Origin of the sequence: Aureivirga sp. CE67 (assembly GCF_015767245.1) — a bacterium.
Classification (GTDB): Bacteria; Bacteroidota; Bacteroidia; order Flavobacteriales; family Flavobacteriaceae; genus Aureivirga.
The window spans coordinates 98,132-155,802 of the sequence record NZ_JADOTV010000007.1 but is presented as its reverse complement, the minus strand read 5'-3'; the positions used below and the strand labels follow the sequence as shown (position 1 = coordinate 155,802).

Genomic DNA, 57,671 nt, shown 5'->3' with positions numbered 1-57,671 from the left:
ATCTTCATCATTTGATCCTTCAGCAGTTCCGTTTTTCAATCCTAAAACATCAAAAACAAACGCATGAAGTGTCGCTTTAAATAAATCAAAATCTTCTTGTGTTAAAGATGCATTTCCATCTTTCATCAAGTTGATTTGTTTTACAGCTTCAAATAAATAAGAAATCAAAATTGGACTATTGAAATCGTCATTCATCGCATCATAACATTTCGTTCTCCATTCTTTCACATCAAAGTTTGAAGAATTTCCAGCTTCTAATTTTTCTAAAGTATCTAAAGCTTCAAAAAGTTTTTGATATCCTTTTTCAGCAGCTTCTAAAGCATCGTTAGAAAAATCTAAAATAGAACGATAATGTGCTTGTAACATGAAGAAACGAACTACATTTGGAGCAAAAGCTTTACTCAAAATATCATTTTCTCCAGTGAAAATTTCATCTGGTAAAATGTTATTTCCGGTAGATTTTGACATTTTTTGGCTGTTCATAGTCAACATATTTGCATGTAACCAGTAATTTACTGGATCTGAACCATTACAAGCTTTCGATTGTGCAATCTCACATTCGTGGTGCGGGAATTTTAAATCCATTCCTCCTCCATGAATATCAAAAGTTTCTCCAAGATATTTTGTACTCATCGCAGAACATTCTAAGTGCCATCCTGGGAATCCGTCTCCCCAAGGAGAAGGCCAACGCATGATATGTTCTGGTGAAGCTTTCTTCCAAAGTGCAAAATCTTGTGGATTTCTTTTATCCGATTGTCCGTCTAATTGTCTTGTATTTTCTACCGTATCTTCCATATTTCTTCCAGAAAGAATACCATAGTTTTCTGATTCATTATATTTCATCACATCAAAGTACACAGAACCGTTTACCTCATAAGCTAAACCTTTTTCTAAAATTTCTTTGATGATTTCAATTTGCTCAACAATATGCCCTGTTGCAGTTGGCTCAATACTCGGTGGAAGATTATTGAATTTTCTTAAAATATCATGAAAATCTAAAGTATATCTCTGAACAACTTCCATTGGTTCTAATTGTTCTAAACGAGCTTTTTTAGAAATTTTATCTTCTCCAGTATCTCCATCATTTTCTAAATGCCCTGCATCCGTGATGTTTCTTACATAGCGAACTTTGTATCCTAAATGTTTGAAATATCTAAATATTAAATCAAAAGACATAAAAGTTCTTACGTTTCCAAGGTGTACATTACTGTAAACTGTTGGTCCACAAACATACATTCCAATATTCCCTTCCACGATTGGTGTAAAAACTTCTTTACTCTTAGACAAAGAGTTATAAATCTTAATTTGATTTTCTTTATATAATTCCATTTTTCGTACCTAATTTAAGCTGTAAAGATAGGAGTTTTTATTAAAATTTTATACAAATAAAAAAAGCTTCATTGTTAAATTAACAATAAAGCTTTTTACAATTTTATGAATAAATATGTATAATCAACTTATAATTTTATCTTCAAACTTTCATTTCCGTTTTCTGATAAAACATTTACGATATAAACTCCTGTATTCAATGTATTTGGAACAGGAATTCTATATTCTGTTGCTTTTTCTTTTATTGGAGAAGAAACAACTCTTTGACCAAGTAAATTATAAATCTGAACTTCTTTTAATTCTTTATTTGACTTAATCACTACTTCTTTTGAGTCATAAGCATAGAAAATTGTTGATTTTTCTTCCAATTCATCATCTACTCCAAGATTTTCTGTAGGCTTGAATATAATTCTAAATCTATTCTCATATACTCCTTCGTCTAAAATATATTCAAAAGGCTCTTCAGTCAGTTCATAAGACATTTGTGTTTCCATATCTTTAATGAAAACTTTTGCGTCAATATTTGATTTTTCATCTAAGATAAATTGCGCAACTCCGTCTTTTTCAACTCGAACAACTAAAGGTAATTCTTGATCTAAATTAAATTCTGAAACTCCAGCAATTACATAATTCTTTTCATTTCCATCAAAATTCCAATAGAAATCTGTTGGTTGCATGTCAATGATTTCACTATCAAATCCATTTTCATGAGAAGTTGTAAGACCATTTTTAAATCCAATTGCAATCTGACGCATTGCTAAATCAGCATTTTCCGTAAAATGACCTAAACTTAATTTCAGCATTCCTAATTCTGAAGATTCATTATTAGAATTACGTAACAATGTTGTATCATCACTACTTTCTGTTTTATAAATTCTTTGACTATTATCAAAAGTAATTGTTCCTCCTGTTGCAGAACCTTTTACAAAGAATCCTTGTCCTACTGGTAAATATTGCTTTGGTGTTTTAGCTCCATCTAATTCCTCACCAGTAGAAAGATGTGTTGCTTTTACACCTGTTATTAGGTTTAAAGTTGCAAAACCTCCAGTATATTGCTCTAAAGTATGTCCTGTAGCAGAAACATGGTCCCATAAATATAAAGTTCCGTTTATTGCACTTGCATTATCATTTATAAATTTATGTGCATCTAAAGCTGATGGATATGGATTTCCTAATAAACTTTCATTATTTGAAGAAATCGAAGTTGTATAAGTTCCATCATTTGGTCTTCCAATAAAAACATAAGTTTCATCTCTTCCTGTTCCTTTAATTGAAAAACCTTCTCCAGCTTTCACTTTTACTGCTTCATCTCTAACAAATTGCCAATCATGATACGTAGAACCATTTATAAATTTCCAAAACCAATAATTACTTAATACCAATGGACTCGCACTTGCTCCGTGTGGACTTGAATCATAAGCATAATCTACATGAACAGAAACTGCAGTTACTCCTTCATAAGAACTTGTTGTTTCATCATAATCACCACCTGTATGAATTACATCTATTACATCATGTGCATCAGATCCAGGAACAGACACTGGTGAAGATAAATATTGAATTGTAAATTTAGTTGGGTGTTCAGATTCTCTTTGACGGTATAAATTTCCATTCCCTGAAACTTTAGATGTTCCAGAGTGTTTTTGAATAATCTGTGCATCTCCGATCAAACGAATATCTCCATTTAATTTAATTTCATCTTCAACATAAAGAGCAACTCCATTTTCTACAACCAAAGTATTTCCTGCTTTAATTTCTAATTCTTTTACCGTAGCATCTTCTGAAAGAGTTGCATGTGTACCAGAAGCTACTTGATTATCCACGGTCATTTTCATACAACCATCTGCCATTGAAGGTGAATAATCAGGATTTGAACCATTATAATAACTAGCTCCATCCCAACTGATTTCAAAAGCATATTCTATGGTGAAATAATCTTTATCATTAAAGTTTACATTATCTACAGTATAAACTCCATTTTCTAAAGTCAAATCATAAACTTGTACATTTGAAGTAAAATTTGAAGTATTTGAAACTAATAATTTAAATTCTGTACAATCATAAGAATCATAATTTACTTCTGAAAGATCAAAAGAAACAGTAACAGAACCGACATTTGCTTGTTTATCAGCTCTCCATTTAGCATTTAACATATGATTATGTTCTCCGTTTTGTTCAAATCCTAAAGTATTCAGATCTCTAGTATCTGATCCCCAAAATAAAAACTGATTTTGATTTCCAGTTGAAGAAATACTACTTGGGTTTTTTATTTCTACAATTCCAGTACCTCTAGATTGTAAATGTGTAGAACCATTTGAAGCTCTTCCAATTCCTGCAACATGATGATCAAAATTTCCATTACCACTATTATCCATTTTGTAGAAATTATTAGAATTTAATGGTAATCTATATTTTGCAGAAAGATAATTTTCAATAATAATTCTCTCTGCTAAATTAATCGCTCTATCAAAAGTGATAATCTCAGCAATATTTCCTTTCATAGATCTATAATGATATCTGTCTGCTCCAACAAAATATTTATGATGGCTATATGTTGGCCCTCCCCAATAATTACTGTAGTTCGTATAATTTTCCATATTACTTTGAAAAACTCTTGAATGCAACTCATAATTATTTGGTCTAGCATGACTACCTCCATTACCAATATCAATTCCCGCAACGTAATTATCTCCATTCCTCACTTGAGAAGGAGTATAAGAACTATGAAAAATCCTTGTATTATTTTCATATCCATGACCAAAACCATGAACATTTTTATAATTTGTAAAAGGACTCACCCAACTTTTTGTTGATTGATCTTTATAAACGATAAACATTGATCTTGGATTCAATATTTCAGCGAAAGTCATAAAATCATTACTTCCATCAAAATATAAAGTAGGATAACCGTTTAAGCTATTTGTTTTGTATTTTGGTCTATAATATCCATCAGCTCTTGATTTAATATTTCTACCTGAAACATCTCTCCAAAGCGAAACTTCGTTATTGTTAGATGAAGAATTATTTCCATTCACATCATTAAACACAGAACGATTCGCATCTAACCAAAGAGTTAAATCACTACTACCATTTGTAGTCTCAACTCCTCCAGGGCCGCGTTGAGCATTTGAAAAATTATAAGCAAAAAGAAACAATAAAAGTATTAATTTCCTCATGTACGATTTCATTTTATAGTTAGTATTAATTGATATTCTTTATATATTAATCGTAATTTTCTTAAAATAATTACATAAAAACCAATAAATTTCAAGAAAAAGAACTGTTTTAAAAACAGTGGTTTAAATTTCAATTGTATAATATGAGGCAAATATAATAAAAATGTTAAAATTAAGCTTTAACTTATTGTTTATTTAATACTTATAAGTTAAAAAGCATTTTTTTACATATCTTATCTTAATTTTAACCTAAAAACCTAACAAACTAAAAAACAGTATTTTAAAAATAAAATTATATTATCAAAATACTGTTTTAAGAATAGTTCTAAACTATTTAAACCAAATATGTTTATTTTAAATCTTAATTTTTAAGGATTCATCTCCTTTTTCTGAACTTAATTTAACGATATAAACGCCTTCAGAGATAGTTTCAGAAACTTTAATTCTATAGTTATTTTGTTTCATAGAAATTTCTTTAGTAAAAATTCTTTGACCTAATAAATTATAAAGTTCAACTTTGTCAATATTTTTATTTGATTTAATAATTATTTCATTCGTATCATTAGAAAAATATAATTGAGATTTTTCAACGACACCCTCTTCAACACCAAGATTTTCTGAAGGTTTAAACACTATTTTAAATCTATTTTCATAAACACCTTCTTCTAAAAAATATTCAAAACGCTGATCAGTCAATTCATAAGACATATGAGTTTCTGTATCTTTGATAAAAACTTTTGCATCAATATTTATTTTTTCATCTAAAACAAACTCCATAACCTCATCATTTTCAACCTTAACAACCAAAGGTAGTTCTTGATCTAAATTAAACTCTGAAACTCCAGCAATCACATAATCTTTTTCATTCCCCTCGAAGTTCCAGTAGAAATCTGTTGGTTGCATGTCAATGATTTCACTATCAAAACCATTTTCATGAGAAGTTGTAAGGCCATTTTTAAACCCAACTGCAATTTGTCTAAAACCGAGACTACCAGACTCTAACTTATGCCCCATAGAAACTTTTAATATTCCTAATTCATTTGAATTTCTTAATAAAATAGTTTCATCCGAATTATCTCCTTCTAATTTATAAACTCGTTGTGAGTTATCAAAAGTTATTGTTCCTCCTGTAGAAGATCCTTTTACAAAAAATCCTTGTCCTATTGGTAAGTATTGTTTAGGGGTCTTACCACCAACTAATTCCACTCCAGTATTAATATGATTTGCTTTTACTCCTGTTATCAAGTTTAAGGAAGCAAAACCACCATCATAATATTCTTTATCATGATTTATGGCACTCACATGATCCCAAAAATAAAGTGTTCCATTAATTGCACTTAAATTATCGTTTATAAATTTATGAGCATCAAATGCTGAAGGATAAGGATTTCCTAATAGACTTTCATTATTTGAAGATATAGATGTTACGTAAGTTCCATCATTTGGACTACCTATAAAAACATATGTTTCGTCTCTCCCTGTCCCTTTGATAGAAAAACCTTCTCCTGTTTTCACTTTCACCCCTGGATCTCTAACGAATTTCCAATCTTCATAAGTAGCACCATCAATAAATTTCCACATCCAATAATCACTCAATTGTAAAGGATATGTATTTGCATCATGAGGATTTTGTACATAATTATAATCTGGATGCGATGAAGTAGCTGTTATACCTTGGTATCCATTGTAAAGAGTTTCATCATAAACTCCACCTGTATGAAGAATATCAAATACATCATGAGAATCTGAACCAACTACAGATACTGGAGAACATAAATACTGCACAGTAAATTTGGTAGGATGTTCTGATTTTCTTTGACGATATAATTTCCCTGTACCTGATACTTTAGATGTTCCTGTATGTGATTGAATGATTTGAGCATCACCAATTAGTCGAATATCTCCATCTAATTTTAATTCATTTTCAATATATAGTACCACACCATCTTTTAACACTAAAGTATTTCCAGCTTTGACATTTAAATCTTTAACTGTTCCATTAAAAGATAAAGTTGCTATCATTCCATCAACATTCTGAGAATCTACCAACATATCCATACAAGCATCAGACATAGCAGGTGATTCGTCTACACTTGCACCATGAAAAAAGGCATCTCCATCCCAAACAATTTGATCTACATATTCTATCGTAAAATAATCTTCATCATTAATTTGCACATCTTTAGCTTGAAATGTTGCTATATCAGCGTTAATAACGTTTAAAGCATATGATGTTTTATTAGAAAAATCAGCGTTTGGACTTACAATCAATCGTATCTTACATGGATCAAAATCACTCATTGAATTTAACTCTGAAGAATTATTGACAATTTTTTTTACAGCTTCAAAAAGTCTAATATTTATTGTTGTTAAACCAATTTCTCCTATTTCATTTGCTCTCCAAATTTGACTCAGTAATTTTGAATTAGTATCATAACTGAAATTAAAACTTAAATCAAGGCTTTTTTCATTTGTTCCAAAAATAAAATATTCACCCAAACCAAGATCTGAAGGCTCCCTAACATTTAAAATACCCGTACCTCTTGCTTTATTTTGCACATTCATACCTCTACCTAAACCTGCAACATGAAAATCAAAATTTCCTTGTTGCGGATCATCCATCGTATAAATATCATTTTCTAAAAGTGGAATATCATATTTAGCAGACAAATAATTTTCAATAATTATTCTTTGAAAATTTTCTAATCCTTGATTTAAAACAATTACTTCTGCAATGTCTCCTGAATAAGCCCTATTTCCATGTCCACTCAACTTAAAATATCCACCAAGATATAAATCACGAGAACCACTTGAAGGATATAAACCACTTCTTTCTTGATACACTATATGCCAAGAATTATTAAATAAACCTCCTGATTTTCCATTTACATAGGATCTACTATTCGTATCAGAGTTTGCCCATGAATCATCATTTGCTCCTGCTGTCCAAGAACCTGTTGTTGGCCAATTTGATTGCCAAGTATTATTAACACCTGATGGCCTTCGTATTCCTTTATCTGCATCTAAACCAACAACGCCCTCAAAAGTATTATTTGCTTTAGGATTACATACTACAATTAAAGTTTGCGCTTGAATTCCATTTGTAGATTTCATTCTTCTCGAATAATTAGCCATAGAAACCACAGGATAAGTATTTTGAGAATCTGATGTATTATACACCCCATTACCAGCAATATAAGTATCTGAAGAATTAGCTTGTCTAAAAAGATTATTGTTTTGAAAACTTCGATCTCCCCAATACATTACTTCATCGTTGTTATTAGGAATCGTAGTTTCAGAAGAATTTATATAGATATCATCTGGAGTATACCAACCTATTAAACCAGAAGTATTATTATTAATATGACCAATACCACCTGGGCCTGTCTGAGCATTTAATTTAAATAAGGATAATAATGAAATTATCAAAAAGCAATTAATTTTATTCATTGTGAGGACATTATATAATTTAGCAAAGCAAATATAATAAGTATATTTTTGTGACAAAAAATTAACAATTGAGTTTTATTATTAATGCATAAAAAATCCTTATTTACCATTATTTAAATAGTATTTATACGTACTCTCAATAAAATTGATAAACATAAAACAATGTATATTCTACTTATTAAAGCTTTTTGTTCTTTCCTTAATTAAATTTATCTTTGCAGCTCAAAATAGAATCCATGAGTTTTTTAGAAGAAATAAAGAAAAGACGAACTTTCGGTATCATTTCACACCCTGATGCAGGAAAGACAACATTAACAGAAAAATTACTACTGTTTGGAGGAGCAATTCAAGAAGCTGGTGCCGTAAAGAATAATAAAATCAAAAAAGGTGCTACTTCTGACTTCATGGAAATCGAGCGTCAGCGTGGAATTTCGGTTGCTACTTCTGTACTTGCATTTAATTATAAAGGACAAAAAATTAATATTCTAGATACACCTGGTCACAAGGATTTCGCAGAGGATACTTTCCGAACTTTGACAGCTGTAGATAGTGTAATTGTTGTAATTGATGTTGCAAAAGGGGTTGAGGAACAAACGGAAAAATTAGTTCAAGTTTGTCGTATGCGTAAAATCCCGATGATTGTTTTCATCAACAAATTAGACCGTGAAGGTAAAGACGCATTTGATCTTCTAGATGAAGTTGAACAAAAACTTGGATTGAGAGTAACTCCTTTAAGTTTCCCTATTGGAATGGGATATGATTTTAAAGGAATCTATAATATTTGGGAGAAAAAAATCAATGTTTTCTCTTCTGAAAATAAACAAACAGTTTCTGAAGGAGTTGAGTTTACAGATATCAACGTTCCAGAACTAGATGAAAAAGTTGGAGAAACTGCTGCTGAAACTTTAAGAGAAGAATTGGAATTAGTAAGTGAGGTTTATCCTGAATTCAACAATGAAGAATATTACAACGGAGATTTACAACCTGTTTTCTTCGGTTCAGCTTTAAATAATTTTGGAGTAAAAGAACTTTTAGATTGTTTCGTTGAAATTGCACCTGTTCCTCAACCAAAAGAAGCGGAAGAAAGAACTGTGGAAGCAACCGAAGAAAAAATGACTGGTTTTGTGTTTAAAATCCACGCAAACATGGATCCAAAACACCGTGACCGTCTTGCTTTCGTTAAGATTGTTTCTGGAACTTTCAAAAGAAACACTCCTTATTTACATGTAAGAAATGGGAAAAAATTAAAATTCTCTAGCCCGAATGCTTTCTTCGCTGAGAAAAAAGAAATCGTAGAAGAATCTTTCCCTGGAGATATTGTTGGTTTACATGATACTGGAAACTTCAAAATTGGAGATACACTTACGGAAGGTGAAAAAATCAATTATAAAGGAATTCCTAGTTTCTCACCAGAACACTTTAGATATATCAACAATGCAGATCCATTAAAATCAAAACAATTATATAAAGGTATTGATCAGTTAATGGATGAAGGAGTTGCACAGTTATTTACTTTAGAACTAAACGGACGAAGAGTAATCGGAACTGTAGGAGCACTTCAGTATGAGGTAATTCAATATCGTTTAGAGCACGAATATGGTGCAAAATGTACTTATGAAAATTTACCTGTACACAAAGCTTGTTGGGTAGAAGCGGAAGATGAGAAAAGTGATGAATTCAAAGATTTCAAACGTACAAAACAACGTTATTTAGCAAAAGATAAACACGGACAATTGGTATTCTTAGCAGATTCTGCTTTTACTATCCAAATGACACAAACTAAATATCCTAATGTAAAATTACACTTCACTAGTGAATTCAAATAGAGATATTTCATAAAAATTTAACTTTAAAAACCACTTTCATACAAATTTGAAAGTGGTTTTTTTATTAATTTTAATCTTACAAAATCCTAAGAATATGTTTGTAGCTATTAATTATATTACTTGTCATGAAGATTATAAAGAACGTTTTCGTGATTTATTCGACACAAGAGCAAGAGAAATAGATAAAATGCCAGGTTTTGTTTCTATGAATGTTTTAGAACCAACAGATGGTAAAAGTGACTTTCTTGTTATAAGTTATTGGGAATCTGAAAATAATTTTAAAAACTGGACACATTCAGAAGCTTTTATTGAAGGTCATAAACGAGGGTTTGCAGATATCGAAAAAGCTAAAAAAGAAGGTAAAGAACCTCCTATGAAATCTAGTTTTAAAACATATGAAGTTATTGCTGATTAAAAATAAAAAAGCTACCTCAAAGATGAGGTAGCTTCTTAAATCAACATACTTAAATGTACTTATCAAAAATTATTTCTTAATTACTCTGTGAGAAGCCACAGTTGATTTTGTTGTTAATTTTAAAGTATAAGTTCCATTAGATAAAGTCGAAACATCTAATTTTAATGAAGAACCTAAATTATTAGCTCTTAAAACAACTTGCCCTAAAGTATTGTAAACCTCAACAGAAGAAATTTCTTCATTTGCTGAAATAAAGATTGCATCTTTAATAGGGTTTGGATATACTTTTAATCCTTCAATAGTGTTTTCAGAAACTCCAATCATTGCCGTTGTAAAATTGTAAACTTCTGACCATTCACTCATATTATTTGCATCACACATATCTCTTACGTAAACAGCATATTCAGTATTTGCAATTAAATCTGTTGCTGCATATGACTCTTCACTTACAACCACACCATTATCAGGCATATCCTCTGAAGAAGCTACTACAATTACTTCCCAAGCAAATGCTCCTCCTGTTGTCCATGTAATATCTGCTGATTCTGATGTTATATTTGAAGCTGCTATATTTGTAGGCACATTACAATCTATAATTGTTTCTTCTGCAGTTGTAAAATTATAAACCTCTGTCCAAATACTCATGTTATCTTCAGCACAAATATCTCTTACATAAACTGCATACTCAGTATCTGGAGTTAAATTTAAAGCTGCATATGATTCTACATCTACAACTTCACCATTTTCTGGCATTACATCAGATGAAGCAACAACAATTACTTCCCAAGAAGTTGCTCCTCCTGTTGTCCATGTAATATCTGCTGATTGTGTAGTAATATTAGAAGCTACTACATCTGTAGAAGGAATACAAATATCCACTTGTTCTGTTACTGTAATTGAAATATCATCTACGAATAAATCCCATTGATTTTGATCAGAATAACAATTAAATGCTACAAAGTAAGATCCTGACTGCATCACAGTATACGTTGCAACTCCTTCTTCATAGTCCGTATTTGTTAATTCTGCAGCCCCGTTATTATCCCATAAAACATTAGACTGAGAAGCTGAAGATTTTTCAGTTCCAATCGTAACTTTCATCTTTTCTGGATAAGTCGCATTATAAATCTTATAGTCAAACTTAACCTCGATAACATCTCCAGCAGTTAACATCAATTCTCTTGTATATGCCCAAGCATTTGCTGCATTTGAACCTGAATAGTGATATCTTAAAGACTTATCTCCTTCTGAAGAGTTTCCATTTACTATCTCCCAATTATTTCCTGTACCTTCATTTACAAAATCCCAACAGTTTACTTCTGAATCTTCAAAACTACTTGTAAACGCATTTTCCATATCTACAGTATAAGAGTCACAATCTGTTTGGAAGTTATAAGCTTCAGTCCAAAGACTTTCTCCAGCATCAGCATCACAAACATCTTTAATATAAACACTATAAATTGTAGATGCAGTTAAATTCATTGCACTATATTCTGCATCTGTATCAACAGTTTCGAAATCTGCTACATCTTCTGCTGGTGCATCTAATGAAGCTTCTTGAACGATAATTTTCCATGAAGTAGCTCCTCCTGTTGTCCAAGAAATATCCGCTGATGAAATAGTAATATTTTCTGCAACAATTTCAGTTGAAACTGGACAATTGAATAAAGTTGTAAATGAAAAAGAATTTTGCCATAAACTAACTCCATTCTCTTCTCCACAATTATCTCTTACATAAACTACATATTCTGTATTTTCTTCTAAATCAGTAGCAGCATATTCTGCTGTAGTATCTACAGTTTCAAATTCAGTAGCATCTTCTGCTGGCGCTTCTATAGAAGCTTCTTGAACAATTACTTCCCAAGTTGAAGATCCTCCTGTTGTCCAAGTAATATCCGCTGAATTGTTTGTTACATTTTCAACTGTTACTCCAGTTGGAGCTGGACAGTTAAATAAAGTCGTAAACGAAGAAGAAACTTGCCAAAAACTCACTCCATCTTCTTCCCCACAATTATCTCTTACGTAAACTACATATTCTGTATTTTCTTCTAAATCAGTCAAAGTATTTGCAGCAGTATCAGCAACATCTACAAATCCTGTAGCCTCAGAAGTTGGAGCTTCCATTGAAGCCTCTTGAACTAAAACTTGCCAATTTGAAGCACCTCCTGTTGTCCAAGTAACATCTGCTGAATTATTTGTTACATTTTCAATAACAATATCAGAAGGTTTAAAACAAGTTGGAGCAATATGAACAGAAATATTATCTACATATAAATCCCATTTGTTAGCATCAGAATAACAGTTAAACGCTACATAATATGTTCCTGAAGTCTCAACAGTATAAATAGCTGAACCTTCTTCAAAAGAAGTATTTGTTAATCCATCTCCTCCATTATTATCCCATAAAGTTGTAGTTTGAGAAGCAACAGTTTTTTCAGTTCCAATTGTTACTTTTAATTTTTCAGCATATGATGCACTATAAACTCTATAGTCAAAAGTTACTTGAATTTCATCTCCTGCAGTTAATTCTAATTCTCTAGTATAAGCCCAAACATTTGCTGCGTTTGTTCCATTATATCCGTATCTTAAAGATCTTTCTCCATCTGACACATAAGACGCTGAAGTTGAAAAACTCCAATCATTTCCGGTTCCTTCATTAGTATACTCCCAACAATTTGGTTCGTCTTCTTCAAAACTAGATACATGAGATGATTCGTCATTAATTATTACAGAAGAACATAAAGTTTGAAAAGTAACTACTGAAGACCATAAACTTTTTGAAGTTTCTTCACATACATCTCTTACATACACATTATATAAAGTTGCTGATTCTAAATCAGTCATATTTAATGATGTTGCATCAGCAGTTGTGTAATCCATAACATCATCTGAAGGAGCTTCTAATGAAGCATCTTGTACAATTACTTCCCAAGTAGTTGCCCCACCTGTTGTCCAAGAAATATCTACAGAATTTGTTGTAACATTTTCAGCAACAACATTTGTTGGATAAGGACACGCTTGAGAAATTCCTTCAAAAGTAATATTAGGAACTTTTGCTACAATTCCATTATTAAAACCTGCTGATGGAGGTGTCAATGGATCTGGATTTGTAGCATCATCATAAAAATAAATAGATCTGTTTTCTTCAACTTCTGAAGCATAAAAATCATCTGTAGAACCATTATATCCTGCTAAATTTTCATCAACAGCTACAAAGATATTACTTGTACCATCATAAGTAAAAGCTTCCGTAAAAGTAACTGTCACTGTATTAGTATCTGTATCAATTGAAACTTCTCCAGAAAATTTTTGTAAATCCTCTGTTACAGTAATATAATCAAAACTATCATCAAAAGACGATTTATCTGTATGTCCTATATAAACATCCCAACTATTACTACTAGTAATAGTGATATCTGGTTTTGCATAATATTTAATTGCTGTAATATCTCCTGAAGCATTTATTTCAGAGGCTAAATAAATACTTTGAGAATAAGTATACCCATAATAAGTATTTACAGGTAGTGGTGTACTAACATCTTCTCCATTTCCTATAGATACTTGCGCACTCAGGATGGAAGTTAGCATTAAAAAAAATAGTAAAGTAATTTTCTTCATGTTAAATTTGTTTATTAAGTTTTTATCTGATGGTAAATTATAAATTTTACTAATATTTTTACAGTTTAATTACGATTTCAAATTATTTTTACACATATAATCATTATAAATATTATTTTTTAACTAATTTACATTTAGAATATCTTTTTTTAACACAATATTAAGATTTATTCATTATTTATTAACATTAAAAAAACATATTATGTTAATTTTTAATACTTATCTCAACTTTAAACAAACAAAAACGACAATTACATAATAATTTTAATTATTTTTTAAAACTTTACACAATTAATCATAGCATTATACGTTATACCATATTTCATAAAAAAGCCAGACTTAATAAGTCTGGCTTTAGTAAATTTTAATTAGTATTATTTATTTCTTCTCTTTATAAGAAACAACTAATTCTATCTGATCTAATTTTGCTGAAGTAGTAAACATACCATAATTGATCATTACTTTGTTTTTTTCTATCTTCTCAATCGTTCCACAAGCTCTACTATCAATCAATCGAACTGTATCTTTTACTTTAAAAATGTAAGAAGACTTCTTTTTGGCTTCAATTTTCGCTTGCTCTTTCTTCTCTTCTCGAACAACTTCAATTTTCTGTAAAACTTCCTTCTCTGCTACTTTTAGTTTCTTTTCTTGTTCTTTCTTTTCTTGTTTTACTTTTTTCTTCTCTTGCTTAGGTACAGGCGGATTTTTAGCTACATGTTTTGCTTGCTCCATCGCCATCCATTTCGTAAACTCAGCAATCATGTGCTTTTTGTTTCTAGTCTGGAAGAATTTATTTGCAATATCGTTCACCTTTCTCCCCATATTCAACATCTTCTGGTTGTTGTCATACAACTCTTGGAAGCTCTCCAGTTTACTTTGGATTTTTTGCTGCTTATCTGTCAAACTATCGGTTTGCTCTATGGCTTTCGATTTTTGCTTTTCTAAATGATCAGAAGTTTTCTGAAGCTTCATTCTTTCTTGTTGCAATTTAGATATCGTTTTATCCAAACGAACCTTACTTTTCTCCACACGTTTTTTCGCACGATTAATCAAACTGTAAGGGATACCATTTTTCTGTGCTACTTCAAAAGTAAAAGAACTTCCTGCTTGTCCGATGAATAATTTAAACTTCGGCTGTAAAGTTTTTTCATCAAACTGCATATTTGCATTCGAAACATTTTCCAATTCTCCTGCAAGAACTTTTAAATTCGAATAATGCGTTGTAATAATTCCGTACGCATTTTTCTCATAAAATTCTTCTAAGAAAATTTCTGCCAAAGCTCCACCAAGTTCAGGATCCGAACCTGTTCCAAACTCATCAATTAAAAACAAGGTATTATCATTACATTTTCGTAAGAAATTACGCATATTTTTCAATCGATAACTATACGTCGAAAGTTGGTATTCGATAGATTGATTATCTCCGATATCTGTCAAAATCGTATCAAAAATAGAAACTTCACTTCGTTCGTGTACAGGAATCAAAATTGCACTCTGAAACATCACTTGTAGTAAACCAATAGTTTTCAAAGTAATACTCTTCCCTCCTGCATTTGGCCCAGAAATTACAATAATCTGTTGTTTCTCGTTCAATTCTAAAGTCTGCGAAACTGTTTCAATTCCTTTTTCTTTATTATTCAACATCAGAACTGGATGAAAAGCATCACGAAGATAAATTTTCTTTTCTTTCGAAATCTTTGGCATACAAGCATTGATGATCGTTGCATATTTTGCTTTTGCACTAACCACATCTAACTTTACTAAATATTCTTGATGCTCGATTAAAATCTCTAAAAACGGACGAATCACATTCGTCAATTCTTTCAAAATTCTAATAATCTCTTGTCTTTCTTCAAACAAAAGATTTTGAAGCTCTCTATTTAATTGTTGTGTTTGTTGCGGCGCGATATAAGCAATTCCACCCGATTTCGAGCTTCCCATAAAAGTTCCTTTTACTTTCTTACGATACATCGCTAAAACAGCCAACACGCGTTGATTATCAATCACCGTTTCACGAATATCATCCAAATATCCGTTGTTGATACAACCACTCATTACTTTATTAAAAGAAACCGAAATCTTCCCACGAACCTCTGCAATTCCTCTTCGAATTGTTTTAAGTTGCAGAGAAGCTTTTTCATCAATCTCTCCATAATTAGTAACTACTTTTTCTATCTCTGTAATGATTTCCTTCTCAAAAGAAATCACATCAATTTCTTTTGCTAAAGTCGGATAGTATTCTTTAAATTTTCTAAAAAAACGCAACAGCTCTCGAACTGTCTTCGTATTTGTAGCAATTTTTAAAAACGATTCAGCATCCAAATAACTATTTTCAATTCCTAACAACTGAAACTCCTTAGCCAAATCTTCAAATTCATGATTCGGAATTCTATTCTCATTCACAAAAGAAGATAAATATTCATTTGTTTTGAATAATTCCTCTTTTAGAAAAGGTACTTTTTCAATTGGTTTAATTTCAACTACAGCCGCTTTTCCCAAATCTGTGTTGGCAAATTCTGCTATCTGCGTTAAAACTGTTGAAAATTCTAAATCGTTTAGGGTTTTTTCTGAAATATAACTCATTTCCTTATTCCATCGTTTTTGAAAGAAAGCAAAATTAAATCAATTTTTTGTGTTTTAAAATTTTATTTAAATATTAAGTCAAACTTATATACTATATTAATTCATTTTCAAACTAAACTTCCCGAAACTTCTCAAGATTTAAATAAAAAGCGCTACTATATTTTATACATTGTAGCACACCAGTTAAAAACCCAAACCTGTACTTTTATTAATTTAATGCAGAGATTTGGGTTCAATATTTTTCAATGAATAACACGAAACGTATTTACGCTGATACAGGCTTTTTATAATATTTTTTCTTCAGCCAAAAAGCAATTCGTACTAAAAGAATCAAAGCCGGAACCTCAACTAAAGGTCCGATAACTCCAGTAAAAGCTTGTCCTGAATTTAAACCAAAAACTGCTATTGCTACTGCTATTGCAAGTTCAAAATTATTTCCTGCTGCTGTAAATGATATGGCAACATTTTTATCATAAGGTTGTTTCATCACTTTACTCACAAAGAAACCAATCAAGAACATAACAGTAAAATAGATTAACAATGGAACTGCGATGATTAAAATATCCATTGGAATTTCTACAATCAATTCTCCTTTTAATGAAAACATTATTACAATTGTAAAAAGCAAAGCAATTAAAGTAATTGGAGATATTGTTGGAATATATTTTTTAGTATACCATTCTTCTCCTTTTATTTTCACTAAAAACACTCTTGATAAAATTCCTAATAAAAATGGAATTCCTAGATAAATTGCAACACTTTCTGCAATAGTTCCGATAGATATATCTACAATAGCTCCTTCAAAACCAAATAACGGAGGAAGTTTCGTGATAAATAACCAAGCATAAAAACTATAACCAATCACTTGAAAAATACTATTCAAAGCAACCAATCCTGCTCCATATTCACTACTTCCTTCTGCCAAATCATTCCACACTAAAACCATTGCAATACATCGTGCTAGTCCAATCAAAATCAAACCAATCATATACTCTGGATAATCTTGCAGGAAAATTAATGCTAAAGCAAACATTAAAATTGGTCCTATAATCCAATTTAATAAAAGTGAAATTGTAAGAACTTTTACATTTTTAAACACTTTTGGTAAAAGTGCGTAATTTACTTTTGCAAGCGGTGGATACATCATTAAAATCAAACCTATTGCAATTGGGATGTTTGTTGTTCCATGATTAAAGGAATTGATAAAGTCTGGAAATGTTGGAAAATAAAATCCAATTCCAACTCCAAGTGCCATCGCTACAAAAATCCATAATGTCAGATAGCTATCTAAAAAACCTAGTTTCTTTTTAGTTCCCATTTCTATTTGTTTTGTGAGAATTTATTTTATTATCGCAATATTACGATGTTCTTGTTTAAATTTTTTTAGACCGATTTTAATCTATGTCTAAAAAAATCTTTATTAAACATTATTACAATAAAATTTTAAAAGAGTGTCTTATCTAATTTAAAACACACCCCTAGCCCCTCTCAAGAGGGGAACTTATTAATCTATATGTTTTATCCAAAACCTAATGTGATAATGCCTATTAAAGATAATTTATTTTATTTGAGAAAAAACAAACTTTAACTCTGTTGCTATTTCTAAACTTCTTTCTAAATATTTTTCATCTTGTTGCTCAGTTCCATCAAATAACTTTGGATCTTCATATGTTATAGGAACTCTTTTTTCTGCTCCAGCAATAAAAGGACATCCTCCATCTGCTTGTGAACAAGTCATGATTGCAGCAAAATTTGATTTTGGATTAAATTCGCTGAAATATTCTTTAGAAAAACCAATAATTGGAGCTTCGTTTTGTGCATATTTAAAAGCATAAATTGGATTTTCCCCTTCAGATAAATACATCATTTCAAATCCATTTTTCTGTAAAGTTTCTGCTACTTTAGGAAAAAGAGCTGTAGCTTCTGTTCCTCCAGAATAAGAATATACATTCTTGATTTCATAATAAAAAGAAATTGCTTGTGCCCAAATCTGAGACAAATGACTTCTTCTTGAATTGTGTGTACAAATGAAATTCAAACGAATTGTTTCGTTTTTATCTTTCTTTTCTTGAATGTATTCCACCAAAGGTTGTAAAATCTCTTTTCTTTCATTTGGCACCTCTGAAGTGTTTAAAGAATCAATTAGGTTTTTAATTTCTACATTCATATTAGTTTTCATAATCCTTTGTAATTTCATATCGTAATATTACGATAATTGGTTTTAAAAAAATTGTTTCGGTTTTTATCATCGCAATATTACGATATATTTTTATTCCACAAAAGCAATTTATGATTTTTTAACTTTTCAAAAAAATAAAAACAGTAAGCTGAAACCTCAACTTACTGTTTTATTCAACTTTTAATATAAACTACCAATTTTCATCTATTAAGGTTTAAATAATTCACAAGTCAAAATCAACTTTTTTTATATTATAGAAACGTTTAATGGATTCAATTATCTTTGATTCAATTATTTTGTTTTTTAGAAAAAACAGCAAACCGCAAAAACACAGTTTGCTGTCAAAATTAATATTAGAGTAATTATAATTAGATTCCAGATTTTAGGATAAAGCAATCATTTTTTTATTATTTCAATTTTGATAATTGAAAGAAAATATTCGCTTTTTTTTGTTTTCAAATCAACTTCTTCATCATCTTTAGTCTTTTAAAAAAAACTATTTATTTTTCATAAATTTTGGCAGGAGGTATTAATTATGAACCCAATAAATAGTTTTTTTCTAACCTTAAATAACAATGCGAAATACAATGATTTACATTTTATCTTTAACAATTTTGTTATGGTTCAAACTTATAACAAATTTTGAACTCAGACCAACGTTTATACTCTAATTTTATAAAATACAACCATAAAAAAAATGGTGTTTTTTATATAAATTTATTATACAAAACCCCCGTATTTACTGGTAAAATCAATTAATTTAGAAAAGATAGAATTTTGACAAATTACAGTTTCATTTCCGACCATAATCATCTGTTCTTTCGCCCTCGTCAGAGCCACATTTAGCTTCCTATCGACCGTTTTATCATCGTTATAATTCTCAATTGCTTTCAATTGATACGCTTCATTCACTGTAAATGAATAAATAATTATATCTCTCTGGCTTCCCTGATATCTTTCTACAGTATCCACAGTTATATTTTGATGATTTGGAATTTTTGCTTGTTCTAATTTTTGTTTAATCGTAGCCAGCTGACTTCTGAAAGGTGCGATAATTCCAATTGTTTTTTTCGCATCTATTTCTAAATTATTTTCAGCATAGATTTCATGAATTTTTTGCACAATAGAAACTACATAATCTGCTTCTTTTTCATTTTGTTTTCCAGATTTATTTGAATCATTCTTACAAGAAAAAAACAACATACGTTTTGTTGCCAGATATTTTTCTAATTCTGAGTTTGATTTTGTTTTCAAGTTCAGAGGTAAAACTTGTCTTTGTAAATTCTGTTTTGCTTCTGGTGTTAAAGTTGAAATATGAAATGCTTGATTTAATTTCCCATCATAAAATTCTTTATTTGGAAAAGCAGCTATATCTTCATGCATTCTTCCTTGAAAAGTCAATTGATCATAAGCAAAATCAAAACCATTTTTCTCACAATACAAATACAATCTTTCAAAAAGTGAATTTTTTCGGTTTTGAAGACCGATTTTTTCTAGCAATAAATTATTTGTTTTTGACTGTTCTTCATTTTGCAAAACAATCGCAGGCAGCTGTTTATGATCTCCAATCATGATAAATCTTTCAAATTCTGGTAAAAGTCCAACAATTTGAGGTTCTAAAATCTGTGAAGCTTCATCAATAATTAAGGTATCAAATTTCTTCAACTTAAATAAATCTAACTTTCCAGAAATCGAAGCGACTGTAGAAACATAAATTCGATGTGTTTTTAATTTAGTCTCAATTTCTTCTCGTTTTGTAGCTTTTTCGGTAATATTTTTCAGCAAACTACCTCTAAACTCTTCCTGACACGAAAGCTCATTTCCAATTCTTACAAAAGTATTTTCCTTCTCTCCTACTTCTCTTAGAGCAGTATTTACAGTTTCACAAAGTTCATCCACTGCACGATTTGTATACGCCAATAACAGAATATTAGAATTTGGTTCTTTATAAAAAGCTTCGACCAATTCTTTGATAATTATAGAAGTTTTCCCTGTTCCTGGAGGTCCATTTAACAAAAAATAATCATTGGTATTAATCGCTTTTTTCAAAATTCTATTTTGCTCTACAGACAAATAACTTTTATGAAATTCCTTCGAATTTTCTTGTTCTGGCGGAAGCAAAGTCAATATTTTTCTTCTCTTTTGTGTTCTTTTCTCCACTTTTTGAATAGTATCATCTGTATTTTTATGCAATAACATGTACAGATTTTTATACATATTTTTGAAAGAACTATCCATGGAGTCTTTTTCTAAAGCCCATTTTTTATGAGAATCAAAGAATTTTGTGTTGTGTTGCGTATATCGAAAACCTAAAACTACTTTTTCACTAGAAATTGATTTTACAGTACATTTAAAAATTTGACTGTCTGTTGCAAATTCATTTTCGTTTCTAGGATACAAAATACACATATCTCCTTCTCGGAAATTAGCATATTTATTCTTCGCATTTGTTCTAGTTAAAACTATTTCTTTTTTTGAATTTGCTACATTATTTTCTTCAATTTCTAAATCGTATAAAATCTCAAATTTTGCTTCTTTTTCATCAAAAGAACTCAGCCAAACCGAAGCTAAACCACGATTAGATTCGATATCTGCATTTCCGATTTTGGCCAAATATTGCTCCTTTGCTATAAAACTCACAAACGAATTAAAATAAGCTTTCTCCGTTTCTGAAAGTTTTTCTATTGGCTGCTGAAATTCTCGGATTTGCTCTATTAAAATATCTTTAAATCTTGGATTCAAATTTTTCTTCTGAATCAGATTCTTAGAATTTATTTGTTTAATAATTTTTTCAGGGAAAGTTTCCGCATCATTTGCCAATTTATGTTCATTTACAATAATCTCGTTTCGAAGATTGAAAATTCGTTGCATTACATCCAAAGTTGGTTCTTCAGAGCGAATATTGTTCAAATTTGATTTAGAATATAAAATATAACCATTAATTTTGGTCGAAATTTCATTGAAACGCAATTTATTTAAAACACCAATTATTTGATAATACAAAAACAGCTGCACCACATGATTTCTCTTGATTGTTCTACCGTCATCTGGAAAAGGCGTACTTCCTGATTTTAACTCTACAATTTTTGCATTTTTATCATCTTCCAAATCTAAAATATCCAAACGTCCTTGAATTCCGTATAAATCTGAAAAGAAAGAAGGCTCTAAAGTCACTCGATTTCGATCAATTTCTAATTTTTTAAAATCTTCTTGAATGACTCTTTTTATGGTTGAAAAATGTTTTTTTGCACTTTCATAATATTCTTTAAAATCCTCTCTTTCTTTGATATCTTCACTTGTTGTATATTCAAAAGGATAATTAGTAAAATCTTTATAGAAAATAGTATTAAATTGCTTTTCAGTTCCATTTTCGGTGATTAATTCATCCACAATCAAATTGGCGAAATTTCCCAAACGAATGTGTTTATTATTAGGAACTTCTTCAAATTTTGATTTTAAAAAATGAAGCGCAGAAAAACCATAATCCTGAAAACACTCTGCAATTGCTGAAATATCTAGAAGATAATCTGGTTCTAAAATGATAAATCTTGGAAAATAACTTCCTTCATTATCGATTCGAATATTTACCAAATAAACCTGTGCCCCTTTCCAAAAATCTTTTGTAGAAAAAATCGCATTTGGATATACTTTCACCATTGCTTTTTCTTCAGATTCTTTTTCAATTTCACACCAAAGAAATCCATTTGATTTTTCAATCACAACTGCTCTTATTTTAGACAAAAACTCAGCAGTTTCTTCTCTTTTTGGTTCTCTTTTTATTTCATTTTTTGGTAAAATTTCTTTTAAAGTATCTGGAATTGAAACTTTGAAAACCTCTGCAATAAAATTGGCAAAATAATTAATATGTGAAGAAAATAATTCGTCAGAAGCTTGCTGTTTTCTATTCGTAATTTGTGAAATCGCATAGCGAACCTTACTGATATCTCCTGAAACTTTATATTTTTTGGAAACATAAACCAATTTTGAAAAAAGATTTGAAAATTCTACTGGCTCTTCAAAAAGTAATTGATTACAAATCCTTTCCAACATTTCTTTTAATCGAAAATATTTTGCTCTCGTACTTATCGAATCTTTAATTATTACTTCTAAATGTTTAAAATGTATTTCAGCAAATTGCTTCTGATTTTCTTGTTTCATCTGGTTATTTTATGGAAAGACAAAGTTAAGTAAAAGCATCTTCATTTCTTTCTAAAAAAAGGGTACAAAAAAAGCCACTCTAATTATAAAGTGGCTTTTCAATATATTTTCGAAAAATTATTTTTATCTCTTTTGCGTACTTCCTGTTTTTACAGCTTTGTGTTTTTCATAACATTCTAAAACTGCCTCGATCACTTGAAGATCACTTGCTTTTTCTATGAAATACCTACTATAATTACAATCATCTAAAAGATTATCTAGTTCTGTTTTACTCAAGTTTAAATATTCCATCATTAAATCTCTATTAAACTTACTTTCCAATAGTTTTCTCAAACTATCTTCATCTTTAAGTTTTCTAAGTTTTTTCAACTCCTTTGGCTTTTTTCCAAATAAATTGTAGAGAAAGTCAACTGGATGATAAATTGCATCTACAGGAGAACTAAAAGTTTTCTTTCTTGGTTTTCCTACTTCATACGTTTGTTTCAGACCATTAATATGAATTCTCGTGTACTTATCTTCTGGAATATTTTTCACATCTACTTCTAAAACTCCTACTAAATCATGTGCTTTAATATTTACCTCAGAAATTTGAATCGTTTTTTCAAACATCGAAATCACTAACTCATTTCCTTTCAATAAATCATTTGTAATTTTTAGTTTGATAGGCTGATATCCTAGATGGGAAACAAAAATAGTGTCATTTGCTTTTGCAGTAATTTCAAAATCACCTTGTTCTGTTGTTGCAGAACCTACCACTGTATTTAAGTTAAAAACGTGTGCTCTAACTAAAGGTGCTTTTGTTATTCCATCAATAATCTTTCCTTTTAAAATAGATTCATTTTGGGTATTCTCCTTTTCCTCAACATCTTGCGAAAAAACGAAACATGTCATAAAAAAGAAAGTAAATAATAAATATAGATTCTTGTGCATATTCTATAATAGATTGTTTTTATTTTGGCTAAAATACACAAAGTCTTTATATAAAATAGGATGTATTACTTTTTTTAGGAAATTATAACATAAATTTTATAAAATAGGTAGTTGAAAATGCCTTTAATCGAAAAGACTTCAAAACTCGTATTTTTCTTGATGACATTTAAACCAAAAAACTAGCCCAAAATGAGCTAGTTTTTCAAAATTCTTTCTAAAAATGATTTATTTAATAATCAAATTTTGATTTTTTATTCCTTTATCTGTTGTAACTTTTAGTAAATAATTTCCTGAATTTAAATCTCTAACAGAATACTTATCTTCAACTTGCTTAAAATCTTTTACTTTTTGTCCTAAGGTATTGTAGATTTCTACTTTTTCAATTTCTAAAACAGTTTTATCAAAATTTAAAGTAAATGATTCTCTCACAGGATTTGGAAAAACATTCAATTTTGAAGCTAATAATTCTTCTTCTACACCTACTCCATAATCTGTTTTCACAAAAGTATAGACCGTATTACTTGGAATTGCAGAATCAAAAGATTCAGGTTGAAATTCGTTATCTGGTAATGGGTTATAAATTGTATGTTCTGGATTTGAAGCATTACCATGTAACAAAATCATATACTCGCTATTTTCTTCTTGATTTACAGCGCCAATCATCACTAAATCTCCATTTGTTTCATATCCTTGAAATAATGTTTCAGGATTTTTCACATCAATTTCACCATAATGAAATTCGATTTTTTGATCTTCTTCATAAATCCATAACTGAATATTTATAACGCTTTCTGGAGTATCTTCATCAAAAATTCCAGCATTTTTCCATTCTAATTTAAAAATACGACTTCCTTCTTCACCTTCTAAAACATATGAAATTGGAGACAATGAAACACCATCTTCATTATAATCACCTTTATCTATTAAATCCAAATAAGTAAGCATCAAAATAGAATTTTCAAAACTTGGAGTTAAATTAACTTCTGCACCCACAGATTCGTCAAAATAAATTTTATCTGTTTCCATTCCATTGAAATTGATAGTAAACCCAATCGGAACTTCATAAGTTGGATCATCCCAAATCTCGCCATCATTTATAGATATAGCATTTTCTAAGTCCGTATATTCTTCTGTTGTAGCTCCTTGAAAAGTATAATCTTGAGCATTTAAATTCATAGCAAGAAATAAACTTGCAGCAATAGTAATTTTTTTAAACATTTTTACAATTTTTAATAATTCAAAAATAAGTATTTAACTATGTATTTTCTTATTTTAACTAAATACTTATCTATTTCTTAACATCAAGAATTTAAAAAGTAAAAATTTAACTTCCAACATATTAAACATTACAACAAATAAAAAAACAAACCAAAAAAAATCAAAACTTGTATTTTTAATATCAAAAATCTACTTAAAATTAAACTATTGAACCCTTTTTGGAAATTATTTTTTAAACAGATTCAATACTTAAATTTTTAACTTAAGATAAAAAAGCAACCTATATTTAATTATATCATTGAGTCATTTTTACAAATTATTTTTCAAACAAGTTCGGTTTGTTAAATAAAAAAAGCTCCATAGAAATTTCTATGGAGCTTTAATATTTTATTTAAACTAAAAGGTTATAACTTTCCTTCTAGGTCATTTTCTTCTAAATTTTCATCCCAAGTTTTCTCTTGCGGATTCTTATGAAGTTTTCCTACAGATTTTGCTACAAGAATAGAAACTGTTGCATCTCCTGTAACATTTACTGTTGTTCTAAGCATATCTAAAGGTCTGTCAACAGCAAAAATCAATGCAAGTCCAACTGCTAATTTATCTGCTGGAAATCCAATTGATTCTAATACAATTACTAACATTACCATTCCTGCTCCTGGTACGGCTGCAGAACCAATAGATGCTAATAATGCAGTTAATACAATCGTTAATTGATCTCCAAATTCTAATGGGAAGCTTAAGGCTTGTGCGATAAATACTGCTGCTACTGCTTGATATAAACTTGTTCCGTCCATATTTACTGTAGCCCCTACAGGTAGCACGAAACTAGAAACTTCTTTATCAACTCCAATGTGCTCCTCTACTCTTTCCATTGTAACAGGTAAAGTTGCTGCACTTGAGCTTGTAGAAAAAGCTAATAATTGTGCTGGTGAAATTTGTTTTAAGAACCAGAAAGGTGATTTTTTAGCAATTACAGCAATTAGAATACAATAGAAAATAATCATTGTAAATAATCCTAAAATTACAACTCCAGCGTAGAATAATAATTTTTGTAAAATCTCTGGATCTCCTGCGGTTACTACCACATTTGCTAAAAGCGCAAAAACTGCATAAGGAGAAGTCAACATGATGATATCTACCATTTTCAAAATCACTTCATTCAACGAATCAAAGAAATCTTTTAATGGTTTTGCTTGACTAGGTTTTACTAACAACATACAAATTCCTAAGAAAATCGTGAAAACAATAACTTCCAACATTCTTCCATTTGCTGTCATTGCACTCAAAGCATTGTCTGGCACCATATTTACGATAAAGTCTAAAGGTCCAGCTTTTTGTTGTGCAGCTGCTGTTTGTACTTTTGTATTAATTGAAGCATTTCCTGCATAAGTTTCTGTAAGTTTTGCAATCGTTTGCTCCGAAATTCCTTCTCCTGGTTTGAAAACATTTACTACTAAAAGTCCAATTGAAATTGCAACTACAGTAGTTAAAATATAAATAGAAATAGTTCGAAATCCGATGTTTCTGAATTTAGAAATATCTTTCAGATCAGAAATCCCTTTGATTAGTGAAGCAACAATTAATGGTACAGCAATTAATTTTAATAATTTGATAAAAATTGTTCCAAAAGGCTTGATCCAATCTCCAATAAATTGTCCTCCCCATTCAAATTGTCCCATTAAAATACCAAAAAGAACTCCTAAAAGCATCCCGATAAGGATTCTCCAGTGCAATGCTAATTTCTTCATTTATTTCTATTATTTTTTGTTTTGCCGAAGATATGAAATTCACATCAAACGACAAATCTGATTAAATATGTTTTACTTTACTTCTATTTCACTTCTATTTTGACAATTTTATTCAAAAATTATAATTTATTTGTCCATAAAAAACAAAAAAGCTTACAGATATAAAATACCTGTAAGCTCTAGTTTAAAGATGTTTTTTCTAAATATCAACTAACTAACACATAACTTTTCTTCCAAGTTATATTTTATTTCTTCAAAATTCTGACTAGCTGCTTTCAAACTATTTTCTGAAAATAACTGTAATTGTGTATTCAAATCTTGGTAGTAAGTAAATGCTTTTTCAAGATTTGATTGGAATGCGTTGAAATACTTAATTTGCTTTCTATTAAATTCCGTTTTTACACCAGCAAGTTCATTTTTCAAATAATCTAAATAAATTCCAAGTTCCTTCACAAAAACGTGCGGACGATTAGAATCTACTTTTACATTTTCGTATCCATAAATATGACGAATCATATCTTTTAACTTAAACTTTTCATCAAAATATGCCATATTTGGACCAGGACAAATCACAATTCCTTGCTTTTCTCCTTTCACAGGAATATCATTTTTCATTAAAGCTGCAGAAGCTAAACCAATACAAAGACAAGATTTCACATTGATTTCTTCAATTTTATTTTGTCTTTGTTCTGGAGATAAATCCTCCTCAAGAGATTCGATTTCTTTTTCAATAAACTTTCTTGAAGCTGTACAAATTGGTCTATCTGAATAATTTTTGTTTGAAACTAAAAATTTCTTCGGACAAGAACTTCCAAACTTATTGATTTCAAACTTTTCTCTTTTTAAAACTTCATTTGAAGAAGTACGAAGATTATTAAAAGGAACACCAAGAGGCGAAGATTGACTTAAATATAAATCTTTCTCTTTCGCTTCTGAAAGTCTATCCATTGTTTCATCATCTACAGTTGTTGCTTCCGGAACTAATAAAAATGGAGATCCCCATCCGATTCCGTCTAACTCATAGTTTTCTAATAAGAACTGGTGTTCTTCACCTGTACCAACTCCACCTTGTGCAGTGATTTTCATTTTTGGTAAAGATTCCGGAATTGCCATTTCTTTTTTCTCCATTGCTGCAAAAGCAATCTCTTGTGTTTCTTTTGCTAAAGCTTCTCTTCCTTCTTTAAACTCTTGTAAAATTGGTCCTAATAACAAACCTTCTGTTGCAAAAGCATGTCCTCCACAGTTTAACCCTGATTCAATTCTATATTCTGAAACCCAAATCCCTTTTTTGGCTAAAAATTTTCCTTGAATCATTGCCGAACGATAATCACTTACTTTTAAAATGATTTTTTTCTTAATATTTCCTTCAGCATCTGGGTAAAAATCTTGAAAGTTTTCCATGTAACTGTAAAGCCTAGGATTCATACCTGCAGAAAGAACTACAGATGACTCTAGATTACTTTCAGCAAAACCTTTAAGAGATAAATGACCATCATTAAACTCTGAAGGAAGTTCTTCTTTTCCATCAAAATTTGCTTTGTCCACTTTTGTCATGATATTTACATCAATCGATCCGTGATTTAAATGTTCATCTAACCAAGATTTGATTCCTTCACTATTTAAATTTTCATCTGCAAACTCCACTAGTTTTTGTTTGATATTTGAAAACTTAGGAAGTGTTTCTATATAATCGTTTAAAGACTTTGTATTTGTTGAGATTTCTTGTTTAAAATCCTCAAATTTCGTTTCTACGATTTGTTGAACATTATTTAAATAATCCTTTATTCTATTTGCTCTTGCATAAATGTCTTTTGAGCTATATTTTTGAAAAGGTAAAGAATATTTTTTTGCGTAATGTTCGTTCATTTGTTCCACCAAAACATCATCTACAATTGACATCACTGATGAAATTCCGTAATGAGCTACTTTGATTGGAGAATCAATTGTATAAGCAAGTCCCATTACTGGAATATAAAAATTATGTGTTTCTTTTCTATCCATTTTCCCGTTAATTATAGACTTCCAAAGGACAGTTAAATAAATCAGATAAACTATGATTTTTATCACTATCACATTAATAGATTGAATTATAACGGATTATAAAAATTACACTTTAATAATTTTTAACAAAAAAATAAACAATCTAAAAAATCATTTTATGAAATATAAATTTAAAATTAGAAACTCCTTAAATAATGAAAAGAAACTATTAATTTTTTAAAAACCTGAAAAACCTACAGAAATGTTAAAGTTTGATTTAGTTTAGAAAAGTACATTCAATTCTCTACTTTTGGCTTCTCTTAAAAAATATGAATGATTATGAAAATAAACTTTTTTAAAACAATATTACTATCTCTTTTATTTATAGCATGTAAAAAAGATGATGTTGAAGAAATACACCCTCCTGTAGAACCTGAGAATATTCCTGTTGTAAATATTGAAACAGAAAATAACGAACCTATAACTTCTAAAGATGACTATATTCGTGCAACTTTTAAAATAGATGATGAAGTTGTAGGTAAAAGTATTAAAATTAGAGGAAGAGGTAATACGACTTGGGCTTTACCTAAGAAACCATATCAAATTAAATTTGACGATAAAGAATCTGTTTTAGAAATGCCTAAGGACAAAAAGTGGGTTTTTCTTGCAAATTATACAGATAAATCACTTTTAAGAAGTGAGCTTGCATATAATTTAGGATATATGAGTAATTTGGATTGGACTCCTGAAAGTGAATTTGTAGATGTAAATCTTAATGGTGAATATGTAGGAATCTATCAGATTGTTCAGAAAGTAGAAGAATCTTCAAACAGAGTTGATATTGGTGATGATGGTTATTTATTAGAAGTAGATCAGCTTTCAAGAATAGATGCAGATGATGTTTATTTTCATTCTTCTATTTCGGATTATTATTTCAACATTAAGGAGCCAAAATTGGATATTGAAGATGAAGAATATGTTTTTATTAAAAATTATATTGAAGAATTCGAAACTTTAATTTTGAATAATGACAATCCTACATTAGAAGATATTTCAAGGCTTATTGATTTAGATTCTTTTATTGATTGGTATTTAATTAATGAAATAGGAAAAAATAACGATGCAATTTTTTATTCTAGTGTTTATATGAATTTAATTCCTGGAGAAAAATTGAAAATGGGACCAATCTGGGATTTTGATATTGCTTTTGGTAACATTAATTATAATGGAAATGAAAAACCAGAAGGTTTTTGGGTTAAAAATTCAAAGTGGTACACAAAACTTTTTGAAAATCAAGAATTCAAGACTTTAGTAAAAAATAGATTTGCATATTTTTATCAAAATAAAAACGATGTTTTTGATAAGGTAAGAGAAAAAGCTAATTATCATTTAAAAGGTTCTGTAGATAGAAACTTCGAAAAATGGGATATTCTAGGAAAATATGTTTGGCCAAATTATGTTTTCTTTGACACTTATGAAGAAGAAGTAAAATATCTTGAAAAATGGTATATGGATAGAATGGAATGGTTAAACAATAATTTATAAAAAACCATTTATTTCTTTTAAATAAAAAATATAGAAAAAAGGTAATGAAGTTAATTTCATTACCTTTTTTTAGTTTTAAACTATTTATTTCAGGAAAAAACTAAAAATCTCTTGACCTAAACTTGAAAAAATATTTTCAACATCTAAGATCTTTTACACAATCAAACAAAAAGCTGTTTTAATAAAAAAATAAATTATTAAAAGCATTTTAACATAATAAATTAAAATACCTCAACAATCACTCTTACTCAACCTCCTCTTTTATATATTTGATTTTATAAATTTATAATTAGAATCAAATATGAGCAACACTACCTTATTAAAAAATAGGCATTTCAAAATAAGATTTGCGCTATTAGACAAATTACATTTACTATCTCTTCCCCTCAATACATCTATTTTAAACAATCAAAAAATAAAATAATGAGAAAGCTTAAAAATCTATGGCTATTGATTTTCCTCCTTAGCTTTACACAAAATTATGCACAAACCACAGATGTTATCACTGGATTAGATAATCCATATTGTATAACTCTAAAAGGAAATGATTTATATTTTAGAAGTAATCTTTATATTTCGAAAGTAGATCTTTCAAACACTTCAAACATCATTCAAGTAGCAAATAGCTCTACTAGTGTTTATGATATGATCTTTGACGAGAATATTTTATACTCTGCTGCAAATAATAGAATTGGTAAAAAAGATATTAATGATGGAAACACAAACGGAAATAGTTTCTTGATTACTGGTTTTGGTTATGCTCATGGAATTACTAAAAAAGATGGTGTTCTTTATGTTGCAGATTGGCAAGACAATTTAATTTATAAAACAAATATTGAAAATCCTTCTCTTCAAGAAGTTATTTCTGTTACGGATCCTTTAGATCTAACTTTCAATGGTGATGATTTATATATTTCTACTGTAGAAAATAAAATTTACAAAACTACTATCACAGACGTAAATCCTACGCTTACTGAAATTACTTCTACAAATGGAAGACCTTATTCTTTATTAATATTCGGAAATGATTTATTTTATACAGAATTTGAAACAGGTAAAATATTAAAAATTGACATTACAGAATCTTCTCCAGTAGCTACAGAAGTAGTAAGTAATCTTAGTGGACCAATTGATATGGCTTTTGATGGAATTGACCTATATATTGCAGAAAAAGATGGAGATAAGATTTCAAAATTAAATATCAATCAAGATTCTACAGCACCTGAAATTACTTCTTGTCCTTCTTCTCTAGATAACATATCTGTGAATGAAAATTGTCAGGGAGTTATACCTGATTACACAAATTTAGTAATTGCAACAGATGATTTTACAAACCCTCCTTCGATCACACAAGACCCAACACCTGGATCCATTTTAGAAAAAGGAATTACTACGATTATTTTTACTGCTTCAGATAGCTCAGGAAATACTACAACTTGTAGCACTACAGTAACTGTTATAGATAATCAAGGACCAATACCTAATTTGGAAACTTTACCAGAAATCACAGCAGAATGTGAAGTTACTAATTTAAGTGAGCCATCTGCAACAGATTCTTGTGGAGGAAATGTAATTGTTAGTCATAATGCTACACTTCCTATTACAACTCAAGGAACAACTGTTGTTACTTGGACTTTTGAAGATGAAAACGGAAATACAAGTACACAAATACAGAATATTTCAATTAATGACAATATAGACCCTTTTACATTTGATGAAAATTTATTTTACACTACTGGATATGGAACACCTGAGTTAATTTTAGATGAAACTCCTTCGATTATGCACATGATGATTGTAGAAGATACTATGTACTTTGTTAATTGGTCAAGTAAAAAACTACAATCTTTTTCTCTTTCGGATCCTGCAGGAACTTTACAAGAACTTTACACTTCTCCTTCTGAACTATTTGGTTTAACAGAAAAAAATGGAGAATTATATTTATCCAATACTGGAGGAGAAATTATAAAATATACTATTAATACTCAACAAACAGAAATTATAGCTTCAGACCTTGGAAGTCTAAGAGGTTTAGCTTTTAATGGTGAGGACTTATATTGTGGTATTTATAATTTAAACAAAGTCATCAAATTAAATCCATCTATTTCAAATCCTATTGCGACAGATGTAGTTACTGGTATAGGTTCGCCTATGGGAATAGATTTTAATGGAAATGATTTATTCATTGCAGATTATTGGACTTCAAAAATTTATAAAGTTGATGTATCACAAACTTTGCCTATAAATAACCCTGGTGCTTTTAATAGTCTTACAAGAGTAGTAGATGTAAAGGTTGTAGGTGAAGAATTATTTTTAAGTAGATATAGTGGTGGAGGTATTTTTAAAACAAGTATATCTGGAAGTTCTCCTATATTAATTGATAATACTTATGGACAAACAGCAAGTTTAGAATTTAAAGACAATACTATATATGCTTCTGCTGTTAATTTTGGTATATATAAAATTCCTTTTGAAACGGAATATATCCAGAATGAATTAGCGGATATTACTGCGAATTGTGAAGTAACTTCTCTAGAAACTCCTTCTACCTCGGATAATTGCTCAGAGAATATAATTGTTACACATGATGCGACATTGCCAATTACAGAAATTGGAGCTACAACCGTTGTAACTTGGACTATTGATGATGGAAATGGGAATATCGTAACAGTTCCTCAAAACATCATTATTGTAGACAATGAAAAACCTGAAGTAATTGTTTTAGAAGATTTAACTGCAGATTGTGAAATTAATGAAGCAAATATTATTGCGCCAATAACAACAGATAATTGTGCAGGAGAAATTACTGCTACTACAGAATCTAACTTAAACTTTTCAGAACAAGGAACTTTCGAGATTGTTTGGAAATTTAATGATGGAAACGATAATGAAATTGAAGTAATTCAAAATGTAATTATTAATGATATCACAGATCCTGAAACCATTGTTTTAGAAGATTTAACTACAGAATGTGAAATTAATGAAGCAAATATTATTGCGCCAACAACAACAGATAATTGTGTAGGAGAAATCACTGCTACTACAGAATCTGATTTAAACTTCACAGAACAAGGAAGTTTCGAGATTCTTTGGATCTTTAATGATGGAAACGATAATGAAATTGAGGTAATTCAAAATGTAATTATTAATGATATCACAGATCCTGAAATCATTGTTTTAGAAGATTTAACTGCAGAATGTGAAATTAATGAAGTAAATATTATTGCTCCTACAACAACGGATAATTGTGCAGGAGAAATTACTGCTACTACAGAATCTAACTTAAACTTTTCAGAACAGGGAACTTTCGAAATTGTTTGGATCTTTAATGATGGAAACGATAATGAAATTGAAATAATTCAAAATGTAATTATTAATGATATCACAGATCCTGAAACCATTGTTTTAGAAGATTTAACTGCAGAATGTGAAATCAACGAGTTTAATATTATTGCGCCAACAACAACAGATAATTGTGCGGGAGAAATCACTGCAACTACAGAATCTGATTTAAACTTTACAGAACAAGGGACTTTCGAGATTGTTTGGATTTTCAATGATGGAAATGATAATGAAATTGAAGTAATTCAAAATGTAATTATTGATGATATCACAGATCCAGAAGCTATTGTATTAGAAAATTTAACTGCAGAATGTGAAATCAACGAGTTTAATATTATTGCGCCAACAACTACAGATAATTGTGCAGGAGAAATTACTGCTACTACAGAATCTAACTTAAACTTTTCAGAACAGGGAACTTTCGAAATTGTTTGGATCTTTAATGATGGAAACGATAATGAAATTGAAATAATTCAAAATGTAATTATTAATGATATCACAGATCCTGAAGCTATTATTTTAGAAGATTTAACTGCAGATTGTGAAATTAATGAAGCAAATATTATTGCTCCTACAACAACGGATAATTGTGCGGGAGTAATTACTGCCACTACAGAATCTGATTTAAACTTTACAGAACAAGGAACTTTCGAGATTATTTGGATTTTCAATGATGGAAATGATAATGAAATTGAGGTAATTCAAAATGTAATTATCGATGATATTATAAACCCAGAAACTATTGTTTTAGAAGATTTAACTGCAGAATGTGAGATCAACGAGTTTAATATTATTGCGCCAACGACAACAGATAATTGTGCAGGAGTAATTACTGCCACTACAGAATCTGATTTAAACTTTACAGAACAAGGAACTTTCGAGATTATTTGGATTTTCAATGATGGAAATGATAATGAAATTGAGGTAATTCAAAATGTAATTATTGATGATATTACAAATCCTGAAGCTGTTGCTTTAGGAGATATAAATGCTCAATGTGAATTATCTCCTTCTGAGATCACTTTTCCGATTACAACAGATAATTGCGCTGGAGAAATCACAGCAACAACAAATTCTGAGTTAACATTTACGGAACAAGGAACTTTCGAGATTGTATGGAAATTTAACGATGGAAATGATAATGAAATTGAAGTAATTCAAATTGTAACTATTGAAGATACAGAAGCTCCAACTTTTGTTAATTGTTATGAAGACATCATCATTGATATGGGATCTGGTTGTGAATATCCTATTTTGGATTATACTGAATATGATTTTGGATTAGCAGATAATTGTTCAGATGAAATTACAGTCACACAAAACTTAGAACCAGAAACTATTATTACAGAAAGTACTGAAATTATCATAACATTTACAGATATTTATAATAATACTTCTGAATGCTCATTTATGCTAGAGGTAATTGACACAGTTGCTCCGTATTTCGAATGTCCAGAAACACAAAACATTTCTGTTGAAGAAAATGAACTTTATACTTTAGAAGATTTTACAATAGATATTCCAGTATCTTTTGCTTGTGATGAAGTTTCTTTCACTCAAACTCCTGCACCTGGAACAGAATTAGAACCTGGTGATCATACTATTACTTTAGAAATCGAAGATGAATATGGAAATACAGATTCTTGTGAGTTTTTAGTAAAAGTAACTGAGGATTTAGATATTGATGAGGTGAATTTAAATTCTTTAATCAAAGTATTCCCAAATCCAGCAAAAGATATTTTAAATATTGAAAGCAAACAAGAAATTGAGTCTATCTATATTTTAGATTTAACTGGTAAAATTATTTTTAAACAAAAAGATAACTCTAAAAAGCAAATTGATGTTTCAACTTTTGCAAGAGGAGTTTATTATATCAAAGTAAATACTCAAAATAATTCAACTTTAAAGAAAATTTTAATTCAATAATAATTCTTTAAAAACTTAATATAGTTTAAAAGTCGTTTCAAGAAATTGAAGCGACTTTTATTTTTTAAATATCATAAAAAACATCCTACATCCAATAAATTTTAAACCAAAAAAAGACTGTATCAAAAAATACAGTCTCTTATGGTTATAAAATTGGATTAGTTACAAAATTAAAATTGGTATCGAATACCTACTTGTGCTTTCCATCTAGAATTTACTTGATCTACCACCCAAGGATCTTGTGTTTTCTCCGTATATTGATAAACTGGTTGGTTATTTTCTATTCCAACAAAATCTACCAAACTAAAACTAGAATTCACCACATTAGGAACATAAACTAATCTTCCCCAATCATTATTAATGAAATTCAACACATTTAGCATATCAAAAGAAAGACTTAAAGCTTTTCCTTTTTTCAGTTTTCTTGTGTATTCCCATTTCATATCCAATTGATGATTCCAAGGAGTTTTTGCTCCATTTCTCTCTGCATATTTCCCTCTTCTTTCTGATAAATAATCATTTCCTGAAATATATCTATCTAAATTTTCCCATTGTTGCTCAGCACTTACAACAATATTTCCAGAACCATCTGTGATATCTCTTAAATTAATTTCATCCGCAGAAGCAGGAACATAAATCAAATCATTCTTTGAAGAACCATCTTGATTTACATCTCCTCCATAAATAAACGAATAAGGGCTTCCAGATGTTCCAGTATATAACAGAGAAACTAAAAGATTATTTTTTTCATTTAAGTTAAAATTCATCGCATGTGATGAAACTATTTTATGTCTTAAATCAAAATTTGAATATGATAATTCAGGAGCATTAGCATCTATAGATTGATTCCACTCAAAATTTGCCGCATTAGAATTTCTTACTGTACTTGAAATATCTTTACTTTTCCCATAGGTATATCCTAAATATCCATTGTAATTTCTGTAAGTTTTATTTACTCCAAAAGTCAAATTATAACGATATCCTTGATCTGTATTTGTCAATAAGAAAACGTTTGTAAAATTCTTGTTGATTTTAATATCTTCTCCTTTGGAAGTAAAATATTCTCTATCATCAGCTCCTTCAAATCTTGCTTTTTCGTTTTTTCTATTAATTGATTGGAAGAAAATTCCATTGATAACTTTCGAATAGGTTCCTTCCAAAGAAACATTCCAATCATAAGGTAATTTTACTTCTAAAGCCAAATTACTTTTCCATTCTCTTGGTAATTTAAAATCATTGTCAATCAAATTAATTTCTGTCAAATTAGGTTGTTGTGAAGCTAAATCTCCAAGATTTTCAACGATTTTTTGTGTTCCATCAGGACGAATATCTACATTGAAATATTCGGTTCCTGAAATATATTCAGCATAAGCAAACCATAAATAAGGAATTCTTCCAGAAAATAACCCAGAACCTCCACGAAGCTTGAATTTTCGATCTTGATCAATAAAATAATTAAATCCTAAACGAGGATTAAACTGTGGTGTTTTTGAAATCTTATTATTATAATGTGCAAATTCAGGTGTATTTTTCACTTCTTGACTTATTGGTAAATCTTCTGTTAAGAATTGAAAATCTAAACGAATTCCTGCCAAAACAGAAAAGCGATCTGTAATTCTATAATAATCTTGCGCATAAACAGCTCCTTCAAATATCTTTAAAGTTGCTGAAGGCTCACTACTTACAAAGTCATAATTATTATTTGAAATATGATAAACTCCACGAATTCTTGAAGGCTGATCATTTAAAAAATTATCTACTGATTTATATTGCCATCTTCCATTCCATGCTGAAAGAAATCCATAATCAACTGTATTATATTGTGCAAATCCTCCAAAAGTAAAAGAGTGATTGTCTTTAAAAACGGAAAGTTTGTTTGAAACTTGGAAAGTATTTAAATCTGTTCCATAGACAGAAGCTTCACGATAAGTTCCTGCAAAAATACTATTTGAATTATCTGAAATATCCACATGTGGGAAAATTCTTCCGTCAAAATTTCTATCTTCTTTTACTTTGTTATAACCGAAACTAAAAACATTTGAAATTCCATTTGAGAAATTTGATTTCAATTCTAAAGCTAAACTATTTGCAATACTTTCATGTCTATATCCTTGATTACCAAAATTAAAAACAGAAGCATTCCACTCTAAATTATCAGCATAACTTTTTACAAAATTATTACGAACAGTCAATTTATGAACATCTGAGATATTATAATCCAAACGAGTAAATAATTTAGAACTTGCTGTTTTAATATTTGCATCTGTGTAAGTTCCTGGATCATATCCGTAATCGTTAATCAGTTTCTGATGAATTTGTTCTACAGTTTCCAAAGAAATATTAGAAGAAGAAGATCCTGGCGCATTCAGAACTGGCGTGTTAGAAAGTGCTTGTTCAAAATTCACAAAAAAGAAAAGTTTATCTTTCTTAATTGCACCTCCAAAAGAAGCTCCAACTTGCACGTCGTAAAAACTTTCAATTTTCTGTTTGATTCCTTCTGCATATTTCCCAACCAAAAGCTGATTATTTCCATAACCATAAACCTCTGAACGAAAATCATTTGTTCCGTTTTTGGTAACTAAATTGATATTTGCTCCAGTAAAATTACCGATACTTACATCAAAGGGTGCAACTTTTACAGAAAGTTCTTTAATCGCTCCAAGACCGATTGGCTGTGATCTAGACAAACTTCCTGGAGTTCCATTTGCAGAAGAACCAGCGGCTCCACTAGCAGGTTCTTGAAAACCTACAACGTCATTATTGGCAATTCCATCGATATTTAAATTATTAAATCTATTACTCGCTCCAGCAAACGAATTTAGATTTGATTCTGGTAAATTCTTCGTTAAATCTTGAATAGAACGACTAATAGTAGGAGTTTTCTTTAAAGTTTTTGCGGATAATAAAGTTTCGTTTCCTTTCTTATTTGTCGATTTATTCACTTTGATTTCTATTTCACCAAGAGATACATTATCTTCATTCAGCACAAAATCTTGATAACTTATTTCTCCTAAATTAATAGCAAAATCAGTAATTGTAATTGTTTTAAATCCTATAAAAGATACTTCTATTTTATATTTTTTAGAAGGTGGAAGATTATTGATGATATAAAAACCATTTTGATTTGAACTTCCTCCATAACGGAAATTTGTTTCTGTATCCGTCACCAAAATAGTTGCTTCTTCTATAGGTAAATTTAAATCGTCCTTGACGGTTCCTTGTAAAGTTCCTGTGGTTTCCTGAGCTATGACGAAGGTGCTCATCATCAGGAAAAATAGTAAACCAAATCTTTTAATCATTTTTTAGGGTTTTAAATAAAATCCAAAGTTTGGTCTAAAGAATTGTGAACTCCTTACATTAACTTAAAAAAAAATTAAGATTGAATTAACATTTATTTAACAAAATAACATACATTTGCCGAAATTTAAAATTGCTTGACTATTAATTAAGAATAATTCCCATCAAAACTCCCATTATTTTTTGTTTTATCAAAAACACTTAACTCATGAAATAATGATAAGATGTGACTTATATCTTAAAAATTTGCAATGAAAAATTGAATAAAATAACATTAAAATGAATAATAAATCTCTAAGAGTCTTATTTGTAATTGTAGCTTTTTTATGCTTCGAAAATGCTTCATCTCAAAATAAAAAATACAGAACTGGTATTCTTGCTGGTTATAATAATTATAAAACTAGTAGCAATTTCGCTGATGCAAAAACCGGAAATGGTTTTCATATTGGTTTTATCGATGACATGTATATTGGCGACAAATTTGGTTTTACATTCGCCTTTATTTACCAAAGAAACTATGTACCATTCAATACAACTAGTAGTGGGTACAGTTACTCTAATGATAATTATAAAACCTTCACAGCTGACAATTTAGATGTTCCTCTTAAATTCTACTATAATTTATTGAATATTAATGATAAATTAATTGTTAGTACCAATTTTGGAACAACTCTGAAATTTTTCTATGGCTATGATCGAAAAGGAAGTGATGATATAAATCTTTCTCCTGGAGGATATGAAGCAAAATTTTTAGATTCCGATGGTTTTGTAAATTTATTTTGGTCTACAGGATTTCAAATAGAATATAAAAAGACCGCAATTAGTTTCAATTATTCAAAAAGTATTTCAAATCCATATCGAAATATCGAATTACGTTCGACAGATTTTTTTGATCCAAATGCAAAGTTCTTTAAAGGAAATGATAATTATTTTTCAATTTCCTTCATTTGCTTCTTTAACAATAGAATATAACTAACCTAAAACAATTACATATTAATACTAAATATTATCAAAATGAAAAGAAAAACACCTATGAAATTATTGATAATTTTGATTACTATCTTATCATTTCAAACAATAAATGCACAATTCTACAATGGAGGTGCATTTTTTAATCATGCAGATTACAGATTTGGAGTTAAAGCTGGTATAAACATTTACACTTTAAATACAGATGTTAGTAGTACATCTCCAGGACTTGGGTGGAATGTTGGTTTCACTTCAAACTATATAATTGGTGAATATTTCGAAATATCTTCAGGATTAGAATTCCAAAAAAGTGTAATTTCAGTAAAGACTGTAGAAAATAATTATCATAATAATAATGACGATGACTTAAAAACACATGATACTAAATTTAGAATGCTTTCTTTTATGATGCCTTTTAAATTAAACTATGTATTTTTAAACAAAGATGATGAATTACTTTTAAGAGTAAATGCTGGTGGGATACTAAACTTAGGTCATGGATTTGAAAAAGCAGATTCTAATGAAGGATATGAATATTTTGAAGAAGAAGAAACTTATGGTGGAAGCTTAGAATCGGAGCAGCCTTATTCTTTATTTTGGACAGTTGGACTAGAAGCTGAGTATAAAAAAATGGCTTTTAATGTAGATTATTCAAGAAATTTATCAACACCATATTTAATGGAATCTAGCGAAGGATTTTTAGCTTTTTCTCTTAAATATTATTTTACAGAAAGATATTAAAACTAAAGCTGCTAATATAATTTAGCAGCTTTTTTCTTTTGTTATTCTTTACAACCTATGCTCAATAATTTCTTCCACAACATCTGGATTTAAAAGTGTAGAAACATCTCCAAGATTACTCATTTCATTACAAGCAATTTTTCTCAGAATTCTACGCATAATTTTCCCAGATCTTGTCTTTGGTAAACTTCGCACAAATTGAATTTTATCACATTTTGCAATTGCTCCAATTTTCTCAGCAATCATCTGATTGATTTCTTTCTTTAATTCTTCACTTTTATTTCCTTTATCATAAAGCGTTACAAAAGCATACATCGCCGTTCCTTTTATTTCATGAGGAAAACCTACAATTGCGCTTTCTACAACAAATTTATGTTCATTTATGGCATTTTCAATTGGCGCTGTTCCAAGATTATGTCCAGAAACAATAATTACATCATCTACTCTACCTGTAATTCTATAATTTCCATTTTCATCACGATAAGCTCCATCTCCTGTAAAATAATAATTATCATAGGCAGAAAAATACACTTTTTTATATCGCTCATGATTTCCATAAATCGTTCTTGCAATCGAAGGCCACGGAAATTTTATTGCTAACTTCCCTTCTGCTGGATTTGTATGAATTTCTTTTCCTTCATCATCCAACAAAACAGGTTGTACTCCTGGTAAAGGCAATGTTGCATACGTTGGTTTTTGTGGTGTAACTCCAGCTAGAGAACTAATCATCATTCCTCCAGTTTCTGTTTGCCACCAAGTATCCACAATCGGACATTTTCCTTTTCCAACATTTTCATCATACCAATGCCAAGCTTCTTCATTAATTGGCTCTCCAACAGTTCCCAAAACTTTTAAACTCGAAGTATCATGATTATTAATAAAAGAAACTGGTTGTTTTGCTAAAGAGCGAATTGCCGTTGGTGCTGTATAAAAATGATTCACATTATATTTTTCAACAATTTGCCAAAATCTTCCATAATCTGGAAAAGATGGAATTCCTTCAAACATTACAGAACTTGCTCCATTTGAAAGCGGACCATACACAATATAAGAATGCCCCGTAATCCAACCAATATCAGCCGTACACCAATAAATATCTTGTGGTTGGTATTGAAAAACATTTTTGAATGTATAATTTGTATAAATCATATACCCAGCCGTTGTATGAACCATTCCTTTTGGTTTTCCTGTAGAACCTGAGGTATAAAGAATAAACAACATATCTTCAGCATCCATTGAAGCTGCTTCACATTCTGAAGAACTAGTTTTCATTTCTTCATGCCACCAAAGATCTCGTCCTTCTTGCATATTTGTTTCTTCTGAAGTTCGATTATAAACAATCATTTTTTCTACAGAATCACATTTTTCTAATGCAGCATCACAAATTTCTTTTAGTTCAATTTTTTTAGTTCCTCTATAAGTTCCATCTGCTGTGATTAGCATTTTACAACTTGCATCATTAATTCTTGTTGCTAAAGCTTCTGAAGAAAATCCTGCAAAAACAATAGAATGCACTGCTCCAATTCTTGCACACGCCAACATCGCAATTGCCAATTCTGGAACCATTGGCATGTAAATACAAACTTTATCTCCTTTTTGAATATTATTTTTCTTTAGAACATTTGCAAATTTGCAAACCTCTTCATGTAATTCTCTATAAGTTAAAGTTCGATTTTCTTCAAAAGGATTGTTTGGTTCCCAATAAAAAGCAATTTTATCACCACTTTTTTCTAAATGTCTGTCTAAGCAATTTTCTGTAATATTTAATTTTCCTCCCTGAAACCATTTTATTTCAGGTTTACGAAAATCCCATTCCAAAACTTTATCCCATTTTTTGTGCCATTGAAAATCTTCTGCGATTTCTGCCCAAAATTCTTCTGGATGGTTGATACTTTTATTATAAGTCTCTATATATTCTTGCGTATTTACTATATTATTCATATTCTCAATTCATTTTTGCTAAATTTAAATAATATTTACAATTAATTTAAACTTACAAACACAAATTGAGAATAATTTTAAATTTTCAGAAACCAAGAAAACCTAAAAACTAAACTTCTTCTGTACTTCTTGGATGAAATTTAGTCAATACATTTTTTAAGAATTTTTGATCTAAATGCATATAAATTTCTGTAGTAGTTATACTCTCATGTCCTAGTAATTGTTGGATGGAACGCAAATCTGCTCCACCTTCTAAAAGATGTGTTGCAAAAGAATGTCTAAAAGTATGTGGACTTATTTTTTTGGTAACACCAGCAGTTTTTGCTGTTTCTTTTATGATTATAAAAATCATATTTCTTGTCAATTGTTTCCCTCTTCTATTTAAAAATAAAGTGTCCGAAAAAGAATCATTTACTTTTATTTTGGAACGAGAATTTTTGATGTATTCCAAAATTAAATGTTGCGTACTTTCGTTAATTGGAATAAATCGCTGCTTATCTCCTTTTCCAACAACACGAATAAATCCTTCTTCGAAAAACAAATCTGAAAGACGTAGTGTAATCAACTCGCTCACACGAAGACCACAACTATAAAGTAATTCAATAATAACAAAATTCCTCTCTCCTTGCGGATGTGACAAATCAATTGCTTCCACAATAGAATCTATTTCTTCAATAGATAAAGTATCTGGTAATTTTCTACCAATTTTTGGTGTATCAATTGTATCTGTTGGATTTGAAGATCTATATTCTTCATAAATTAAAAATTCAAAAAAACTACGAAAAGCCGAAAGTAATCTTGCTTGCGATCTTGGATTTATAATATCCGAAATTTCATGAATAAAAGTTGTAATAATATCTGCTTCGATAGTCAAAGGAGATTTCTCAATTTCATTATCGTTTATATAAGTGATAAGTTTTGTAAGATCGTTTTCATAGCTTTCAATAGAATTTTGAGATAAACCTCTTTCTAATTTTAAATACAATTTATATTCTAACAAAGCATTTTCCCATTTCATAATCCTCTTAATAAATTTGATGTTAAATAAATTCTAATTTACAAAAAAACGATTTCTAATTCTATAAAAAAACAAATTTGCTCTTAAAATTTTATATTATTGAATTATTAATCAAATTCCTCTATATATTTTCTCAATTTCACCATCAATTACCTTTAAAGATTTATGATTTGTTAATTGGATTAAATCTGTGATATATTCAAATTCGGTAGAATAAACAAAATCTCCTTTTTTAATAGACCAAGAAGATTTTTGCAAAATATTGATTTGTTTCCCATCCTGAGAAGTATAAGTTCTTTCTTTCATTTTTTTGGCAATTTTACTATCCTTGATTTTCAGGTGTAATCTTTTTCCTTTGATTTTATAATAACCATCCTTCACAGGTTTTGCATTAAAACTCACAAAATCTCCTACCTTGTATCTGGATTTATCTTCTCGAATTAAAACTTCTAAAAACTCTCCAGATTCTAATTCGATAAATCGAATATTTGAAATATGAATTCTCATTTCATCCAAATATTCTATAATACTTTTCGGTTGAATACAAACTTCTTCATTTTTATAACAATAAAAAACATCTTCAAATTTGTCTTCTCTAAAAATCATAATTGCTTCATCCAAATATTCTTCATTCAACAATATTTTACTCGAAACTCTATCAATTAATAAAGTTTTAGATTCATGCATATATTCCCATGAACCAATTTTTGCACTTCCATTTTCTGATAAAATCAGTTTTCCATTTTCTTTAAAAATAAGCGTTTCTTTGTTTTTACCATCAGAAACTAGAACCCATTTTTTATTTACAAAAAGATGCATTTTTTTAAAAGATAAACTTCTTTTTTTAATCTGATTTATCACACCTCTCCAATACAAGTTCATATTTTTTTTGTTCTTTTTAATTACTTTTTCTTTCCTTAACAAAATTGAGAATTGAGAATCATAATTACTTACGGTTTTCCGTAAAACACTTCATTTTTTCATTTTTTTAGTCATAAAACCTCATTTTCACGATAAATTTTGTTAATGCACTCGTATTTTTTATGTTATTTTTTTGTTAAAACTATTTATATTTATTCTAAATAATTTAAAAGTTTTTCTTCTCAAAACCTAGTCATTCCTAGAAATTCATAATTGTAAAGCAATCAAAATGTTAAAGTATTGATTTTATTGATAGAAGTTTTACATTTTTTAATGATAGTATTACTATTGTTTTTGTTTTTTTTCTATTATATTTGCTCAGAAAAATAATTTTAATTGAATTTATGAAGGACATCTTTTCAACATTTAAAAGCGATTTACCTGCAAGTATTGTAGTGTTTTTCGTAGCCCTACCTCTGTGTTTGGGAATTGCTTTAGCAAGTGGTGCGCCATTATTCTCTGGATTAATATCTGGAATTATTGGAGGAATCTTAGTTGGAGCAATAAGTGGATCTAAAATTGGAGTAAGTGGGCCAGCTGCCGGACTTGCTGTAATTGTTCTTACTGCTATCAATTCTTTAGGTTTCGAAAATTTTCTTGTAGCTGTAGTATTAGCTGGAGCTATTCAAATATTATTTGGAGTCTTAAAATTTGGAGTTATCGGGTATTATTTCCCTTCTTCAGTAATTAAAGGAATGTTAACAGGTATTGGTATTATCATCTTTAAAAAACAGATACCAATCTTTTTTGGATATAAAACTTATGAAGAATTAGCTACAATCGGTGATAGTTTCCAAACAGGAGCTGTTATTGTTGGAGTTGTCAGTTTAGCAATCTTACTTCTTTGGAGTTCGGTATTGTCTAAAAAAGGAAAAATCTTCACAATCATTCAAGGGCCAATCGTTGCTGTTGTTGTCGGAATTTTATTTTTCACATACAGCCAAGGATCAGATTCTTTAAACTTCTTAAGTAGTCAATTAGTTGAAGTTCCTGTACCAGATAGTTTTGATGCATTCAAAAACCTATTCGTTACACCAAACTTTGCTGCAATTGGGAATTCTGAAATTTGGTTAACTGCTTTTACAATGGCATTAGTTGCAAGTTTAGAGACTTTATTATGTGTGGAAGCAACAGATAAATTAGACCCACACAAGAATGTGACACCTACAAATAGAGAGTTATTCGCTCAAGGAGCTGGAAATATTTTATCAGGTATGATTGGAGGATTGCCTATTACTCAGGTAATTGTTCGTTCTTCTGCAAACATCCAATCAGGAGGTAGAAGTAAAATGTCTGCAATTTTACACGGATTTTTATTATTAATTTCTGTAGTAACGATTCCTGTTTTATTAAATAAAATTCCTTTATCTGTATTAGCTGCCGTTCTTTTAATTGTTGGGTATAAATTAGCAAAACCTGCTTTATTTGTTAGTATGTACAAATTAGGATGGAAACAATCTTTACCATTCGTTGTAACAGTTGGAGGAATTGTTTTTGCTGATTTATTAATCGGAATTGGATTAGGATTAGCTGTAGGAGTATTAGTTGTTCTTTTAAAATCTTATCAAAACTCTCACTTCTTACACGAAGAAAATGTGAGTGATAATGTAATGAAAATGACTTTAGCTGAAGAGGTAACTTTCTTCAACAAAGGAGCAATTTTAAAAGAATTAGATAGAGTACCTGCAAACACATCTTTAGAATTAGATGTAAGAAATACAGTATATCTAGATCATGATATTATTGAAATCTTAGAGGATTTTGCTGCAAAATCTGCAAATAAAAATATTAAGGTAAAAGTTATTTCTGAAAAAGGAATAATTGATAACCCTAACTGTTATACCGAAGTATTTAAGGATACTCTAAAAATGGTTTAAACAGAGAATTATATTATTTTTTTATGAAATGCCAAAAGAGATCACAATTAGTGGTCTCTTTTTTTTATTTTAGCGAAAAAAAACTAATGAACTGGACAAAATTTGAAAAAGAACTTGAAAAAGCTATATTTTCTGGTAAGCATATCACATTTTTAGTTGGAGCTGGTTTAAGTGTAGAAAGTAGAATTCCGACATTTAGAGGAAAAGAAGGCTTTTGGAAAATTGGTTCTAAAAACTACAAAGGACCAGAAATCGGAACTTTTCGAATGTTTAATCTTAATGCAATCGAAGTTTGGAAATGGTTTTTATTCCGTAAAACTATTTGTAGAAAAGCAGAACCAAATCGTGGTCATTTTATTTTAAAAGAAATAGAAGATTTACTTGGTGATCAATTTGCTCTAGTTTCTCAAAATGTGGATAGTTTACACAAAAAAGCTGGAAATTCAGCAGAAAGAACTTATTTGGTTCATGGTGATTTAGATTATGCTCGTTGTGGAAATGAATGCTCTGATACACTTTATCCTTTTCCTGAATTGGAGGATAAAACACGTGAAAGCGATATTTCTTTAGAGGAAGAAAAACTTTTAATGTGTCCAAAATGTGGCGAATATTTAAGACCTCATGTACTTTGGTTTGATGAAACTTATAATGAAGAATATTATAAAATTTATACTGTCACAGAAATTGCTGATAATTCTTCCATGTTATTTATCATCGGAACTTCTGGTTCCACTTTTATTCCTGGACATTTAATTGACAGAGTTAGTCATTTTAATCAACCTATTCTTGATATAAATATAGCTGATAGTGAATATTCTTATTTCATAAAAGATTATTCTGAAGGATATGAAGCTAGAGAAACAAGTACGGAAGCTTTGGAAAAAGTTCTTGCGATTATCAAAAAAATAAAACATGAAAACGGAAAAATACTTAGAACAACAAAATAAATTACCTAAAAAAGGAAAATATATAATTGGAGAGTTTGACGAGGAAACTATTACTGTTTATCAAGCTTTCAATGAAAAAATTGCAAACTTTGCTGTAGCAAATCAAAAGTTTGGAGGAAATCATTATTCATTTACAAGAATGACTTGGATTAAACCAAATTTTATGTGGATGATGTATCGTTCTGGTTGGGCGACAAAACCAAATCAAGAACAAATTTTAGCTGTAAAAATAAAAAGAGATGGATTTGAAGAAATTCTTTTACAAGCTGTAAAATCTAGTTATGATGAACGAATTTTCGGATCAGAAGAAAATTGGCGAAAACAATTACAAAACTCTACAGTTCGTCTACAATGGGATCCTGACCACTCTCCTACTGGCGAAAAATTGGAAAGAAAAGCAATTCAGCTGGGGTTGAAAGGAGAAATTTTAGAAAAATTCAATAAGGAATGGATTGTTTCAATTACTGGTATTACAGATTTCGTGAAACAAGAAAGTTTGCAAAAAGAAAATCCAAATGTTCCGATTGAAAGAGTTTTAGAGTTTAAAAATGAAGAAGCAATTGCGAAACAAATTGGAATGAATATTTATGCTTAAAAATGGAAAAAGAAAATTTAATTATAAATCTAGATTTACCAGCAAAAGAAAGATGGTTATTTTTAGAAAAATACAAAAAAGAAATTGAAGATTTAATCGAGTATTATTTAGCAGATCTTTCTGAAGCAGAATTTCTATTCGATGAAATTGATTCTTATAAAAATTCGATAATTACTACAGAATATTTAGAAGAAATTTCTTCCTTAGCAAGTTTTACGAAATTCACCGAAAATGAAATTTTAATCGCTAATTTATATTATGATGTTTTGAAGTTTTATTTTGGTTGTACAGCTTTTGCAGTAGAAAATAATGGAACTATTTTTCATTCGAGAAATTTAGACTGGCATACAGAAAATGATTTATTAAGTAAACACTCGAGAGTTTTCGATTTTCAAAAAAATGGAAAAACAGTTTTTAAATCTGTAGGTTGGGTTGGTTTTATTGGTGTTCTTTCTGGAAACAAACCAAATCAATTTTCTATCACTTTAAATGCTGTTTTGAGTAATGATTCTCCAGAAATTGCACAGCCAATTACTTTTCTACTTAGAGATGTTTTAACTAATTGTAATTCTTTTTCGGAAGCAGAAGAAATCTTGAAAAACACTACCATTATTTGCGATTGTTTACTACTTCTTTCTGGAACAAAATCTGATGAAAAAATAGTTATTGAACGAACTCCGAAAAGAGCTGAAATTCGAAAGCCAGAAAAAAATCATATTGTTGTTACAAATGATTACAAAAAGTTGGAAAACACGAATTTTTCTCAAAACTTACTGCAAGAAACTTCTTGTGGAAGGTTTAATAAAACAGATGAATTATTAAATCAAAAAAATCCAGAAAATTTAGAAGATTGTATTTCTATTTTGAAAAATCCAGAAATTCAAATGGGAATTACAGTACAACAAATGGTTTTTAATAATAATACAGGAGAAATTTTATTTGAAAAAGTATGATTTCACTATATATAGACATTACAGGAGCTATCTTATTATTTCTAATTCTAAGTTTAGCTTCTGCTCTTTTATCTTTTTTAGTTTTAAAGCTTTTATTCAGGAAATTTTACAATAAACTGATTCAAAATAAAAGTAAAATTCTGAAATCAATTATTTGGCTTTTCTGCTTTTCTTTATCATTTTTTGTTATTCTATTCATATTAAATAATTTCAACTTATGATTTATTTACATAGAGCTCCAGAAGGAATTATTGAGTTTTTTTTCTTTGTATTATTTGCCCTATTATCCATTATTGCTTTCATTACTCATTTGATTATCAAAGATTCTTATGGTGAAAAATTTAAGCATAAATCCATATATCATAAAATGTTTTATGTAGGAAAACTATACTTCTGGGCATTAGGTGTTGTATTTATTTTTTCTATAATTTTAAAAGTTTTGCTCTGATAATAAATTCTTTTTTTCAAGTCAAGAATTAAGAAAATATTGGAATAAAAAAAACGGAAAATGAAGTAATTTAAATACTCAATTTAGAATACTTTATCCATGGAACAGAATACTTGGCAAAATAAAGAGAGAGCAAATGCATATGATAAACTAAGTGTGAAATCTGGAACTTATTTTTTGGCTTTTCGAGATTTACCTTCATTGTTTGAAAAATATGTAAAAGGAAATAAAGCAATCGATTTTGGTTGTGGTGCTGGTAGATCGACACTTTATCTAAAAATGCAAGGTTTTGAGACGATAGGAATTGATATTTCTGATGAGATGCTTGCTTTGGCTAAAATTAATGATCCTGAAGGAACTTACTACAAAGTTGAAAATGGTGATTATCGTTTTTTGGGTGAAAAAGAGTTTGATTTAGTAATGGCAATGCACACTTTTGACAGCATCGCTCCTGCAGAATTGAGAATTCAAATTTTAAAAGGTTTGAAAGAATTATTGAATGAAAATGGTGTTGTGTTTTTGGTAGCAGCAGCTGAAGAATTATGGAAAAATGATTCTTTTTCTTTTGCTATGAATCTTGAAGTGAATAAAAAAGCGAATGCTGGAGAACCTGTTTATGCTAAGCTTAAAAATATGCCAAACCATGAATGGATCAAAAATTACAATTGGACAAAAGAAGATTATGTTAAACAAATAAAAGAATCAGGTTTTGAAATTTTAGAAATTCATGATACTATTGGAAAACCTGAAGATGGCATTTGTTGGATTATAGAAGAAAAAATCGCTCCTTTCCAAATTTATATTTTAAAAGCGAAATAGTTTTTTAGCAACTATTTTTCTGCGAAAGGGATTGTAGTGAAAAGCTTTTGTTTTTTTCAAAAATTAGAAGTTCTTAAGAAACGGAGGCGACCTTAGAAGCCCACGGATTCTTTAGAACTTCTTTTTTTGAAAAACAAAACTTGGAGCGAAAAGCCCGACCTTTTTCTGAGTTTTTTTTGGAAACGAAGAAAAATGGTTTCGTCCAAATTATTTTATTGAATAAAATCAACTTATTAATAAAACACTTCAAATAAAAGTTTTATACGATCGCTGGCGCGAGTTCGTAACTCGTGACCACACAAATGCTAGAAACAATGGGCACACTTTACAAAAGTGCGCCAGGTTTTCAATTAAAAAATTAGGAGAACCTGACAGCCCTGCCTCTCAAATGGGGAACTTGACAATCTGTAATTTTTTAAACAAAATGAATATTAATAATATCTATTTCTTAAACTAAATTTGCTCCATAAATTGCAACCATTACCCAACCAGCTACAAAACAAAGTCCTCCTAGTGGTGTGATTGGTCCAAGAAAACGAAGTTTTTTTCCTTTGATTGAAGAAAGTGTTAGTCCGTAAATACTTCCTGAAAACAGGATGATTCCAAGGATAAAACTGTAAACGATGTAGGTTTCCATCGGGTCTTCGAACTGGAAAAAGAATCCGCAAACTAGTAAAACGATGGTGTGATACATTTGGTACTTCACTCCTACTTCAAAACTTTGAAGCGAGTCTGCATTCATTACTTTTTTTAGCGCGTGTGCACCGAATGCTCCTAGAATTACTGCTAAAGCACCAAGGATTCCTGCGATTATGATTATTGTTTCTTTCATTTTATAGTATTAAGTGGCAAAGATATTTTTTTTCGAAAAACTAAAAAAACTTGTGAAAAAAATACCCCTAAAAACAGGGTGAAATACCTTTTTGAATCCAAATATATTTGTTTGAATCAATTTACGGAAACAAAAACAGTATCATGAATAAAAACTACCTACTAATTTTTCTTTTTTCGGTTATTACCCATTTTACATCTTTTGGGCAATGTCCTAGTGGAACGATCGAGCTACTAACGCAAGAAGATATTGATAATTTTATTATTGATTATCCAAACTGTACAAGCTTAACTTATAATTTTTTAAGAGTTGGAAATGATTCTACTATTAGTGATTCTATCACTAACTTAAATGGACTTTCTAATCTGACTTATATTTATAGTATCAGTATTGTAAAAACTCCGAATCTAGCGAGTTTACAAGATTTGGAAAACTTAACTGGAGTTGGATCGATTTATATTCGAAATACGAATTTGACTTCTTTACATGGATTGGAAAACTTGACAACTATTACTGGTCAATTACAATTACATAATAATGATTTGATTCAGAATATGGATGTTCTTACTAATGTGACATCTAACCTTGGAAGTCTAGCGATTACTGATAATCAAATTCTAGAAAATCTTGATGGAATTTCGAATATAGGAACTGAGATAGGTACTACAATTAATATTAGAGAAAATCCGGTTTTAGCTAATTTAAATGGATTGCATAATATAGTACATATCAAAAGTGCTTTGACTATTGAAGATAATGATTCTTTGTTGGATTTAGAAGGGTTGAATAATGTTGAAACAATTGGAAATCCACCAACGACTTATATTACTTTTCATGATCTGAAGATTAAAGGAAATGCAAATTTGACGAATATAAGTGCACTTTCCAATTTACAACATGTAGATAATCATGTGGAAATTAGTGGAAATGGTTCTTTGACTACTTTGGAAGGTCTTGAAGGTTTGACAGTTGTAAATGGAGATTTGAGAATACAGACAAATGAAGTTTTAGAAAATTTATCTGGAATTCAAAATATTACTTCTGTCAAAAAACATTTTAGTATTATTGATAATCCTATTTTAAACTCCTTAGATTCTTTTGTTAATCTTACAGAAGTTGGAGGTAGCATTAATATTAATAAAAATCATGCTTTGGTAAACTTAATTGGTTTAAACCAACTTAACATTGCAAATGGTTATTTAAATATAAGGGATAATGATGCACTTCTAACTTTAGAAGGTTTGGAGAATATTACTTTTGTAAAATCGGATTTCAGAATTATTGGAAATGATAATTTAGAAACTATTGAACATCTATCAAGTCTTACGGAAATTGAAGATAGTATTGAGATTGAAGCTAATAATTCTTTAGAAAATCTAATAGGACTTCATAATCTGTCGATTATAGGAAAAAACTTGAGAGTTAGAAATAATATAGCTTTAAATAGTATTGCTTCTCTTGAAAACATAACAAAATTAGGAAATGTACACTTTTATAATAATGATGCTTTACTTAATTTCCATGGTCTTCATAACTTGGAAACTATTACGGAGAATTTATTTATTGTTCAAAACTATTTAATTCAAGATTTAACAGGTTTTGAATCTTTAACATCTATTACACATGAATTAAAATTAAGCGCAACAAATGCTGTATCTTTAAATGGAGTTAATAATTTAACTTCTGTTGGTAGAATTTATATTTATTTAAGTGCTAATTTATCTGATATTTCGGCTCTTTCATCCCTAACAACTGTAGGAACACACCTTACTTTATGGAATTTGAATGGATTAACGAATTTAAATGGATTGGAAAATATTCAAAGTTTAGATTTTGATATTAGTATTACAGATAATGATGATTTAGAAGATTGTACTGGAATTTGTCCTATTATAAATAATGAAAACTTTACTGGTTCTATTACGCTTTCTGAAAACTTAGAAGCTTGTAATTCTGTTCAAGCAATAAAAAATGATTGTGATGGAAATGATTGTGAAATTAACTCTGTTTTACCAGCTGATTTAGCTGTTTGTCCAAATACTACAATTGGAGAGGTTACTTTGACTCTTGCTGAAAATGAAACGGTTCTTTGGTATGAAAATGAAACAGATATGACTCCTTTTACAGAAACTCATATTTTAGTTAATTCTAATTATTTTCTTGAGATTAAAAATACTGTTGCAGATTGCTCTTCTGAAAAAATTGAGATTCAAGTAAATGTAGAAGATAGTGTAAACCCTGAAACACCAACTTTAGAAGCTATTTCTTTCGAATGTGGTGAAACAATCAACATTGAAACTCCAACAACAAACGATAATTGTACAGGAGAAATTACTGGAACAACATCTGATGATTTAAATATTTCGGAAATCGGAAATTATACAATCACTTGGAGTTTTGAAGATGAAAACGGAAATGCTACACAAGCTACACAGCAAATTATTATTCAAGATACTACGAATCCTGAAACGCCTGTTTTAGAAGCTATTTCTTTTGAATGTGGAGAAACAATTAATATTGAAAATCCTACAACTTACGATAATTGTACGGGAGAAATTACTGGAACAACATCTGATGATTTAAATATTTCTGAAATTGGAAATTATACAATCACTTGGAATTTTGAAGATGAAAATGGAAATGCTATACAAACTACACAGCAAATTATTATTCAAGATACTACGAATCCAGAAACTCCAACTTTAGAAGCTATTTCTTTTGAATGTGGAGAAGTAATCAATATTGAAACTCCTACAACTAACGATAATTGTGCGGGAGAAATTAATGGAACAACATCCGATGATTTGAATATTTCGGAAATTGGAAATTATACAATCACTTGGAATTTTGAAGATGAAAATGGAAATACTACACAAACTACGCAGCAAATTATTATTCAAGATACTACGAATCCTGAAACGCCTGTTTTAGAAGCTATTTCTTTTGAATGTGGAGAAACAATTAATATTGAAAATCCAACAACAAACGATAATTGTGCAGGAGAAATTACTGGAACAACATCTGATGATTTAAATATTTCTGAAATTGGAAATTATACTATTACTTGGAGTTTTGAAGATGAAAATGGAAATACTATACAAACAACACAGCAAATTATTATTCAAGATACTACGAATCCGGAAACACCAACTTTAGAAGCTATTACTTTTGAATGTGGTGAAACAATCAACATTGAAGCTCCTACAACAAATGATAATTGTGCGGGAGAAATTACAGGAACAACATCTGATGATTTAAATATTTCTGAAATTGGAAATTATACAATCGCTTGGAATTTTGAAGATGAAAATGGAAATGCGACACAAACTACACAGCAAATTATTATTCAAGATACTACGAATCCGGAAACGCCAACTTTAGAAACTATTTCTTTCGAATGTGGTGAAACAATCAACATTGAAGCTCCTACAACAAATGATAATTGTGCGGGAGAAATTACAGGAACAACATCTGATGATTTAAATATTTCTGAAATTGGAAATTATACTATTACTTGGAGTTTTGAAGATGAAAACGGAAATGCTACACAAGCTACACAGCAAATTATTATTCAAGATACTACAAACCCTGAAACGCCTGTTTTAGAAACTATTTCAGTAGAGTGTAATTCAATTCCTCAAGCTACAACTACAGATAATTGTGATGGAATAATTGAAGGAACGATGGATAATTCACAATCTTTACAAAGTGGAGAAAATCTTGTTATTTGGACTTTTGAAGATTCTAATGGAAACATAACTACTGCTGAACAAACAATTATTTTATCCGACACGGAAGCTCCAATTCCACCAGTAATTCCGGTAATTTATGCAGAATGTGAATATACGATTACAGAAATTCCATATGCTACAGATATTTGTTCAAGTTTAATAATTACACTTCCTGATACTGATAATTTAACTTTTACAACTCCAGGAATACATGAAGTTGTTTGGACTTTTGAAGATACAAGTGGGAATATTTCTTCTACAACACAAACGGTTATTATTGAAGACACAGAAGCACCAATATTTGAAAATAGCATCGAAAATCAATTAATCGATTTAGAAAATAACTGTGCTTATACAATTCCTGATTTTACGAATAATGATTTTAATGTTTCGGACAATTGTAGTTCTGAAATAATGATTTCTCAAAACATAGAAGCTGGAACAGAAATTACAGAAAATACTACAATCACTATAACTTTTACAGATTTAGCCGAAAATGAAAGTAGTTTTTCATTTAATATCGAAATTATAGATACAACTTCCCCAACATTAGTTTGTGGTTCTACAGAAACAATTTTAGCTGAAAACGGAACTTATATTTTAGAAGATTTGACAGAATCAATTTCTATTTTAAATGCTTGCGATAATTACACAATTACTCAAAATCCAGAAGCTGAAACAGCATTAGAACTAGGATATCATACGATAACTTTTACAATCACAGATAGTTTTGGAAACGAAGATACTTGTACTAAAATTTTAAATATTACAAATACTTTAGACATAAATGAAAATGATTTTGAAAGTCAAATTTCTTTATATCCAAATCCTGCCAAAAATATTGTTTACCTAAAAAGTGATCGAATTTTAGAAGAAGTTTTTCTTTATGATCAAACTGGGAAAATTGTTTTAAAAGAAAAAATTAAAACCTCAAACTCTTTAGATATTTCAAATTTAAGTAAAGGGATTTATTATGTAAAAATCCTTTCCAACCATAAAACTACAACAAAAAAATTATCTATTTATTAATTAAAAATTTAGCTCTTTTCTGATCCTCAGAAAAGAGCTCCTCCACTAAATTTTATGAAAGCAAAATATATTATAGGATGTTTTTTCTTATTATTTTTTCATGATTTTTTTGCACAAATTCAAATTGAAGATTATGTTTTTCAAAAGGAAACAATTGCAAAAAATCCGAAATTAAAGCTTCAAAAAACTCAAAATACTAGTTTTCTGAATGCTCCAAAAATTAATTTAGAAAATAATAATACAAACATAGCTCCTGTTGCAGCAAACTCTACAGATTTTAATTTTAGTATTTGTGACGATGTTCCTTATGATGGAATTTACATCTTTAATCTTGGAATTTTTCAGTCTTTGGTAGAAACAAATCCAAACTATCATTATGATTATTATCCAACACTTACCGATGCTCAAAATCAAACAAATGAATTACCTGATTTATATACTTCTGGAAATGCGATTATTTATATCCGAATTCATGATGTAACGAATCCAAGTCTTTGGGGAATCTACACACTTACTCTTGAAGTTGTAGATAATAATACGACTTCTCCTCCAGCAAATTTGATTGAATGTGAGGAAAATGGAAGTGGAACCGCAACTTTTGATTTGACTGTAAATAATTCTATTTCTACAGATTCAAATCCTGTGATTAAATATTATACAGATGCTGGTTATACCAATGAAATTACAAACCCAACAGCTTATGTTGGAACACATGGACAAATTATTTATATGAAAATCACAAACGAATATGTTTGTGAAGTGACAACTTATTTTTATTTAAATGTAATTTCTCCACCTACGATAAATAGTAATATAACTGTTCATGCTTGTGATGATAATGGAGATGGTGTGGAAACTTTTAATTTAACAAATATCAACTCTAATACTTTCATTTTAACTTATTATGAAGATATAAATTTGACCTCGGAAATTCCAAATTTGACAACTTATGTCGCTTCTAATAACACTCTCGTATATATAAAAGTTGAAAATCAATACGGATGTCATGCAACACTTCTTGTGATTTTAGCTGTTCATGATATTCCAAATTTAAATCCTGTTGGGCCTTTTGAACTTTGTGATAATGATGGAAACAATCAAGAATCTTTTGACCTTTCTACTTTAAATGCACAAATAAGTACAACTGCAACTATTGAATATTATTCAGATACGGCACTTACGAATCCAATAACAAACATTTCAAATTATATCGTTTCTGGAAATCAAACAGTTTATGTAAAAGGAATAAATGCAAATAATTGCGAAAATGTAATGCAAATTGATTTCAGTTTAAATTCTCAGTTAAATTTAAATTCTGTTGGACCTTTTGAACTTTGTGATAATGATGGAAATAATCAAGAATCTTTTGATCTTTCGACTTTAAACACGCAAATAAATGCTACTGCAACTATTGCATATTATTCAGATGCAGCACATACGAATCCTATTACGAATATTTCTAATTATACGGTTTCTGGAAATCAAATTGTATATGTAAAAGGTTCGGATGCGAATGGTTGTGAAAATACGATGCAAATTGATTTTTCATTAAATTCTCAATTAAATCTTAATCCTGTAGGACCTTTTGAACTTTGTGATAATGATGGAAACAATCAAGAATCTTTTGATCTTTCGACTTTAAATACGCAAATAAATACAACTGCAACTATTGCATATTTTTCAGATGCGGCGTTGACGAATCCAATTACTAATATTTCAAATTATACCGTTTCTGGAAATCAAATTGTGTATGTAAAAGGTTCAGATGCGAATGGTTGCGAAAACACCATGCAGATAGATTTTTCTCTAAACTCTCAATTAAATCTAAATCCTGTTGGACCATTTGAACTTTGTGATAATGATGGAAACAATCAAGAATCTTTTGATCTTTCTACTTTAAACACACAAATAAATGCTGCTGCAACTATAGAATATTTTTCAGATGCTGCACTTACTAATCCAATTACAAACATTTCAAATTATACGGTTTCTGGAAATCAAATTGTATATGTAAAAGGTTCAGATGCGAATGGTTGCGAAAACACCATGCAGATAGATTTTTCTCTAAACTCTCAATTAAATCTAAATCCTGTTGGACCATTTGAACTTTGTGATAATGATGGAAACAAT

The 57,671-nt window shown here is 29.5% G+C and carries 31 protein-coding genes (1 of these 31 cut by a window edge); 14 read left to right on the top strand and 17 right to left on the bottom strand.

Annotated features, from left to right (window positions below; genetic code table 11):
- The 3 genes from cysS to I0K12_RS10685 form a co-directional block, all read right to left on the bottom strand.
- A protein-coding gene (gene cysS, locus I0K12_RS10695) for a cysteine--tRNA ligase (protein WP_196887891.1) crosses the window boundary here: on the bottom strand, positions 1–1,329 show its 5' portion. The gene continues 156 nt to the left of window position 1, outside the view; the window shows 1,329 of its 1,485 coding nt (coding positions 1–1,329); it begins with the start codon at positions 1,327–1,329; its stop codon lies beyond the left edge, outside the window.
- 128 nt (positions 1,330–1,457) lie between these two features.
- The gene (locus I0K12_RS10690) at positions 1,458–4,505 is read right to left on the bottom strand and encodes a T9SS type A sorting domain-containing protein (RefSeq protein ID WP_196887890.1); all 3,048 of its coding nucleotides are present in this window, start codon (positions 4,503–4,505) and stop codon (positions 1,458–1,460) included.
- A gap of 354 nt (positions 4,506–4,859) precedes the next feature.
- Positions 4,860–7,955: a T9SS type A sorting domain-containing protein gene (locus tag I0K12_RS10685; RefSeq protein ID WP_196887889.1), complete on the bottom strand. Its 3,096-nt coding sequence runs from the start codon at positions 7,953–7,955 to the stop codon at positions 4,860–4,862.
- A 236-nt stretch (positions 7,956–8,191) separates the two neighbouring features.
- Here I0K12_RS10685 and I0K12_RS10680 point away from each other — a divergent pair, with 236 nt between their 5' ends.
- Together I0K12_RS10680 and I0K12_RS10675 are read left to right on the top strand one after the other, a co-directional pair.
- Positions 8,192–9,781 (top strand): peptide chain release factor 3, encoded by a 1,590-nt coding sequence (locus I0K12_RS10680; RefSeq protein WP_196887888.1) that lies wholly within the window; start codon positions 8,192–8,194, stop codon positions 9,779–9,781.
- A 94-nt stretch (positions 9,782–9,875) separates the two neighbouring features.
- Positions 9,876–10,196 (top strand): antibiotic biosynthesis monooxygenase family protein, encoded by a 321-nt coding sequence (locus I0K12_RS10675; protein ID WP_196887887.1) that lies wholly within the window; start codon positions 9,876–9,878, stop codon positions 10,194–10,196.
- A 69-nt stretch (positions 10,197–10,265) separates the two neighbouring features.
- On the opposite strand, the gene I0K12_RS10670 is transcribed toward I0K12_RS10675, so the two are convergent.
- The 9 genes from I0K12_RS10670 to I0K12_RS10630 all read right to left on the bottom strand — a co-directional run bounded on the left by I0K12_RS10670 (position 10,266) and on the right by I0K12_RS10630 (position 28,631).
- Positions 10,266–13,814 carry a fibronectin type III domain-containing protein gene (locus I0K12_RS10670; RefSeq protein ID WP_196887886.1) on the bottom strand — a complete coding sequence of 1,183 codons (3,549 nt, stop codon included), beginning with the start codon at positions 13,812–13,814 and terminating at the stop codon, positions 10,266–10,268.
- A 378-nt stretch (positions 13,815–14,192) separates the two neighbouring features.
- Positions 14,193–16,397 carry an endonuclease MutS2 gene (locus tag I0K12_RS10665; RefSeq protein ID WP_196887885.1) on the bottom strand — a complete coding sequence of 735 codons (2,205 nt, stop codon included), beginning with the start codon at positions 16,395–16,397 and terminating at the stop codon, positions 14,193–14,195.
- Positions 16,398–16,662: 265 nt separating this feature from the next.
- Positions 16,663–17,715, bottom strand: a complete 1,053-nt coding sequence (arsB, locus tag I0K12_RS10660; protein WP_196887884.1) for an ACR3 family arsenite efflux transporter — start codon at positions 17,713–17,715, stop codon at positions 16,663–16,665.
- Positions 17,716–17,955: 240 nt separating this feature from the next.
- Complete coding sequence (locus I0K12_RS10655; RefSeq protein ID WP_231372742.1) at positions 17,956–18,576, bottom strand: low molecular weight phosphatase family protein; 621 nt, start codon at positions 18,574–18,576, stop codon at positions 17,956–17,958.
- Between the two features lie 720 nt (positions 18,577–19,296).
- Complete coding sequence (locus tag I0K12_RS10650) at positions 19,297–22,734, bottom strand: AAA domain-containing protein (RefSeq protein ID WP_196887882.1); 3,438 nt, start codon at positions 22,732–22,734, stop codon at positions 19,297–19,299.
- A 123-nt stretch (positions 22,735–22,857) separates the two neighbouring features.
- Positions 22,858–23,664, bottom strand: coding sequence for a carboxypeptidase-like regulatory domain-containing protein (locus I0K12_RS10645; RefSeq protein WP_196887880.1), 807 nt, complete (start codon positions 23,662–23,664; stop codon positions 22,858–22,860).
- Between the two features lie 225 nt (positions 23,665–23,889).
- Complete coding sequence (locus I0K12_RS10640; protein WP_196887878.1) at positions 23,890–24,882, bottom strand: T9SS type A sorting domain-containing protein; 993 nt, start codon at positions 24,880–24,882, stop codon at positions 23,890–23,892.
- Positions 24,883–25,286: 404 nt separating this feature from the next.
- Positions 25,287–26,630: a dicarboxylate/amino acid:cation symporter gene (locus I0K12_RS10635; RefSeq protein WP_196887876.1), complete on the bottom strand. Its 1,344-nt coding sequence runs from the start codon at positions 26,628–26,630 to the stop codon at positions 25,287–25,289.
- A 210-nt stretch (positions 26,631–26,840) separates the two neighbouring features.
- Positions 26,841–28,631, bottom strand: a complete 1,791-nt coding sequence (locus I0K12_RS10630; RefSeq protein WP_196887875.1) for a hypothetical protein — start codon at positions 28,629–28,631, stop codon at positions 26,841–26,843.
- A 318-nt stretch (positions 28,632–28,949) separates the two neighbouring features.
- Between I0K12_RS10630 and I0K12_RS10625 the strand changes: the two genes are divergently transcribed.
- Positions 28,950–30,155 (top strand): CotH kinase family protein, encoded by a 1,206-nt coding sequence (locus I0K12_RS10625; protein ID WP_196887873.1) that lies wholly within the window; start codon positions 28,950–28,952, stop codon positions 30,153–30,155.
- 423 nt (positions 30,156–30,578) lie between these two features.
- On the top strand, positions 30,579–35,423 hold the full coding sequence (locus I0K12_RS10620; RefSeq protein WP_196887864.1) for a T9SS type A sorting domain-containing protein: 4,845 nt from the start codon (positions 30,579–30,581) through the stop codon (positions 35,421–35,423).
- A 170-nt stretch (positions 35,424–35,593) separates the two neighbouring features.
- Here the strand turns inward: I0K12_RS10620 and I0K12_RS10615 are convergent, their stop codons facing one another.
- The gene (locus I0K12_RS10615; RefSeq protein WP_196887856.1) at positions 35,594–38,722 is read right to left on the bottom strand and encodes a TonB-dependent receptor; all 3,129 of its coding nucleotides are present in this window, start codon (positions 38,720–38,722) and stop codon (positions 35,594–35,596) included.
- 277 nt (positions 38,723–38,999) lie between these two features.
- Between I0K12_RS10615 and I0K12_RS10610 the strand changes: the two genes are divergently transcribed.
- Both I0K12_RS10610 and I0K12_RS10605 read left to right on the top strand, forming a co-directional pair.
- Complete coding sequence (locus I0K12_RS10610) at positions 39,000–39,692, top strand: hypothetical protein (RefSeq protein ID WP_196887854.1); 693 nt, start codon at positions 39,000–39,002, stop codon at positions 39,690–39,692.
- Positions 39,693–39,734: 42 nt separating this feature from the next.
- A complete protein-coding gene (locus I0K12_RS10605) occupies positions 39,735–40,430 on the top strand; it encodes an outer membrane beta-barrel protein (protein ID WP_196887852.1) in 696 nt (231 codons plus the stop codon).
- 48 nt (positions 40,431–40,478) lie between these two features.
- Here the strand turns inward: I0K12_RS10605 and acs are convergent, their stop codons facing one another.
- From acs to I0K12_RS10590, 3 genes are all read right to left on the bottom strand, one after another.
- On the bottom strand, positions 40,479–42,371 hold the full coding sequence (acs, locus tag I0K12_RS10600; protein WP_196887850.1) for an acetate--CoA ligase: 1,893 nt from the start codon (positions 42,369–42,371) through the stop codon (positions 40,479–40,481).
- A 109-nt stretch (positions 42,372–42,480) separates the two neighbouring features.
- Entirely contained in the window at positions 42,481–43,389 is a 909-nt protein-coding gene (gene xerD / locus I0K12_RS10595; protein ID WP_196887848.1) for a site-specific tyrosine recombinase XerD, read from the bottom strand.
- A gap of 111 nt (positions 43,390–43,500) precedes the next feature.
- Positions 43,501–44,271, bottom strand: coding sequence for a hypothetical protein (locus tag I0K12_RS10590; protein ID WP_196887846.1), 771 nt, complete (start codon positions 44,269–44,271; stop codon positions 43,501–43,503).
- A 392-nt stretch (positions 44,272–44,663) separates the two neighbouring features.
- Between I0K12_RS10590 and I0K12_RS10585 the strand changes: the two genes are divergently transcribed.
- From I0K12_RS10585 to I0K12_RS10560, 6 genes are all read left to right on the top strand, one after another.
- Positions 44,664–46,187, top strand: a complete 1,524-nt coding sequence (locus tag I0K12_RS10585; RefSeq protein ID WP_196888001.1) for a SulP family inorganic anion transporter — start codon at positions 44,664–44,666, stop codon at positions 46,185–46,187.
- 86 nt (positions 46,188–46,273) lie between these two features.
- Positions 46,274–47,134: an SIR2 family NAD-dependent protein deacylase gene (locus tag I0K12_RS10580; protein ID WP_196887844.1), complete on the top strand. Its 861-nt coding sequence runs from the start codon at positions 46,274–46,276 to the stop codon at positions 47,132–47,134.
- Positions 47,100–47,729, top strand: coding sequence for a DUF4291 domain-containing protein (locus tag I0K12_RS10575; protein WP_196887842.1), 630 nt, complete (start codon positions 47,100–47,102; stop codon positions 47,727–47,729). The genes I0K12_RS10580 and I0K12_RS10575 overlap by 35 nt, the downstream gene beginning before the upstream one ends.
- A 2-nt stretch (positions 47,730–47,731) precedes the next feature.
- Entirely contained in the window at positions 47,732–48,682 is a 951-nt protein-coding gene (locus I0K12_RS10570) for a C45 family autoproteolytic acyltransferase/hydolase (protein ID WP_196887840.1), read from the top strand.
- Between the two features lie 217 nt (positions 48,683–48,899).
- Complete coding sequence (locus tag I0K12_RS10565; protein ID WP_196887838.1) at positions 48,900–49,130, top strand: hypothetical protein; 231 nt, start codon at positions 48,900–48,902, stop codon at positions 49,128–49,130.
- A gap of 99 nt (positions 49,131–49,229) precedes the next feature.
- Positions 49,230–49,949 (top strand): class I SAM-dependent methyltransferase, encoded by a 720-nt coding sequence (locus I0K12_RS10560; protein WP_196887836.1) that lies wholly within the window; start codon positions 49,230–49,232, stop codon positions 49,947–49,949.
- 448 nt (positions 49,950–50,397) lie between these two features.
- On the opposite strand, the gene I0K12_RS10555 is transcribed toward I0K12_RS10560, so the two are convergent.
- Complete coding sequence (locus I0K12_RS10555; protein ID WP_196887834.1) at positions 50,398–50,781, bottom strand: DUF423 domain-containing protein; 384 nt, start codon at positions 50,779–50,781, stop codon at positions 50,398–50,400.
- Positions 50,782–50,924: 143 nt separating this feature from the next.
- Between I0K12_RS10555 and I0K12_RS10550 the strand changes: the two genes are divergently transcribed.
- Together I0K12_RS10550 and I0K12_RS10545 are read left to right on the top strand one after the other, a co-directional pair.
- Positions 50,925–55,541: a T9SS type A sorting domain-containing protein gene (locus I0K12_RS10550; protein WP_196887832.1), complete on the top strand. Its 4,617-nt coding sequence runs from the start codon at positions 50,925–50,927 to the stop codon at positions 55,539–55,541.
- 54 nt (positions 55,542–55,595) lie between these two features.
- Positions 55,596–57,671, top strand: a 2,076-nt coding sequence (locus I0K12_RS10545; RefSeq protein ID WP_196887824.1) for a hypothetical protein, incomplete at its 3' end; no start/stop codon positions are given.

Excerpts from the sequence above, each read along its gene's own strand:
- I0K12_RS10690 (WP_196887890.1), bottom strand. The coding sequence starts at position 4,505 with ATGAGGAAATTAATACTTTTATTGTTTCTTTTTGCTTATAATTTTTCA.
- I0K12_RS10630 (WP_196887875.1), bottom strand. The coding sequence starts at position 28,631 with ATGGATAGAAAAGAAACACATAATTTTTATATTCCAGTAATGGGACTT.
- I0K12_RS10680 (WP_196887888.1), top strand. The coding sequence starts at position 8,192 with ATGAGTTTTTTAGAAGAAATAAAGAAAAGACGAACTTTCGGTATCATT.
- I0K12_RS10550 (WP_196887832.1), top strand. The coding sequence starts at position 50,925 with ATGAATAAAAACTACCTACTAATTTTTCTTTTTTCGGTTATTACCCAT.
- I0K12_RS10560 (WP_196887836.1), top strand. The coding sequence starts at position 49,230 with ATGGAACAGAATACTTGGCAAAATAAAGAGAGAGCAAATGCATATGAT.
- I0K12_RS10610 (WP_196887854.1), top strand. The coding sequence starts at position 39,000 with ATGAATAATAAATCTCTAAGAGTCTTATTTGTAATTGTAGCTTTTTTA.
- I0K12_RS10580 (WP_196887844.1), top strand. The coding sequence starts at position 46,274 with ATGAACTGGACAAAATTTGAAAAAGAACTTGAAAAAGCTATATTTTCT.
- I0K12_RS10575 (WP_196887842.1), top strand. The coding sequence starts at position 47,100 with ATGAAAACGGAAAAATACTTAGAACAACAAAATAAATTACCTAAAAAA.
- arsB (WP_196887884.1), bottom strand. The coding sequence starts at position 17,715 with ATGGGAACTAAAAAGAAACTAGGTTTTTTAGATAGCTATCTGACATTA.
- I0K12_RS10685 (WP_196887889.1), bottom strand. The coding sequence starts at position 7,955 with ATGAATAAAATTAATTGCTTTTTGATAATTTCATTATTATCCTTATTT.
- I0K12_RS10620 (WP_196887864.1), top strand. The coding sequence starts at position 30,579 with ATGAGAAAGCTTAAAAATCTATGGCTATTGATTTTCCTCCTTAGCTTT.
- I0K12_RS10605 (WP_196887852.1), top strand. The coding sequence starts at position 39,735 with ATGAAAAGAAAAACACCTATGAAATTATTGATAATTTTGATTACTATC.
- I0K12_RS10645 (WP_196887880.1), bottom strand. The coding sequence starts at position 23,664 with ATGCACAAGAATCTATATTTATTATTTACTTTCTTTTTTATGACATGT.
- I0K12_RS10640 (WP_196887878.1), bottom strand. The coding sequence starts at position 24,882 with ATGTTTAAAAAAATTACTATTGCTGCAAGTTTATTTCTTGCTATGAAT.
- I0K12_RS10555 (WP_196887834.1), bottom strand. The coding sequence starts at position 50,781 with ATGAAAGAAACAATAATCATAATCGCAGGAATCCTTGGTGCTTTAGCA.
- I0K12_RS10675 (WP_196887887.1), top strand. The coding sequence starts at position 9,876 with ATGTTTGTAGCTATTAATTATATTACTTGTCATGAAGATTATAAAGAA.
- I0K12_RS10650 (WP_196887882.1), bottom strand. The coding sequence starts at position 22,734 with ATGAAACAAGAAAATCAGAAGCAATTTGCTGAAATACATTTTAAACAT.
- I0K12_RS10570 (WP_196887840.1), top strand. The coding sequence starts at position 47,732 with ATGGAAAAAGAAAATTTAATTATAAATCTAGATTTACCAGCAAAAGAA.
- I0K12_RS10670 (WP_196887886.1), bottom strand. The coding sequence starts at position 13,814 with ATGAAGAAAATTACTTTACTATTTTTTTTAATGCTAACTTCCATCCTG.
- I0K12_RS10635 (WP_196887876.1), bottom strand. The coding sequence starts at position 26,630 with ATGAAGAAATTAGCATTGCACTGGAGAATCCTTATCGGGATGCTTTTA.
- I0K12_RS10565 (WP_196887838.1), top strand. The coding sequence starts at position 48,900 with ATGATTTATTTACATAGAGCTCCAGAAGGAATTATTGAGTTTTTTTTC.
- I0K12_RS10615 (WP_196887856.1), bottom strand. The coding sequence starts at position 38,722 with ATGATTAAAAGATTTGGTTTACTATTTTTCCTGATGATGAGCACCTTC.
- acs (WP_196887850.1), bottom strand. The coding sequence starts at position 42,371 with ATGAATAATATAGTAAATACGCAAGAATATATAGAGACTTATAATAAA.
- I0K12_RS10625 (WP_196887873.1), top strand. The coding sequence starts at position 28,950 with ATGAAAATAAACTTTTTTAAAACAATATTACTATCTCTTTTATTTATA.
- I0K12_RS10590 (WP_196887846.1), bottom strand. The coding sequence starts at position 44,271 with ATGAACTTGTATTGGAGAGGTGTGATAAATCAGATTAAAAAAAGAAGT.
- I0K12_RS10665 (WP_196887885.1), bottom strand. The coding sequence starts at position 16,397 with ATGAGTTATATTTCAGAAAAAACCCTAAACGATTTAGAATTTTCAACA.
- I0K12_RS10655 (WP_231372742.1), bottom strand. The coding sequence starts at position 18,576 with ATGAAAACTAATATGAATGTAGAAATTAAAAACCTAATTGATTCTTTA.
- xerD (WP_196887848.1), bottom strand. The coding sequence starts at position 43,389 with ATGAAATGGGAAAATGCTTTGTTAGAATATAAATTGTATTTAAAATTA.